Origin of the sequence: Chengkuizengella marina (assembly GCF_009910845.1) — a bacterium.
Taxonomy (GTDB): Bacteria; Bacillota; Bacilli; order Paenibacillales; family KCTC-33759; genus Chengkuizengella; species Chengkuizengella marina.
Genome location: NZ_SIJB01000023.1, coordinates 1 through 57,671, shown reverse-complemented (window position 1 = coordinate 57,671; position 57,671 = coordinate 1). Strand labels below are relative to the sequence as shown.

The following is a 57,671-nucleotide window of genomic DNA, read 5'->3' as shown; positions in this document are numbered from 1 at the left end:
TTGCAAAGATTGTGCTATAACCAATCTCATATAGGGTACATATTCAAGTTGTTGAACATTTACATCTTGATTGTCTGATAAAAAAGCATTTAATCGCTCATTATTCATTTCAATATGATATAATCGTCGATGATCAGATTGCTCCTTTACTTCAAAAGTATCATATTTCCCTATAAATGGCTTTAAACTTTCTTTAATCATACATTTTCTCCTCCTTTAAAATTAAAATAGCCAACTATATCATAACGAAAAAACGAAATGATATAACTGGCTATGGTCTACTTATGGCTCCTGTGAATTGAAGTCCGATAAACTTTTCAGTTATTTTTATCTTTATCTATGTCCATATTACCGATATTGGAAGGGGCTGCCCTTCCTACAAGTAATTTAAGTTTAGTTTATTTACTTTTCAAAATATTGTCAATCCTTTTTTTGTTGGTTTTTATTAACTAGTAAAAACACCCACATAAATGTAAGAGATTGCTTTAATTCACTTGACAAGTCTTTAAGTAATTCTTCTTTAACCCCTTTTTTGTATACACCATGTCCATCAAGTACTTCCCAATCACTTTCTTGAGCTAGTCTACTAAATTCCCACGGCATCATTGTATTGCAAATTACTTTTTCATCATACAACCTTGCAAAGCTATGTTGTCTTGGATGAGCGGTGGGGCCTAAGATACCTATACATAACATTCCATTGGGCTTTAACACTCTTTGAAATTCTAATAGTGTTTTTCTAGGATTCTCTGTCCATTCAATGCAATTGATAGACATTACACCATCAAATGTTTGATTTGCAAAAGGAAGTTTAATTGCATCTGCTTGAATAAATGTGAGTTGCTCATCTTCACATCTTTTATTGGCAATTTCAATCATTTCCCGAGAAATATCCATTCCAACAACTTTATAGTTTTCTTTCAATAATTTAAAAGAACCATATCCGTCACCACAACCTATGTCTGCAATATAACTCCCTTTTGTCATATATTTTTTAAAAAATGGAATAATCGTTTTTCGACTTCCTTCTTCCCACATATTCTGACTACTTTCATTCCAATCACTCGCCTTTTGACCCCATAACTGTTGTGCTTGCTCATGCCAATCTCCCATTCTGACCTCCATTTGTTTTGTTTTATATATTGTTTATTTACAGTAAAAATCTGAATGATTTCTAATCATATGTATTTCAGTTATGTTATAGTCTAAAAAAATTCGTTAAGACGATTACATTTAGATCATCTAGCTTGATTTGTTATAAATAAATATTGCTTATGGGCATCTTTTACTGCAGAAATAAGTGCAGATTGTGCCTTTCCATAATAGTGTTCTTCAATTCGGCGAATGATGGGTTCAGTCCCTTCTAACAAACTGTATCCTTTTAACAACTGGCAAAAAAAATGCTGTGCATGTCCTGTAGCTAATGTGCAGGATGCATCTATAATCACCCAATATTTTTTATCAGCTTCAATGGTAACGGTTAGTGTTTGATGTAATTCACTAGCTGTCATCCCCTGTGGTAATTTTGCATGTCCAGCTAACATGACTGTTTTGTTCATTTTCAATCCTCCGAATTTATATGTTTATTTAATTATACACTCTCTTGACCTTTACGTAACGTAAACATTTACAATCTAGAAAATAAGCAAAAATAAGAGGTGAGCATTTTCTATGACAGATCATACTGAAATTTATAGGAAAGAGGCTGAAACATACCACAAATTAATATCAAAACAAAACAATCTAGCAAACGTGATTAAACAAATATGTCCATTCAAAGGGTTAGATATTGTTGATCTAGGAGCAGGAACAGGAAGACTGACTTCTGTACTTGCAGAACAAGCAAAATCAATTATTGCAATTGACGCTTCAGAAGAAATGTTAGATGTAACAGAAGAAAGATTAGAGAAAGCAGGATTCACCAATTGGAAAACAAAAGTCTCTGATCTTCGTAAGTTGCCACTTCGAGATCAAAGCGCTGATCTCATCATAGCAGGATGGAGTATTTGTTATTTAGCAAGTGAAAACAATCGATATTGGAAGAAAGATATCCATCAAGTGATGACAGAAATGAAACGAATACTGAGAAGCAATGGAACAATCATCATATTTGAAACGCTTGGTACGGGTGTGGCAACCCCCTCACCTCCAGATTTCTTAAAGAAGTATTATGCTACCTTAGTTGAAAAGTATGGTTTTTCACATCAATGGGTTAGACTTGATTATTCTTTTGATCATATTAAACAAGCTGAAGAGCTTACACGTTTTTTCTTTGGAGATGAATTAGCAGATAAAGTAGTGAGAGAGAATCTTATACACCTACCTGAATGTGTTGGGATTTGGTGGTTATAAATATATAAATCAATTTGGATGTATCCCTCCCTATTACTTTAGGAAGGGATACACAATTTTTATTGGTTTATATTGACGCTTTGCTGTTGCTTTTGATTTACATAATCCATAAAGTCTCTTGCTTTTAGGAATTCTTCTTGTAATTCCTCAGGCATCAATTCAACTGTAATCATACTTTTATTTGTATCTATTTCACTCTGTGCTTTAATTTTTTCATAAGTAATTAGAGATTCAATGTATAGTTCATATTCCTCAGGAGTTAATATTTCTTGACTCGATGGCTGTCCATTTAACTTATCAAAGTACGGCTGAATTTCCATTTTAGCCTTTTTAATTTTCAACATTTCTTCCGGAGGTACTTGATCATAATCAATATTTCCATATTTATTGGAATACTCAAGTTTAGCATTTGTTATAACGCTTAATATGTCCTTAAACTGATCGTATTTTTCTTTTCCTAAATCCCCCTTTGCCTGTGATAATTTTGCATTAATAAGTAAAAAACTTTCCATCGTTACTGTTGTTATATGTTTTTTTACATTTTCAAATGATCCGTACAACTCATCTGCTAAAAAAGTTTGATAAGCAAATGCACTTGTTGGAATAATCAATAAAGCGATTAAAACGCTGACTAATAGACGTTTTTTCATTCTACGACTTCCTTTCTCATGTGCCCTTGAGATTTCAATCATTACCTTCGTTTTTAATTCCGGTTTAGGGAGCACTTTCTCTCCTTTATCCTGTAGAGTTTCTCTTAATCTGTTTTCAAGACTCATCATACATTCCCCACTTTACTTAAAATATCGCCGTAGTGCTGTCCTTTTTGACGTAGCTTCTTTAATGCCGCATGAATTCTTGACTTCACTGTCCCAAGAGGAATTCCTAAAGTGCTAGCTACCTCTTCCTGCGAATATTCATTTAAATAGTGAAGGATCACAACTTGTTTGAGTTTATACGGTAAGTTGTCTACTGAATCTAGAAGTTTATCGTTGAAGTGTCTATCAACGATATCATTTGAAAAATCATGTTCAGCTTTTTGTGCATAACCCTCTGCTTTTTTTACATTACGAAAGTGCATCCATCTTTTACGTCTATAAGTACGTATTTGCCTCATCATAATACCCATGATCCATGGTTTGAACGGTCTATCTCTATCATATTTACAAAGAGAACTATACACCTGTATATAAGTATCCTGCACTACGTCATCCACATCATCTTTGTCATCTAATAAAAAATAAACGTTTTTAAAAACATCCTGAATGGTTTTATCGTAAAGCTCTGCATAGGCTTGTGAATTACCAGACAGTGTACGATCAATGAGCTCATTGTATTCCATTTGTTCTTCCACACCGGCATCCTCCCTCATGTATATACACTATATATTGGAAACAATTAAATATTTCGTTCGATTTATTTCACCAATCAATCTATTTTTCCACTAAAAAAACACCAAATCTCATGGTGTTGTATTTTTGCGATTCATAATTTTTAGTATAATCCAATTAAATAAATAGATGCTTATGGCAATGATCATATTCACAGTTATTGTCACAATGAATAGAAAAAGATAATCAACCCAACTAGATGAGATCCCTTCCTTGGAAGGCTCACCATTTGGTAGTAAACTAAATATTAGTCCTAATATCAGACCAAATATGCCCCCATGGATAATGGTTTTATAAAATAGATATCTTTCATTTAATATCATCTTTCTAACGAAACATAGGCAATACTTATATACAATGAAAGTAGTGATGAATAATCCTAATATGATGAATATAAACTTTGGCGGTGGCGGGTGATCTGCTATATACAATGCACTAAGTAGGCAAACTATAAAATACATGACAGCTTCTAATAGCGCCATTTTTCTAATTTTGCTATTCAAATTTTAGTCTCCTTTGAACAAAATTACTAAAGAGTGAATTGGTAGTAATAATATACATTATAATAGAACAATAGGAATTATCTCAATTGAAAGAGAAGTGATGTTATGACGAGTAAGGTTTGCAACATTGAAGCTTACTTTGACAATGTAGTTTCATACTTCACTTTTTAAAACATATCCTCTACATCTTAATAGACTGAGACTTTCTTCTCTTTCTCATGGCAATACGTAAAGGAAATACCAAAATAGATAACAATAACAACAAGTTAATAAATCCAGCTAAGGGATAAAGAACGGAAACAAGTGTAGAAAATCCAAAGGCTGTTAAGGGAATCATAAATAATAGTATCAGAACAACGAAAACCCAAATCGACACTCTAAACTTCTCTTTCAATCTAGCTGTCAGTCCATATATTCCTGATGCAGCCGTTGTATAAATTGCTGCCAACAGAAAAAGTGACATGAAAATAGCCATTATACTAGGAAGGTATTCTAAAATAGCATAAAGAGGAATCTCGTACGTATTAAGATCTACAGGTACTTTTAAAAGGGATTGATTATAAGTAAAACAAATGAATCCCAACACCACTGCACTTCCAATACTAGCAATCGCAGCCTCACCTTTGGTTTCCATTTTATTTCCTATAACAGCTAATACTGCAATGATAGGAAGAATATTAAATGCTGTAAAGGTAAATGCTGACAACCACTTTTGATGTAACCCAACAGGATTTATGAAGGGTTCATTTAATTGAATAATAAACAAAAATAATGTAACAATTAATCCAAGAATTAGTATAGGAAAAATATAAAAGTTAACAACCATTAGTCCTTTGAAGCCCCACACAAATTGAAGAGCTAACAACAATGCAAAAAGAAAAATTCCTATCCAATATGGAATATGAAAAGCTTCTAAAACTGTTCCTCCACCAGCCGTCATAACTACCGTTGTAGCAAACAAGTAAAATACAATTAACACATCATAAAAAGAGGATAACTTTTTTCCAATAAGTTTATGTAAAACAGGTAGAAAATTCCCTGACTTTTCTTCAAAACTAATATTCAATACGACATAACAGCTTATTGAAAAAATGAGTGTAAACAAAAGAATCGCTAACTCACTTTGTTCTCCAAAAAATTGCCATACCTCTTGTCCTGAGGAAAATCCCGCCCCCATCATAATACCTATAATTAACGACATCCACTTAAATCCTGAATTCCACATGAAGTTTACCCCCCATAGAAATTTCTTAACTAATTATTCTATTATCATATATGATTTCCTTTATATGTTTTTGATTAGATTACCAAGTAATTGCATTGCATTTGAAACTATTCTTTGACATAATTAAATTACTATTTAATAGAAAGGGAGATGCAAGATGAATCTAACGGTCACCCCAATAGCTGCAAACCATTTTAAAGATGAGTTTCAACTGCAACAAGGAGATTATGTACATTTTTTTGTTAAGTATGGTGGACATAGTGTGATTCAAACTAGCTTTTCTCTTGGTATTTCCCACGATAAGCCTGAAAAGATAGGTGCTTCAGTGGAAATAGACAATGTGACCTATTATGTAGAAGAAAGTGACTTATGGTACTTTGAAGGGCATCAGTTGCAAGTAGATTTTAATAAACAAAATGAAGAAATTGAATATAAGTATAACAAAGCCACATAACGATACCTTCAAGAGATGTCTTCAACCCCATCTCTTGAAGGTATTAAAAAATAAAACCTAACAACCCCTACTTCACATATTGAAGTAGGGGTTGTTTCTTACTTCACTTCATACAATCGTTCAATATTCTGGTTTAAGGATAAGCAACTCAGCAGAAGTTCTATAAATATTTGGATCTGTACTAGTTACATGATACCCTCCCTCTGCCCAATCACCCATCTGATTATGATAATTTTCACTCATCACATGTCCACTTTGCCCTGGTCCAACCACACTATAACTTTCTGACATATTAGCCAAATCCATAATTGTTCGCCATGAAGCCCCGTGATTTACTTCACCCGTCTCACTTTTCCAGCTAGCAGCTCTTACAGTAATTTTACTACCACTTACAGGTAGAGAAGATGAATTAAATAAAAGATTCAACGGTTTTATTGCAGCGAGAGGATGGCTAAATTTGATTTGATGATAATCTCCCCATGTCCACTTGTTAATATCTTTACCTTGCAATTCAACAGCTCTATCCACAGCTTTCTTCAAAGCAGTCAAAATAACATTTACTAATCCCCCTTCATCATTTATCCAAGGACCCGGATTTCCTGCATATGCTTTTCGTATAAGTTCATCCACAACCTGTGATTTACCTTTAAACAGTTCGAGCATTTCTTCATCTATTTTTCCTACAAAAAGTACATTTTTTATTTCTTCCATCCAAAAATGGAACACTAGTGGCTCTGATAAATTTTTTTCATCTTCAAAATTCCAATTTTGCATTTTTTCCACAACTTGTTGATCTATTGAACGTAACTCTTTATTTTTTAAAAGGGAAATAAAAATCGGAACAAATTCTTCGGCATAAAGGTTTTTAACATCTAGTTGGAGATCTTTCATATCTTCAATAGAAAATTGATCTTTACTAAGTAATACATTTCGTATTCGCTGTTGTCGGTACGGTTGAGCCCAAATATTTGAAAGATGATATGGATAATCATCGTGAACAATCTTATTATTCGCTGTAGAAATAAATCCCTCTTCTGGATTTACAATCGTAGGAAGATTCTCCCATGGTATATATCCCTCCCACTCATACTCTCCTGTCCAACCAGGCACAGGAACAAGACTTTGACCATTTTTTCGAACTGGAATTAATCCGTTAGCTCTATAGGCGATGTCTCCATCTTTTGATGCAAATACAAAGTTAGACGCAGGTGCATAAAAATAACTAAGGGCCTCTTTAAATTCGTTCCAATCTTTAGCCCTTCCAAATTTCAATACCACTTCAAGCTCCGGAGATGGCTCTAGCGCAGTCCATTTTAATGCAAGTGCTGTATCTGATAGTTCATCGTGAGCAAATTCTGAAATAATCGGTCCATGACGGGTTTCAATGACTTTATAATCAATCATATCCTCGCCTTTTACAGAGATGGGTTCTTCAATGACTTCCGCTTGTTCCCATTTTCCCTTATACTCAAATTCATGCCCCTTATCTGGATTCCTTCTTTCAATATATAAATCCTGTACATCTGGTCCAACATTCGTAATGCCCCAAGCGATATGTGGGTTTCTACCCAATATTATACCTGGTGCTCCTGGCACAATTACCCCACTTACTTTAAAATCTGGAGAAGTTAAATGAGTTTCTAACCAAATAGACGGTGTAGCAAGTCCTAAATGTGGGTCGTTAGCGAGATAAGGAAAGCCAGAGTCCGTTTTTTCTCCGGATAAAACCCAGTTATTACTTCCATTTAATTCATTGGGACTTGGAACAGAGGCAAAACGATCCTTAATATCAAGTGGTTGATCACGTAGTGCTTGTATAACAGTTGCACCACCTTCTGGGTAAGATGGAAATAAATCTAAGGTATGTTCATCAGAAAAGTTTTGTGCAAGATAATAACGAAATGCTTGCGCTTCCCAATGACCACCTAAATCATAAGCCATGTATTTACCTACTAAAATAGAATCATATACGGTCCATTCTTCTGGTTTGTAACGCATTAGTTGAAATTCGATAGGCAAATTTCCATTTTCTTTTGCTTGTTCAATATATGTATTGACACCGTTAGCATAATTCACTAACATTAGTTGTGTCTCTTCGGATAAAATTCCCCACGTCTCTTTTGATACTCGATGTAATCCAATCGCTCGAAAAAATTTGTCTTTTTCAATTGTTTTTTCCCCAATTACTTCACTAAGTTGACCGGACGCTTGACGACGAATCATATCCATCTGGAATATACGCTCTTGTGCTGTTACATAGCCTTGAGCAAAAAATAAGTCGTTAAGGTTGTTTGCTTCTATATGTGGAACTCCCCATTCATCACGGTAAACAGATACTTGTTCTTGTAATCCACTCACTGTGATTTCACCTTCTGTTTGGGGTTTGTTTCCCAGCAAATAAAAATATCCACTGATAGTCAGTAAAACAATTAGAACAAAGATAATAACCAAACTAATCACAACAATTCGACTGCGTTTTGTTCGCAAAAGAGACCTTTTTCTATTTTCAGTGATGGATTCCATGATCAAACATCCTCCTATCCTATAACTTGTATTATCATATTCTAATTATGTTAAAAAAAAACCTTCTTTTCTTTAAAAGAATCAATCCTCTATAAAAAAAGCACTATCAATATACAATAGTACTTTCTTTTATCTCTTTAACATAGGATGGGTTTCCTAAATGTGAAAATTGATTCATTCCACTAGTTGAAACTGCTCCTGTTTACTATAAGATTGTTATATTAGCTAATATATATGGCAGGAAATGATACTATTACTTTAGTTCCTTCTCCTACTTTGCTTTCAATTTCAATCGTACCTTCATATTTTTCAACTAAGTTTTTCGCAATGGAGAGACCAAGTCCACTTCCCCCCTGTTCTCTACTCCTAGATTTATCTATTCGATAAAAACGGTTAAAAAGATAGGGCAGATGTTCATCAGCGATTCCAATACCTTTATCTTGGACAGAAATTAATATATGTTCAAGATTTTTTGATATAACAAAAATAACTTCCTCACTTTTTGAGTATTTTATTGCATTATCTACAAGGATGCGAAAAATCTGATCAAATCGATCACCATCAATTAAGATGGCAACATTTTTTTCACTTTTACGAAGAGAAAAAAGAACTTCTGGATAAACAGGTTTAAAGTCTTCAATTAAATATGTTAATTTTTGATAAGGGTTAATAATTTCCTTTGGTAATGTTTTCTCTTCTACCTCTGATTTAGTGAGTTCTAGCAGTGTAATAACAAGTTGTTTCATTCGATTTAATTCTTGAGTAGAAGTTCTTAATGATTCTTCTAAAATTTGTCGATTATCTTTACCCCATCTATTAAGTAAATTTAAATGACCTTCAAGAATGGTTATAGGTGTTCGAAGTTCATGTGATGCATCTTCAATAAATTGCTTTTGCTGGTTAAATGAATCTTCTAACTCATCCATCATCTCATTAAACATTTCTGAAAGATGACCAATCTCGTCATTTCTGTTACACATAGGCATTCTTTCTTTAAGACTTTTTTGTCGAATGAGTTTCATTGTATAAATCATCTCTCTCATCGGCAATAATAGCTGTTTTGAAAGAATAAAGCTAACGAGGCCACTTAATATGGCTGCTGCTATTCCTCCCCACAACAACAGAGGGTGCATTGGTTTAATCATTTGGTTAAGCAATACCTTCATATTACGAGATATCTCAATTGATCCAGAATATTCATTATTAGAAAAAGGAAAACGATATGTGTATATAAGATACTCTTTTTCTTTTTCTCTATGAAAGGAGGGCTCAGTTATAAATACAGTATGTGGAAAATCAATCTTGTATTCAGAAGAGGTTTCATATCTAATTCGACCATTAGAATCAACAATGCGAATGCGCTCTCCTTCTATGACTAATCTCTCTAACCATTCGTCTACCTGAAAATCATTTATCATAGGTAAAGTACTTAACATTTCCGCTTTACTAATCATTTCTTCTTGCTGCTGTTCTTTAAAGCCTGACATCATGACTTCAAATAAAATACGATAAAATAATAGAAAAAAAACGGACATGAAGACAAAGGACATTAAAAATATTTTTATCTTAAATGGAATTGAATCCTGTTTTTTTTTAACCCACTTTATGATCTTCATTGTCTCATCACATAACCAATCCCTCTCACCGTTTCAATATATCTAGATGGGGAATCAGAATCTAACTTATTTCTCAAATAACGAACATATACATCTACTACATTGGTTTCCACTGAGGATTCAAAACCCCAAACGATATCAAGTAACATTTCTCTCGTTAACACACGATTTATATTTTTCATAAATACCGTTAACAACTCATATTCTCTTTTTGTTAACTGAATAATATCTTCCTTTTGTTTTACTATACATGCATCTTGATTAATAAGTAAATCTTTATAAAACAACTGATTGCTTTTTTTAATAAAATCCATTCTATTTATACGCCTGAATAAGGATCGAATACGAGCAAGCAGTTCTCCTATTTCAAATGGTTTTGCCAAATAATCATCTGCACCACTGTCCAATCCATAAATACGATCAAACACACTATCGCGAGCGGTTAACATAATAATTGGTGTATCATCTTTATTGGCACGAAGCCTTCGGCAAATTTCTGTTCCACTTAGGCTTGGAAGCATTAAATCAAGCAATATCAAATCCCATTTTTCTTCTATTGCAAGTAATAACCCTTCTCTTCCATCAGGAGCAATTTTTGTCTCAAACCCTTCATGACGGAGTTCTAATTCAATGAATCTGGCTAGACTTTTTTCATCCTCAATAATTAAGACACGAATAACTATGCCCCTCCTCTTAGAAAACACTCTGTTTGATTTTCTTTTCAATCAACAAAGAGATCACTGCTAACCAATGGTTTACTTTCCACAAGTATAATCTTAATCACAAGTAGGATCAATAATAAGTGCCTCAGTGAAATTGCCCTCCTTTAGAATCAATGAAGTGGTATACAAAGGCTATAAAAAAAAGGACTCCTAACCAAAGATGGAACTTTCCAATTTTGGGGTTTGATTTTGCCTTTTGATTAAAATAATACCCTAATACAACAAGTACAATCATAACAAAAAATGCGATTACTCCACTCCAAAAACCAATCATTTGTTCAGGTAAATATATTGTAAAATAAATACTATGCGCTGTACCAGCTGCTGCTACAAGCCAACCAAATAATACATGCCTTTTTTTAAAGAAAAGCCAGATATTTTGAATTACTGTTGTAATTAAATTTTTATTTTTTCTTACACCCTTCCATAGTTTTCCCCAACCTAATAATAAAATTGCTGCAATTGTAAATATCACTGTTATTTTCGTTAAAAACCCATCAACATATTTCATCTGCTCTACAATAGATATTGGGACAAGCAAATTAATGAAACTAATTGCAAGAAGAAGAAAACTAACCACTAAAACTATGATTAAAAAACCTCTAAGCACAATCATCCTACTAGAAGCCGTTTTTTTCACCATCATTCACTCCTTTATATATTTTTATCCTTTCATAATAAAGAAGAAGAGTGAAAAAAGAGTTAGAATTAAATGAAAGTTTAATGAGAACGAAATAAAGAATTTTAACTTTTTATTTGGTAACAATAATTCAAGATCAACTGTATTTAAAGAGGTGCTGTAGAAATTGGATTTATTTAGTGGAAAATTATATTGGCCAACTACTTTCATTAACCCTCCTTCTTATCCTGTTTTAGAAGAAGACATCAAATGTGATGTCCTCATTATTGGTGGAGGTAGTTCAGGTGCCCAATGTGCTTATATGTTAAGTGATACGGATCTAGATGTTGTTGTTGTTGACAAAAGAAAGATTGGAATGGGCAGTACATCAGTTAACACAGCACTCCTACAATATTTAGGAGATAAGATGTTGTTTGAACTAGTGAACAGCTTTGGTGAGGATGCAGCTATTTTACATACAAAATTATGTGAGGAATCGATTGATAATATAGAAAAAATTTCCTTCAATTTAAGTGTTGACCCAGAATTCAAACGTAGAGACAGTCTATATTATGCTAGTGATGAGGAAGGAAAAGATAAAATAAATCAGGAATATAACTATCTTAAAAAACACAATTTTAATGTAGATTTATTAAGTGATACACAAATTAGTAATTTGTACTCATTTAAAAAAAAGGCTGCACTTTATATTCATAATGATGGGGAAATTAATCCTATTAAATTTAATCATGGTCTTCTAATGGAAGCTCAAAAAAAAGGAGTTCGAATTTTTGAACATACAAAAATAAATGGACGTAAATCAGGAGAGAAAACTACTACGTTTTTTACTAAAAATAGACATACTATTGAAGCTCGTTTCGTGATTATTGCAGCAGGATATGAAGGTCTAGAATTTAAAAAAGAGAAGAACAGCTTTTTAACAAGTTCTTATGCCATCGTTACAAACCCTGTTGAAAACTTTACTGATTGGTACAAACAAACACTCATTTGGGAAACGGCCCGTCCATATATTTATATGAGGACAACTAAAGATCGAAGAATTATTATTGGAGGGTTGGATGACAACACCTATATTTCAGAAGATCGAGATTCTAAGATCATGCATAAAAAAGAAAAACTTATTGAAGAATTCAACAAGTTATTTCCAAATATTCAAGTCTACCCAGAGTACTATTTAGGTGCCTTCTATGGAGGAACTCATGATGGACTACCTATGATTGGACAGTATGAAGAATTTCCAAATTGCTATTTTATATATGCTTATGGAGACAATGGTCTTGTTTACAATGGGGCTCTAGCAAAAATTATAAGAGATGTCATTACAAAAGGTTCTCATCCTGCTATGAAAATTTATGGACAGAACCGTGAAAAAAACCTTTTTCTGTGAAAGTGGAAAACTATTGATAAAATATTAACAAATACAGGTTTTACGCTTCTTTCCAATCGCTTCTCTACTCTCTATTTTTTCAATATAATCTTTAGCAAGTGGGACTTTACAAGCTGTTTCCCCCATATTCACCTTCACTTTACCAATCACTTCGGCGATACGTTTTGCTTCTTCAGTCAGAGGTGGATAATAGGCTCCCACAGATATAACAAACCCATTCATTACATATCGAACACGATTTTTTTCCTGATGAATAGAATGCTCCACTTTTTCTAAAAGTTTCTTGACTTCCTCACCATCAATTTGTTCATCTGATGTAATTGATAAATAATTGGAATAAACACTCCATCCTGCAGAGGTAATCAATTCTCTCTCTGAGGACATCCATTCTCTAGCTAATTCCAAAGCATATGGAGATTCAGTCGCTACCTGTGCAACCGTATATTCACTGAGCATATACCAACTGGCTTGTTTAATCCATTGTTCTAGTTGTTCTTTTGTCATTTGCTTTGGGTCCACGGATAAACCAGCTAAATACATCGCATCACTATTTCCAGAATCATATAATTTCAAAGCTAACTCCTGATCTTTTTTCACTTTTTTCACCAAATGCTTTTTTAAATCACCAACTTTTACACCATATAAAGGCTCAACCGCTCCATGCCTCTTGAATATTTTTTTGGTTTGTTCACTTCCAAGTTCTTTAAGTTTAGTCATTACTTCTTCATAATTAATCAACTTAACCCCTCCTCATTATTTCATTCTTTATACTATTTGTTAAATTTCATATTAGGTTTATTTTCTTTTATTGCATTTGAAAACCATTCACAAAATAATCAATTGTTTCTAACTCTTCTTCAGAAAGTTCCCTTTCCATCTGTCTTTCATATGCATCCTTTATATTCTCTTTATCACCATTGAAAAGTTCAGTATATTTGGCTATTGATCTTAAAAGGCTCACTTCCTCATCAAATTCTTTTTTTGTGATCGCTGTTCCATGAGAATACACATAGGTATCTGCTTTAAATGTATTTAACAAGTCTAACAAATCTAATGTTCTTCTTATTGTATATTTTATTTTCTTTGAAAAAATATCTGGATAAATGCAGTCTCCCAAAAACAAAATTTTCTCTTCTTTGATGTATACAACCACAGAATCCACAGCGTGATCACCCCCAACATGTTGTAATACACAAGTCACTCCACCAAGGTCTATTTCAAGTTTATTTTTAAACGTTAATGTGGGTAATGTAATCGTAATATCTCTATGATTAACGAACTCTTTTTTTATGGCATTAGCACAAAATTCAATTTCCGTACCTTCATTTACTCTCTCATCTATTGCCTCATCTGACCAAGATAATGGAATCAACTTTTCCATTTCCTCTTTTGTTCCTTTATATGATATGGAAATGGCATCATTCAAAGAAGAAAGACCAAATATATGATCCCAATGCCAGTGTGTTATTGCTACAATATTGGGTCTAGAAACCTGTTTTTTAGAAAGCTCATTCAAAAAATATTGAGCATGCTTTTCTGAGTTCCCAGCATCAATCATCAATGTCTTCTGATCACCGACGACCATTCCCAATATTGGACGGTCCGTTTCTGAAACTGGAGTCATGTAGTAAAATCTCTGCCCTAATTTTTTTATCTTTTGTATAGTTTGCAATGAATTTCACTCCTAAATATGATCATCAGTACATACAATTACTCACTTACTTATTTCTTATCCTCAATCTTTTCCTTCTATATACTTAACAATTTTACCATTTGGTTGCTTTTAATTAAAGTTATCAGATATTGATGCGACCTTGAAAACAAGGTGTTATTTGGGTATTCTTAAAGCTATAACTTTCTAATTTAAGGATGTCGGTAGCATGCGTATAAATAAATTTATTAGTGAGACAGGAAAAGCCTCTAGGCGTGGAGCAGATAAACTAATCCGTGAAGGAAGAGTCACTATAAATGGGAAAATTGCAGAAATAGGCAGTCAAGTGGAGCCAGGAGATGTTGTTGTTGTAAGTGGAGAGCCAATTCGTATAGCAAGAAATAATGTCTATATTGCCTTAAATAAACCGCCAGGTGTAACAAGTACAACAGAAAAAAATGTAAAAGGGAATATTATTGATCTAGTCAACCATCCTTTAAGAATTTTTAATATTGGCAGACTTGATAAAGACTCTGATGGTTTAATTCTTCTTACAAACGATGGAGATATAGTAAATGAGATCTTACGTGTAGAAAATAAACACGAAAAAGAATATGTAGTTTCTGTAGACAAGCCCATTACCCCTGAGTTCCTAAAAAAGATGTCAGAGGGAGTAAAAATCTTAGGAACTAAAACACTCCCTTGTGAAGTTAAACAGCTAACGAAATTTGAGTTTCAAATTATTTTAACACAAGGATTAAATCGTCAAATACGCCGAATGTGTGAAGCTTTAGGTTACGAAGTTTACAGACTTCAGCGAACTAGAATCATGAATATTCATTTAGGAAACCTCCCTTTAGGTCAGTGGAGAGATTTAACAAAAAAAGAAAAGAATCGATTATTTCAAGATTTAAACTATGAGCCTAAAGAATGGTGAGAATCAAAGATTACTGGCGTTTAAAGAAAAATAGTACCGCTCCTTCTGAGCGGTACTTGTCTCATTTCATTATTATCCAAAGTGTTAATTCACCATTCATACAAGCGCAAGTTTACCTTGTTTTTTCGATCTCATTACACGTTTTACATAAATATAAGCATAAGCAGCATTTGCGATTAAACTAATTACTGCTACAGAAAGCATTAAGAAGTCGTTTCGTGGGACTAGTAATTCTACAGACTCTGTAAATCTCGGAAAAGTAAAATAATACATGAACCAAGCTGCTAATGTAAATGCACGAGCTTGTAACCAAGTACCCTTTTTTATAAACATTGCGGGGATTGTACATGAAAGCAATACCATAAATTGAGCTGATGCTGAGCCAGGGAAATTTAAATAAACAAAAACCCAGTTCCAAATATCATAGGCAATGATCCACAGAAGTGGCATTTTTGTCCAAAGCATATCTCTCTCTTTAGTATCTTCAATATATATGTCCTTAAAACCATAAAACAAAGTAGCAATCGACAATACACCCGCTATTCCATTTAGAACATTAGGTAAATATCCCATTGTAAAATCCTGCATAACGGCTTCTCCAATATTTAGCGCTAAAAATAAAGCAGCTACAAGTTTTGCTGATGTTAAACCACCTAGTTTAGTATATCTCATCAATATAAACCAAACACTTGCACCTACAACTGAATATACTTTTACCCACTTAAACCAATACGTTACGCCATAACTTGTCCATATTGGCAATAACGCTATGGGTAAAATGAAATAAAAAATAATTCCTGCCCATTTCGATTTACGGAACAGTTCATTCAACCCCATTAAAACAACTAAAATCATAACCCAATGAAAAATCGATAATGGGCTATTATGTTCTTTGGCAACGCCTTCATAAAAACCATTCTTATATAATAGATCACCGTCTTCATTAACCGTAAATAGAATATTATCAAAGTCAGTAATCAATGCCCCACGATCACTAGTAATACTTAGTTTATTTTCATTGATCTGCCATGTTTTTTCTTCCTCAATATTATGACCACCAAATTGTTTGATGACAGTTACTTTACCTTCTTCTTTGAAATTAAACCGATAAAAAAATGCTCCCTCTCCAGACTCTCCATCAACAATCATTTGCCACGTTCCAAATTCAAAATCATTTGTTAAACTATTTGCTGAAGCCATATTGGAGAATGGAAAACTAAACAACAAAATAAAGAGTAGAACAATAACTACACTTGCTTTCAAACGTTCTAGTTTATACATGATGCAGCCCTCCCTATGTTCTATTAGGACAATATATGATATTCTGTTCCGTCGAACAGATATATCCAAAAGTATGATTAAGGGAATCTATATAAAAATGACCACTAACTGAAATCATGTTTGTATATATATTTTACTACATTAGTAGTACATAAAAATGTATTGAGTTTGTCAAATTGAAGAATTCATGAAGAATTATATACCAGTATGGATTAATTATGAAAAAAATATTCTATTCTTCACAAATTCTAATAACAGCATTAGAACCATCAAGATCCAATATTGAAAAAAAAGCTATTGTGAAGTATATACTTCACAATAGCTTCTAGAATGAACTGGTTATTTATGATACGGTTCCCTTCTATTAATCTTAAACGCCCGATAAACCTGCTCCACCAAAATCAAACGCATTAACTGATGTGGATAGGTCATTTTGCCAAAGGAAAGCTTCTGATCCGCTCTATTTAATATTTCTTCAGATAACCCCAATGAACCCCCTATCACAAAGGTGAGTTGACTACGTCCATAAGTCGTTAATTTTTCAATGTTTTCAGCTAATTGCTCTGAAGACCACAACTGTCCATTAATCGCTAAGGCAAATACATAATGTTCTGGTTTGATTTGTGTTAGAATACGCTTGCCCTCTTTCTCTTTAACTTGTTTGGCTTCCGCTTCACTTAATTGTTCTGGTGCTTTTTCATCTGACACTTCAATGATCTTTACTTTTGCATATGGTTGTAACCGTTTCATGTATTCAGATATGCCTTGTACAAAGTATTTTTCTTTTAATTTCCCTACGGTTACAAATTGAATTTGCATGTTCTAACTTCAACCTTTCTATCATATATATAATTTGGACAAGCCTACATCTTGCATATAGAACAAGTAAGAGTAATCACGATATCTTTATTTTCTAACTGTGAATTTTTTATTTATTTGCAGGAGAATGTGATATGAATGGAGTAATTAAAATATTAAAGCATTAATTGACTTAGAACATCCGTTCGTGTATATTTATAGTTACATTCATTATACATAGCTATTTAATTTAATAAATATTTATCTAGGAATAAATTCCAAATATTGAGTCTAAAATAAGTATAAAGAACTTACTAGATGTTCTCATTTTTCCTATTGATGCAATAGTATACCCTTAATTGCACACATCTAGATGTAGGAAAGGTAAAGGATCATTATTAAATTAAAAATGATCCAAAAAAGAGAGGAGTTTGTTTTATGAGTAAAACGCTTTCCCCCTTAGATGAAGTAGATATGATTGCTAAACTAGCCGATTTAAAACAAGAACATTATAAAAATACATTGCTGATTAATTCCATTATGGAACTGCTTTTAGAAAAAAACATTTTATCTTATGATGAAGTACTTTTAAAAATGAAACAAATAGACACAGATATACCTCAATAAATAAACTAACTTATACTCAAATCATCCCATTCGGTAGCTCGATCAAAATATGTATCTTTTAATGTGATTTTATGTTCCCTTAAGCTTATCTCATTTCCATTTAATACGTTTTCCACTGTCAGCCTAGCTAAATCCATTAAATTGTGGTCTCTGCTTAAATGAGCTAGATAAACCCGCTTTGTTTTCATTGTAATGATTTCACATAATGCCTCTCCTGCCGCTTCGTTGGAGAGGTGTCCTAAATCCCCTAGAATTCTTCTTTTAATATTCCAAGGGTATCTTCCCATTCTTAACATCTCAATATCATGGTTCGACTCTATAATAATGACATCAGAATCTACTACTTTATCTTTCACATTCTGACTCATATATCCGATATCTGTAACTAAACTTAATTTTTGCTCATCCTCACTAAAACAATAACCTACAGGCTCTGCTGCATCATGTGATACTGAATAAGAGTCTACTTTTAATGAGCCGAAGTCAATCTGACTTTGTGTTTGTATTACTTTTCTATATTGGTCCTCTATTTTTCCAACAGTTTTATTTAACGCATCCCAAGTTTTCTGATTTGCATAAATAGGAAGTTTATATTTTCTAGATAAAGCCCCTAGTCCTTTGATGTGGTCAGAATGTTCGTGCGTAACTAAAATCCCTTCTAGATCAGCACAAGATGTACCTCTTTCCTGCATCAAGCTTTCTATTTTTTTTCCACTTAATCCAGCATCAATAAGTAATTGAGTTTCATTGGATTGTACCACCATCGCATTTCCTGTTGAGCCACTTGCAAGCACACTAAATTTAATCCCCATATTTGTAATTTTACTCCTTCAATTGCTATCATTATGATTACTACTGAAATTGAACAACCTCAACTTTTCCGGTAAAAGCATGTACATAATAAATATCTCCACCATCCATGGCAATTCTCCACTTCGGAAATAACACCTGCGGATTACTTTCAAAACCTTGATATCCTAATTGAATATCCTCTATGACCTCCCCCTGCTTTAAATAATTCTCAGCCAATAGATTAATAATTAAAGGGGCAGCTAATACTTCCTGTTCTTCTTGAATCATATCCGGTATAACAATTGCAGATCTCTGATTGTAGTGAGTTAGCTGGTCTTCCGTTCCGTATAAAGTTAATTGTACATCAAACAGCGGTAAGTTTTCATATAACTGATTAAAAATTTTTTGTTTCTCATCACTTAATATTTCATCCATCTGATATTGATCAAAGTTTTTAATTTCCTGGGAAATCTCTTTTATATTAAACTGATCCATTTCAATGGGTTGGGTTAGTTTCATTTCATCTAGTTCATATATATGTTCAGAATCAATTGTGATCTGTTTTAAGCTTAATGTTTCTACAGGTATTTCCTCATCAAGAGCAATGCCTTTCTCTTCTAAAAGTTCCCTTGTTTCCTGAACAATTTCGCTTCCTCCAAAGAATGGGTTTAATAAGTTAATATTATTGATCCATAATTGATAGCCTAACAATAGATTTAATAATAAAAATGTAAAAATTAAGATAGATTTCGCTCGACCCCATTCCATGTATTTTCACTCCTTACAATATATTTATAGTCTCTATGTTGAAATCACTGTAAAAGCAAACCGAACGTTCCATCTGATAATTCATAGGCCCAGTATGGAATTAAATCAATATAACCCTCTTTAAAGATAGGATAATATGCTGGAAAAATATTAACAATGTCAAAATCTTGCTCGTATTTACGAATCAGTTGTTCCAAACCTTCCCCACCTTGTAATTGATACGTAGATCTTTGTACGATAGTATTGCTCAGGTTGATTAAAGATCTGTCATAATCAGTAACTACTCCGTTTTGCATCGTAATATCTACATAACCTAATTTGAGTGTCTCAGATGGAAGTATTGGTAAAGCTTGAACATTAGGTGCTGGTTTTACATATTGTTGAAACCTGAAAAATTGCTCTTCATCTTCATTAGAAATTGATCTAATTAAATGGGTTCTTCTCCATCCCCCATGTTGATTTACAAATTTTATAGCGGTTAATAAATCATCCATTAAGTCAGATGAACTTTCTACTGGTGTTTCGGGATCATAATAACTCATCCAATTTTGATTATCATCTAATTCTAGAACAATCGCTCCATCGGTTATAATTTCTCGTCCTTCACTATGAACTACAGTACGACTTAGATTTGGATCAACAAATAGACTTGCAACTAATTGATCTTTCTGAAAACGGCTATAACTCATCGTTAATCTCACCATCTGCAACGATTCATCAGGAACATAATATATGCCGTTATTCGTATGATAAGACGGTTGAAATTCACCGTAACCAACAAACTCCTGAATGTCCTCAACTTTTAGATCTACCTTTGTTGCTTCATAAACATTTGATGTAGATTCATCGAAAAATAAAGTTCTTATTTCCTGATTTTCAGTCACATAAATCCATATTTTATTTATGCTAACATTACGATTGATACTTTCAGAATTAACCTGCATCTTATTTTCCAACCATTGCACAGGAATTCCATCCATAAATTCTAATTCAAGCCCTTGATATTCTCTCATTTTTACTTTTTCAACTGGTGAAAGGGTGACAGATCTGAAACTTTCAAAGGTTCTTTGTGATATTTTCTCATAGATATCATTGTAAAACTTAAAATTCGGATATACCATCGTATGCTTGTCATCACCAAAATGCAATACCATGTGTTTCGGGAAAATCATATTCACTACATTTTCCTGAGAACCATTTAATCTTGTATCAATATACTCATCTTGATTTACTGGATTAAAATCAGGTTTACTATATACTAATAAATAACTTTGAAACAAGCTGAAAAAAACTAATAAAGTAAGTATGAGTGATTTTATTTTTTCCATCATTTCTGCTCACCTTCCAGATGAAAAGTCGGTATAATAAAAGTCACTTTTGTTCCTTTATGAAGCTCTGATTCTAAAGTGATTTCTCCACCATGTGCGTTAATAATTTCTTTTGCAATGGAAAGACCTAAACCAGTCCCTCCCATATTACGTGATCTAGCCTTGTCAACTCTATAAAATCGTTCAAAAATACGATGTATATCCTTTTTAGGAATTCCTAATCCATTATCCTCAACTGAAATCTCAATCCAATCCTGCCCTTTTCTTCTACAGTTAATTATAATTTCTCCTTCATCAGCCGTATATTTAATCGCATTAGATACTAAATTGTCTAATACCTGATCTATTTTATCTGGATCAATCATGAGGGTATAGATAGATGGATCGATTGAAAGCATTAATTTAATATTACGCTGATTTAATTGAAAGGAAAAGCGATCTACAACATCCTCTAACATTTGCTTGATTTCAGTTTCTCTTTTCATAACAACCATTTGATTTGAATCATATCGAGATAAATGAAGTAAATCATTTACAAGTCTAATCATTCGGTCTGCTTCATTACGAGTCACACCAACAAATCGTTTCGCGAGATCAGCCTCATTCAAAGCACCATCCTCTAAAGCCTCTAAATAACTTTTTATCGTTGTAAGAGGTGTTCTCAATTCATGAGAAACATTGGCCACAAACTCTCTTCTAGACTGATTAAGTTTTTCTTGCTCAGTCACATCCTGTAAAACAATAATGGTTCCTGTAACCCCTCTTCCTCTACGTTGAATAGGTGTAAAAGTTACCTTGACTTGCAAAGGCTCAGCTTCTTCATGACGCGGCAATTCTATCATATCAGAGTTCTGTTCTCCTAAAACATAACGTCCAATCTCTTCTTTAGAAGTACCCAGAATATCTGCTATTTCTCTCCCTAAGACATCCTCTTCATGAATATCCAACATTTGTTCTGCACGTAAATTAATGACAATCACTTTACCCTTATCATCTGTGGCAATCACTCCATCACTCATATTTGACAATATGGATGCAATTTTATTTTTTTCTTCTTCATTTGAGGAAAGAGCATCTTTTAGACGTTGTACCATATGATTAAAAGCAAAACCTAACTGTCCTATTTCATCACTGCTTCTAATAACAACTTCTTGATTATATTTTCCATCTGCTAATGCTTTTGCTTTTTTTGTGATCATTTTAATAGGCTGTGTAATCGTGTTAGATAGAACAACACTTAACATAACCGTAAGTACGAGGGCAATAATTGTACCTGCTATAAAAATTTGTTTAATATTATTAATCGTTTGGAATAACTCCTCAGTTGAGGCAGAAATATAAATCGCACCAATGACCTTATTATCATCATTTTTAACAGGTTTAGCGATTGCTTTTTTTCTAATGTTACTACTATCTTTTACATCCCATAATGGCACTTGTATCCCATTAATAGCACGAATGACTTGTGCAGGTTGTGTAATTTTTTGACCTATGATATCTGGTTGATTCGAGGAACTTCTTACGATGGCATCTGCATCGATTACTTGGATCTGTGATCCGATAATAGTACTCCAATTTTCAACGATAGTTTGAAGGTCTTTTTCATTTAAACCTGTGTCATCATTGCTTGGTTCTAAATAATTTTGAACAATATTAGATAATAAATTAACATCATTGTTTAAAGAATCAGTAAAATTATTAATGACCGAATTTTCCATCGTACGAATAAAATAAATTCCAATCAATTGCATTGCAATTAAAATGAGCAATACATAAATAATAATTAACTTAACTTGTATTGTTTGAAAGAAACGTGTTCCTTTCATTCATCAGGAACCTCCTGTTTGAGGATTGAGCATTATATAGCCTAATCCTCTTCTTGTAATAATATACTTTGGTTTACTAGGGTCTTCCTCTATTTTCTCTCTTAGTCGACGTATGGTGACGTCTACTGTCCGAACTTCACCTAAATATTCATAACCCCATACCGCTTGCAATAAATGCTCTCTTGTCATCACTTTCCCTTTATTTTTTGCTAAATAATGAATCAACTCAAACTCTCGATGTGTTAAATCCAAAGCTGCAGTATCCTTATATACAACATACATCTCTGTATCGATAAACAGATCATGTATTTTTAATCCTTGGTTTTGATTGTTTACTTGGTCCAATGTTTTAGACTGTCTACGTAAATGGGCTTTTACTCTGGCTAAAATCTCCCTAGTGCTAAACGGTTTAGTTACATAATCATCTGCTCCCATTTCTAATCCAAGTACTTTATCTAATTCCGTATCCTTTGCTGTAAGCATAATGATGGGTGTGTTCAACTTCATTCTAATTTCCCGGCATACGTCCATGCCATCTTTTTCAGGTAACATCAAATCTAACAATACAAGATCAGGTTTTTCTTCATATGCCATTTTGACTGCCGTATTTCCATCAAATGCACACACTACCTGATACCCTTCTTTTTCTAAATTGAATTTTAATATATCTGCAATAGGTTGTTCATCATCAACAACTAATATTTTCCCAAACATACTGACACCTGCCTTTTTTATATGAACTTCAATTATATAAACAAAAACTCCTATCGGAGTCTCTCATGTTATAAAAAAAGATAGTGGGGTAAAGAACCTCACTATCTATCATTATATTTTATATTGACATTAATTTAAATATATTAATGGATTCTTCTGAACTCCATTTTTTATAATTTCAAAATGTAAATGAGGACCCGTTGAGTTTCCAGTGCTCCCCATCACACCGATTTGTTCTCCTCTTTCTACATTCATACCTACAGACACATGAATGGAGCTTAGATGCCCGTACAGTGTTCTATATCCATTATTATGATCAATTACAATAGCATTCCCATAAGAACCATTCCATCCTGCAGAAACAACTGTCCCTGTATCTGCTGCGAGAATCTTTCTATTTCCTGATACCATATCTAAAGCGGCATGAAGCCTACCCCATCTGTATCCATAATAACTAGTGATCGATGGACTAACTAACGGCCATCTAAAGTTACCAGTCCCTGCACCAGGAACAATCTTTGTTCCTTTTCTTACAACTTCATTAACAGGTTCTATTAAGACAGTTTCACTAATTGTTTCCCTTTTACTCTGATCAAGTTCTCTACCATCTGTTTTGAATACTTTATAAATTTTTTCTTTTTTACCATTTTTTCCTTTTGTAACAATGACGGTTTTTCCTTCTTTTAATGTATCATCATATATAGGTTCTATATCATAACCAATATCTATTACCTCTACTACTTCCTCTACCGTTTCTACAGAAAGTACTGGCTCTATTACTGTTACATCCAGCTCATCACCAATATTTAATATACTATCTTCACTCAAATTGTTATTTTCATAGATGACCCAAGAAGGAATGTCCAACTTCGTAGCGATACAAGTAATACAATCTCCTTCAACTACAGTATATTTTTTATTTACATTATCACCGGTTTGCAATGAAGTAAGAACATCTTCTGGATTCTTAATGTTTTCAGGTTGAGTATCAACCGCATTGAGTTCAACCTCTTCTACAAAGTTGACTTCTTTTAAAGTAGATTGTACTTTGGGTTCATCTGTTTGTTTTTTTGATAAAACAGCAACTTCATTTTCTACTTTTTCTATTGACTCTTCTACAGTATATTTACTTTTAATTTGTTCTAAAATTTGTTGTGCTGTTTCCTCATCTTTAACGATAGCTATAAATTTACCATCTACTACCAACTCAACACCTACGACATGAGACTGCAATCTTCTTGAAACTTGAGCAAGTACTTCTTCGTCATCACTTACTAGTTTATATCCTGATTCACTTTCAAAACGAATTTGATCTACGTTTAATTGCACCTCAAAATCAGGGTTTTGGTTATTTAGTGCTTCCTCTCTTTCAGCTACTAAATCTTTTATAACCTGCTGATCAGAAACAGTCCCAACTTTTTCTTCCCCGAAATACACATGGTAGATTTGATTTGTATTTTTATGTATATAAAAATAGATAGATGCTATGCTTATGGATATAAAAAGTGCCGCTATAACGATTGCTATGAGCCAGAAATGCAAATTGCTAACTTCATTTTTTGCGATAGATACAACATCTTGAATTTTATGATTCGACTTTCTAGATAACCTTGGGCGTGTCTTTCTCTCTTTTTGCCCCAATTTAAACTTCATACATAAGTCCCCTCATATTATTTTCTTTTTACTTTAACATAGCTTACCTCCCTTTATCAACTTATTGGTAGTTTAATATTTTTCCAATATTGTGACCAATTGATTATATTCTGCTTCATCTAAATACTCTTTCATAATCGACTCTATTTCTACTAACTCATTTATTGTTATTCCTTCTTCCATCATGGTGGATAGTTCTTGAAGCTTACCTTGAGGTAAATTGGATATAATTAGTGAAAAGATCATCATTTTATCCTCATCAGAAAGTAAATCCTTAGTTTGTGTAAATGCTTCAGCTGTAAATAAAACTTCATCTGAGACCATATCTTTAGAGCCTCCAGCATTCTCTTGTTGATTCCACACCTCAACTGCATCAAGATCACCCTCTTGAGAATCAGTAAAATCATCTAATACTTCATTTTCTACTGTTTCTGGATCTGTATTTTGCTGTTCATGTTCATTAATAAACTCCTCTAATGAAGAGTTTGATTCTTGCTCATTACTTGTAAAATTATCTTGATTCACAAAATAAGATAGTACATCTGATATTTGTATCTTGGGCAATGTATTTTCTATATCTAATTGACCCATTAAACGGTCAACATATAAATTGACCATAAACCATGCAATAAACAAGGTAAGAATACTTACTAAAATCGTTTGAAACAATATTTTACCTAACCAACCAATGAATTTCATATTCATCCTCCTGCCAATACTACCGTTTTTGCAACTATACTTCACAGTATTGACTAGAAAGATGGAATTTCATTCCTATATTTCTCAAAAATCATTCTTATTTTTAATTTTATCCATTAAACAAACCACATATTATGGATCAATATCGCTCTAAAAAATAAAAAACCCGGAAGGACCGGGTTTCATGTTAAATCTTTTATTTAAAGAAATCCTATGATTCATAAATCGATTTAATTTGATTGGTTTGTTCACGATTTGGTCCAACTGAGAAAATCGCAATTGGAATACCTGTCAAAGTTTCTATTCTTTCTAGAAAGTTTCTCGCTTGTTTAGGCAGATCATCCAATGTTTTTGCACCAGTAATATCTTCATTCCAGCCAGGAAGTTCTTCATATACTGCTTCACATTCAGCTAACATATTTAAATTGGCTGGATAATGTTTTATTATTTCACCTTTATGCTTATATCCCGTACATATTTTTAATGTTTCCAAACCTGTTAATACATCAATAGAGTTAAGAGATAAACCTGTAATCCCACTTACCCTTTTTGCATGGCGAACGACAACACTATCAAACCATCCTACTCTACGAGCTCTACCAGTTGTAGTTCCATACTCTTTTCCAGTTTCACGAATATAATTCCCAATTTCATTGTTTAACTCCGTTGGAAATGGTCCGTCTCCTACTCTAGTTGTATACGCTTTAGCTACCCCAATAACTTGATTGATTTTAGTAGGTCCAACTCCTGAACCAATACATACACCACCAGCACTAGGATTTGAAGAGGTTACAAACGGATAAGTACCTTGGTCAATATCTAACATAACTCCTTGCGCGCCTTCAAACAAGACTTTTTTATCCTCATCAATCAAATCATTTAATACAACCGAAGTATCGGTTACATAAGGACGAATTGTTTCTGCATACCCTTTATATTGTGTTAAAATGGTTTCGACATCTAAAGGTTGCTCTCCAAATACACTTTTGATGACTTGATTTTTCTCTTCTACCATCCTTCTTAACTTTTCTTCAAATAATTCTTCATCCATTAAATCAGAAATACGAATCCCATTTCGTGCTGCTTTATCCATATAACATGGACCTATTCCTTTACCTGTTGTACCAATTTTATTATCACCTTTACGTTTCTCTTCCAGTTTATCTAAAAGGATATGGTAAGGCATAATAACATGGGCACGATCGCTAATTTTTAAATTATTTGTCTTAAATCCATTTTCATGTATATAGTTAATTTCTTTAATTAAAGCTTCTGGATGAATTACCATTCCATTTCCAATCACACATACTTTATCATCATAAAAAATGCCTGAAGGTATTAGGTGGAGTTTGTATTTTTCTCCGTTAATAATAATGGTATGTCCAGCGTTATTCCCGCCTTGATACCTGGAAACGACCTCAGCACTTTCAGCTAAATAGTCTGTAATTTTACCTTTTCCTTCATCTCCCCATTGCGTTCCAACAACAACTACAGTAGACATTATAATTACCTCCCAGTAGATGATATACCTATATATTGAATTACTCATAAAGAGTAAAACTTGCTATGATTTTAATGTTTTCTTTAATCAGCATCCTAAGTTTAGCAATGTAGACTATTAAAGTCAATAAAAAACGAACAATTCTATTAAAAAAAATAAAATCGTTCGGAAATATAGTTATCATTCTATCTATCACATTACTGAGCCATTGCATCAGTAACTTCATGTGATCGATCTAAATTAACAAATTTATTATAATTTTTCAAAAATACAAGCTCTACTGTACCAACAGGTCCATTACGTTGTTTAGCAATAATAATTTCAATAATATTTTTCTTTTCAGATTCTTGGTTATAATAATCATCTCTATATAAAAAGGCAACAATATCTGCATCCTGCTCTATAGATCCCGATTCACGTAAATCTGACATCATCGGTCTTTTATCCTGTCTTTGCTCAACTCCACGACTTAACTGCGATAATGCAATAACAGGAACTTCTAATTCTCTAGCTAGTGCTTTTAAATTTCTAGAAATCTCCGAAACCTCTTGTTGTCTGTTGTCTCTATTACCTCTTCCATGTATCAGCTGTAAGTAATCAATCAAAATAATGCCTAATCCTTGTTCTTGTTTTAATTTACGGCATTTAGAGCGTATTTCAGAAACGGTTAGACCAGGCGAATCATCAATAAAGATGTTTGCTTCAGAGAGAGCTCCAATCGCCATCGTCATTTTCTCCCAGTCCTCTTCTTCAAGTGCACCTGTTCTTAATCGACCAGCATCTACATTGGATTCAGCACAAATAATACGTTGAACCAATTGACTTGCTGACATCTCAAGGCTAAATATGGCTACAGTTTCTTTTGCCCGTACTCCCACATTCTGTGCAATGTTTAATGCAAATGCCGTTTTACCGACAGAAGGCCTTGCGGCTACGATGATCAAATCATTCGGTTTAAAACCTGTAGTCATTTTATCTAAATCTGTAAATCCAGAAGGTACTCCTGAGATTCCACCTTTATGATTATATAAAAACTCAACTTGTTCAAACACGTCCATCAACACATCTTTAATAGCAACGAATCCATTGTTTTGTCTTCGATTGGAAATCTCTAATATTTTCTGTTCTGCTTCACCTAATAGATTGCTGATATCTTCAGAACTTGTATATCCATTGCTAACGATCTGTGTTGCAGTTCTAATTAATTTTCTTAAAATAGACTTTTCTTCAATAATTCTAGCATAATAATCAATATTTGCTGAAGTTGGTACTGCATTTGCAAGTTCTGACAAATAACTAACTCCACCCACATCTTCTAACCACTGCTGATCTTGTAATCTAGCAGTAACGGTAACTAAATCTATGGGTTCCTGGTCCTCTCCTAAAGAAATAATGGTTTCAAAAATCCGCTGATGAGAGGTTTTATAAAAATCGTCTTCTTTAATGATTTCCAAAGCAGCAATTAATGCTTCACTATCTAATAAAATCGCTCCTAATACAGCCTGCTCTGCTTCAATATTTTGCGGAGGTATGCGATCAAAAAACGTCTCACCACTCATCTTGAACTTCCCCTTTGATCTATTTCAAATTATTCTTCTGTCACTTGTACTTTAGCGACTGCTGTTACTTCTGGATGTATTTTAATCGGGACTTTTGTAGCGCCTAGGGTACGAATAGGAGAATCTAATTCAATCTTTCTTTTATCAACTACTATTTTCTGTTTCTTTAATTCTTCTGCAATTTGTTTATTTGTAATAGAACCAAATAAACGCCCACCTTCACCAGCTTTTGTTTTCATCTCAATTGTAGTGGACTCTATTTTTTTAGCAAGCAACTCTGCATCTTGTTTTTGCTGATCTTTCTTTTTTTGCTCAGATTTTTTCTTTTGTTCTAATTGTTTTACGTTAGAGCCTGTAGCTACACTTACTAATCCTCTGGGAATTAAAAAGTTTCTAGCATAACCTTCAGATACATTTTTAACTTCACCTTTTTTGCCTTGTCCTTTCACATCTTGTAAAAAGATTACTTTCATTTTAATAACCCCTCTTCCTTAATTACTTCAGACAACACTTGCTCCAACCTTTCAGAGACTTCTTCAACGTTGCCTTCAACCTGTGCTCCCGCATTGGAAAAATGGCCTCCACCACCCATTCTTTCCATTAAGATTTGAACATTCACTTCTCCTAATGATCTAGCACTTAACCCCACTTTTCCATCAGGTCGTTCACTAATGACCAAAGAAGCCATAACATCTGTCATATTTAACAATGTATCAGCTACTTTTGCAATGATCAACTGTGAATTTTTGTGATTTGGTTTTCCAACCGCTATAGCAATATGATCATAAACAATTTTAGCATTTTTTATAATCTCAATTTGTTGTAAGTATTCCTGCAAATCTTCTTTTAACATCCTTTGTACGGTAGAGGAATTTGCTCCATTTCTACGTAAAAATGATGCAGCTTCAAACGTTCTAGCTCCAGTTCGTAATGAGAAACTTTTTGTGTCTACAACGATGCCTGCAAGCATTGCAGTCGCCTCTAATTTATCAAGTGATATTTTATCGTGAAAATACTGTAAAATTTCAGTGACTAGCTCACAGGTCGATGAAGCATAATGTTCAATATACACAAGTGTTGCATCATTTATAAATTCCTCACTTCTTCTATGGTGATCTACAACAAAAATTCGTTGTGAAATTTGAAGTAATTTTGGTTCTGGAACCATTGAAGCTTTATGGGCATCTACTACACATACTAACGTATGGTTATCTATTAATTGCAATGCTTGTTCTGGTGAAATAAAGCTGTCTTTTAATATTTCATGATCTTCAATTTCATCCATCAACGACTGTATGGAAGGATTAACATCCTCCAAAACGATATATCCTTTTTTATCACTAAGACGAGCCGCTTTTAATAATCCAATAGCAGCGCCAATCGAATCTAGGTCTGGATAAACATGCCCCATAATCATCACATTATTACTATCCCTAATCAACTCTCTAAGGGCATGTGAAATCACTCTTGCTCTAACCCTAGTCCCTTTCTCAACTGCATTAGATCTACCGCCATAAAAAGTAAGGTTCCCCCCTGCTTTCACAGCAGCCTGATCACCACCTCTACCCAGTGCAATATCTAAACTCGTTTGCATAATAGATCCGAGCTCAATTACATTTTCCACGCCTGACGATATACCTATACTTAATGTTAAAGGTATTTTTAAGTCAGCGGTCATATCTCGAACCGTATCTAATATCTCGAAGCGAGACCCCTCTAATGATTGTAATACCTTTTGATTCATAATCATTAAAAACTTGTCTGATGAAATTCTACGCATATAAAAACCAAATTGATTGGACCATTCTGTAAGTTCACTAATGATTTGAGCTAAAACCAAACTACGAGTTTTGTCATCCATTCCTTGAGTTGCTTCATCCACATTATCCATCATGATAATACCCATCACTAGTTTTTCTTGCTCATGTTTCATACTTAGGTTTTTAAAGTCAGTGATGTTTGTAAAGTAAATTAATCTTTCATCATCTTTTTTCAAAATTTGATAATGTTGTTCGTTAATAAATATTTCAACTTCTTTGTTCTCTTGTTCTTCTACCAATGTAGGAAAAAACTCTAATAAAGATTCCCCAATAACAGATTCCTTTCCTAACATTTGAGCAATATAGGGATTATGCCATTCAATCTTTTTTTCCTCATCATATAAAATCATACCTATTGGCAACTCATGAATGACTTCATTTCCAGCTTTTTTAACACGATGTGAAAGCGTCATGACATAATCATGAAGGTCTTTATGGAACGTTTTGTCTGCTCTTATGGATAATAACAACAAAACAATGCCTATAGCTAATGCAACAATAGCTATCATCCATTCATAAATGAACAGTACAATAATGAGAGCAAAAAATAAAATATAACTAAATATGGTATGAAGGTTTTGCCATCGATTCATAAGAAACTTCGGCATATGAGTATCGCTCCTTATGTTTTTTTCTTACTTTTCACGTGGTAAATCCTTTACGAATATCAAACGCAATATCTAACATTCCTAAAAAACTATATACAAAATACATAAATGGATATAGAACAATGCCTAAAATTGGGAGAAACCTCCATTTTTTTAAATCTGCAATATAAAATATAAACGAAATCGCCTGGATAGAGAAAATAAATGATAACAAGGGAATTAAGTTTACAGTAATTAACATAGTATATGAACCTTCTTCTGGATTCATAAATAATTGTAACAGCAATGCCCCTAAATAATACCATATTAATGATTTAGGTAATTTCCAATCCTTTATCGGTTTCATCTTAGGAATCTGTATGTCCATTTTTTGAAGTATTACACGACTTACCCAATGGGAGATTACAACGATGAATACTGAGCTCATTATAAGGTAAAATGGTAGCATATTTTGGAGCATCATCAGTGTTTGTTCCGTAGTTATTTCGCTTAATTCAGGATATTGAAGCACAACTTCATTTACTAGTTCTTCCATTGCAGTAGAGATATTAAAATCCAATAAAGAACCAACAAATAACACTGAAACAAATAACACCAACATCGTAATCGTACCTATAACAATGGTCACAGCAGCAGATTCCTTTTTATATAAACTACTCATTATAATGGAAGGAATCAAAATAAATAACGATAGTATCACAATACCAATGGATAAAGGGGGAAAAATAAAACTACAAATAAGAATACTGATCATATATTGTAACACAAGCGTTTTTTTGTTTAAGGTAACAGCTAAAATAATGGCTGGAACTAACATAATGCTAAATGTAATGATACTAAGCGGTGTAAATAAAGATAATAAAATTAATATGTACGCTAAACTCCATAAAAAAGATTTCCAGCTATATTTTAACAATGTATTCACCTCATGCATTTATGTTCTCTAGTTTGATACAAGCATAGTATATCATTTAGATTATCTTATTATATCATAAATAAGGAATTTGCTTGTTTAACTAAGAAAAAAAGACAATAAGGATTTCCCTCAGTGTCTTTTTATCAAAAACTATTCCGTTGTATATGGTAACAATGCAATTTGACGTGCACGTTTAATCGCAATTGTTAATTCACGTTGATACTTAGCAGAAGTACCAGTTACTCGACGAGGTAAAATTTTACCTCTTTCACTAATAAATTTCTTTAATGTATCTATATCTTTATAATCAATATGTTTGATTTTATTTACTGTGAAATAACATACTTTACGTCGCTTGCCTCTTCCACCTCTACGACCTCCACCGCCAAATTTACGCTCTCTGCGTTCAGGACGTTCGGATCGCTGTTCATTACGTTCTTCTGTTTTATTTTCGCTCATTTGAGTTTTCATCTCCTTCCAAGGTATATTTCATCATTAAAATGGTAAGTCATCATCCGATATGTCGATAGGTTTACTATCATCTGAAAAAGGATCTTGATTCATTGGTTTTCTTGAAGGTTCAACTGGCATTCCAATATCTTGATTATGCTGATCATCCCGTTGAGTGTTTGCGGATTCCAGAAATCTTACATTGTCTGCAACAATTTCAGTAACATAAACACGTCTTCCTTCATTGTTTTCATAATTTCGTACCTGAATTCTTCCTTCAACTGCTGTTAACCGACCTTTTCGCAAATAATTTGCACAAGTTTCAGCTAACTTCCTCCAAGTTACAATATTGATAAAGTCTGCTTCTCTTTGACCTTGCCCATTTGTAAAAGGACGATCCACCGCTAAAGTAAATTGAGTTACCGCAACACCTGATGGTGTATAACGAAGTTCAGGATCCTTTGTTAATCTACCAATTAGAATAGAACGATTCATCAGCTAACCCCCTCTCAGACTTCAAACATACCTTAAGCAACATCATTAACGACCAAATGACGGACAACTTCATCCGAAATTCTCATCACGCGATCAAGTTCATCAACAACTGCTGATTCAGTTGAAAAGTTAACAAGAACATAGACCCCATCACGGAATTTATCGATCTCATACGCTAGACGACGCTTTCCCAACACATCATGTTTCGTGATTTCTCCGCCACCATTATTAATGATACCTTGGAACTTTTCTACTGCTGCATCAACCGCTTCCTGTTCAATGTCAGGACGGATAATGTACATTAATTCATATTTGCGCATGTTTATTTCACCTCCTCTTGGACTAACGGCCCCTTTTAATAGGAGCAAGGAGCGAGACTAGCTTATTTTACTCGCACATAGACTAATATATCAAAAATTTGATTTTAATTCAACATATTTAATTCCTTTTGCAAATTTTGTATCCTCTATAATTATATAAGGTATATAAGTCTTGGTTTATAAATTGAGAAGATAAATATTTTTAATTTAATCTGGATAAATTAGTCATTTATATAATTGCTATTGTTGGGGAAATTTATAATTGAACTTCAACAAAATGGAGGGATTACAATGGGAGAAAAAACAGAATTTGAACCTGGTGATAAAGTTCCTAATGATGGAAAATACATTGAGATAGGTGAAAAATCCTTTCATATGGGAATCACCGATCCAAAAATTGTTAATTTAAAAAAGGGAGATCATTTCCCTCAAAATGAAAATCACAATCGTAAGTGGAGCCGTGCACCAAAAAACGAATAATTACTTTCTAAAAAACCGATAATGATTTGATCGGTTTTTTAGCTTTACTTATGAATGCTGTAAATATCCTACAATATATCCTAATATGACACCAAATGAATAAGCGATAATGTGAATAGATTGAATTTTTTTCCCTTTATTTTTCTCGTTATCAGTGTTCATCGGTCAAATCTCCTCAAAAATTGAACTTTACTTTAACTTATTCATTTTTACACTTTTGAGTGAGACTTTTTTTAAGATAAATGATATTAGACTTATGGCTAAACAATTGAATACATATATGAATTTTAAATTAAAATCACTCATTTTTTGACCTTAATACTTTTTTCATTCTCTTTACAAACTTGCTTCTTGGCATTAGAACACTATGCTGACATCCTAAACATTTTATTCGGATGTCCATTCCCATCCTTATGATTTCCATTTCATTTGTTCCACATGGGTGTTGTTTTTTCATTTGTACTACATCACCCATCTGAAATTGATTATTCTCCATCTAATTTCACACCTCTCTTAAATTACAAATTAATTGACAATAACATATTGATTATTTTTCTTTTCAAAAATACCCTTTATATCAACTTTTTCTGAATAAATGATATTTTTGACCATTTCTAAATCTTCCCTTTTAAACTCTATTGATAGAGCGCATCCTGCTGTAATTTCTTTAGGTGTCGGACAAGTGTCAATTTCTAATTCTGCATATTCCAATAGCATCTCTGCTCTTAAGGCTTGTTGTGTTGAATCAAAGGCAATTAACATTTCCATTTCATGATAACCTCATTTTTTTATTTAAAGGTAGTATAAATCATAGATTACATTCGTATACTAGTAAAGTAATTCTTCTTTTATCAATTATTTTTTATAGCGAGTTAAATAGATAAATATATTTTTGCAATAAAATCTTTAGCTATATTTAGAGGAGGACTATTATGAAATTAGGCTCTAAGAATAATAAATTAACATCAAAATCTTATAAAGTATCTTATAAAGATCCAGATCATAAAAAACAGTTGACAAATGGTGTATATCAATTATTATCTACTGAGGTTTCAGATCGTAAAATCGTTGTATTATGTATTGGCTCTGATCGTTCTACTGGAGATTCTTTAGGACCTCTTGTTGGTTATCATCTCAGTCAATTTAATAACTGCACTTTCGATATATATGGAACTTTAGAGGAGCCTGTTCATGCTGTAAATTTAAATGATAAGTTGTCTGATATAAAAAATAAATATCATAATCCTTTCATTATCGCTGTTGATGCCTGTCTAGGAAAACTCACAAGTGTTGGCTATATTCAGGTAGGAAGTGGTCCTTTAAAACCTGGTGCTGGAGTAAATAAAAGTTTACCCTCTGTAGGAAATATCCATGTAACTGGTATTGTTAATGTTAGTGGTTTTATGGAATACTTCGTTTTGCAAAACACTCGCTTAAACTTAGTTGTCGAAATGTCTAAAATTATAGCCCATTCTATTCAATATTCCACTCAATATTTAGAACACCAGTCTTATAATCGTACAATTTAAGTAATCAATTTTCTAAGTTTTTTCTTACCTTTTATTTTTTTGCACTATTTCTTTCACTGCTTCTAATAAATAATCAATCTCTTCTACTGTTGTAAAATATCCAACACTAGCTCTCACAGCACCTAATTCGAGTGTTCCTACTGTTTCATGTGCTAATGGTGAACAGTGAAACCCTGATCGTACTGCAATATTATAATTTCGATCTAAGCTGAAAGCAACACTTGAAGCTTCCATTCCTTCAATATTAAATGAAGTAATTCCTGTTTTATTATCCCCTAACTTTGGTCCTAATATTTTTACTGTTTGGATTTTTAATAACCCTTCCATTAGTCTTTGTGTGAGCTTCCATTCTTTCGAATGGATCTTCTCTACACTCTCATGCAAGACATAACTAACTCCTTCCTTTAGTCCTGCTATTCCTGGTGTATTCTGTGTTCCTGATTCATAACGATCTGGTCTAATTATAGGTTGTTCTATGTTTTCAGATTGACTTCCAGTTCCACCATGGATTAAAGGTTCCACCTCAATATCGGGATGAATATAGATCCCACCTGTTCCTTGTGGACCTAATAAACCTTTGTGACCTGGAAAAGCTAATATATCTATCCCCATTTCCTCAACATTTATTGGAAGAAGTCCAGCAGTTTGTGCTCCATCCACAAGTGTAATCACACCTTTTTCTTTGGCAATCTTGTTTATTTGTTCAATCGGTAAGATACTTCCTAATAGGTTTGAACTATGATTACAAATAATTAGTTTAGTATTGGATTGAATTGATCTTTCTACATCTTTTAGGTTGATTTGACCTAAGACATTTGTTTTTAAATATGTAATATTTAAATTTAATTTCTTTTTTAAATATTCTAAAGGTCTTCTTACAGAGTTATGCTCTACGCTTGTGCATATGACGTGTTCATTTTCTTTTAACAATCCTTTAATCGCTAAATTCAAAGCTTCCGTTGTATTTAAACAAAATGAAATGTGATTTGGATCTTTAATCCCAAACAATTTGGCCAACTCTATCCTTGTTTGAAATAAAACTCTGCTTGCCTGTACCGCCATTTGATGGCTACCTCTACCTGGATTTGCCGCAAATTTTACAACGACTTCATTCATCGCCTCTACGACTGTTGTTGGTTTAGGCCAAGATGATGCCGCATTATCAAAATATCTCAGTTGCATCATATCTCTCCTTTTTATATCATTATTTACCATCATCTTATAATTATATATATAATTCATCCAATGCGCTTTATTTTGGGTGCCCGTATAAATGCTCAAGTTATAAAAAAACATACCATACATCAATCATTTTAGAAGGATATTTCATTAAAATTGACTTGAATTGGTATGTTCTTTTATATTCATTTATATCATCGTCATTTTACTATAATAAATCTAACAATCTTTGCAAATCATCTTTAGAGTAATAAGAAAGTTCTATTATTCCTTTATCTTTTTGATTGTTTTTAATCTTTACTGTAGTTTTATACTTTTCTCTAAGTTCACCCTCAATTTGAGTAATAAACGGATTATTTGTTTTTGTTTTTTTCTTCTTACTTTTCGTTTCTTGCGTATTTTGAATCGCTTTTTCTAATTCTCTTACACTCCACTCATTTTTAATTGTTAAATTTGTCATCTCTTGTTTTATTGCATTATCTTTTAATCCGACTATTGCTCTTGCATGTCCCATAGATAATGTTCCACGTGAAACATGTTGTTTAATTACATTAGGCAACTGAAGTAAACGTAAAAAATTTGCAATATGTGACCTTGATTTCCCAACTTTAACTGATAACTCTTCTTGAGTAATATCAAATTGCTCTATCAGTGATTGATAAGCAACTGCAACTTCCATCGGGTTCAAATCTTCACGTTGTAAATTTTCAATCAATGCAATCTCCGTGACTTGTTGATCAGTAAAAGCACGAACTACAGCAGGTATCGTTTTTAACCCACATTTTTTGGAAGCACGCCATCTTCTTTCTCCTGCTATAATTTCATACCCTCTTAATACTTGTCTTACTATGATAGGTTGGATTACACCGTGTTCCTTTATAGATGATGCTAACTCATCAATTTTATCCTCTACAAAATTTTTCCGTGGTTGATATGGATTAGGACGTAAATTCGATAAACCTATCTCAATTACTTTATCATCTTCTTTTAGCTCTAGATCTGGAATTAAAGCATCTAGACCTCTACCTAAACGCTTAGTCAATTGAAATCACTTCCTTAGCAAGTTCCAAATATACTTCTGCTCCTTTTGATTTTGCATCATATGTAATGATAGGTTTTCCATGACTTGGTGCTTCACTTAATCTAACATTCCTAGGGATGATCGTTTGATACACTTTCTCTTGAAAGTACTTTTTCACTTCCTCAATAACTTGAATACCAAGATTTGTTCTAGCATCTAACATAGTTAATAATACGCCTTCAATCTGCAAGTTTGTATTTAAATGTTTTTGTACCAAACGAACCGTGTTCAATAACTGACTCAGACCTTCCAATGCGTAGTACTCACATTGAATAGGTATAATTACTGAATCTGCAGCTGTTAATGAATTAACCGTTAAAATACCTAAGGAGGGTGGACAATCAATTAATACATAATCATAAAGATGTTTTACAAGTTGTAAAGACTTTTTTAACCTAATTTCCCTCGAAATGGTGGGTACTAATTCAATTTCTGCACCTGCTAATTGGATTGTAGCTGGTATGATATCTAAATTGTCTATTTCAGATTTACAAATTGCATCTTTTGGATGGACATCATTAATAATCACGTCATAAATACAATGAACAACATCGGCTTTATTGATTCCAACACCACTAGTTGTGTTTCCTTGGGGATCGATATCTACTAATAATACCTTTTTACCTAAGGTGGCTAAAGAGGCTCCTAAATTTATAGAGGTTGTTGTTTTCCCAACCCCACCTTTTTGATTTGTAATTGCAATTATCTTAGACAATACTCTTTCACCTCATAAAAAAATTTAAAACTTTATATAAAGATTAACAAAACTATAAATTAATAGAAACTTCAAACGAATAAATACAATTCAAAAAAATATGGTTGTATTAATAATCCATATTCTTATCCCCATTATCAAAAAAGATAAACTAGTATTTAAGTAAATTAATAGTTTAATTATATTATATATCAGAATTGTTTTTATAAAAACATATATTTTGAATAATTCAAGCCATTTGAGACATTTTTGGATTTAATAGTTAAAATGAAAATAAAGCTTCCACCCTATAATGACATGGAAGCTTTATCTTTATTTTGTGATCTATAAGTCATTTATTATTTTTTTCTAATTAAAAGTGGATACCATTACTTTAACAAAACTTTTTTACGAATCATTTTTTTTAGGTATTTTAAAAGATATTTCATAATAATCATCGTAATCTTTTTCATCTTTTATTATCTTTAATCCCGAATCAACCACCATATCAAATGATTGACGAATAGTATTTACTGCCAACCGAATGTCCTTTGAAAAAGAGACTCTTTTCGTTTTTTTTGTTTTAGAAATTTCCTTATAAAGATTAACCCTAGCCTCAGTTTGTTTTACATTTAAGTCTTTTTTTATTATTTCATCTAATAACTTCATCTGCAGCTCTTCGCTGTCCAATGAAAGTAAAGATCTTGCATGTCTTTCAGTTATACTTCTAGTTAACAAAGCACTTTTTACAGGCTCAGATAAGTTTAGTAAACGAAGTTTATTAGCTATTGTAGATTGACTTTTCCCGATTCTTTGAGCTAAGCTTTCTTGTGTTAATTGGTGTATTTCTATTAATTTCTGATAAGCAATAGCTTCCTCTATAGAAGTTAGCCCTTCACGTTGTAAATTTTCAATTAATGCAATTGAAGCAGCTTGAGAATCATTATACTCTTTAATAATTGCTGGAATAGTTTCTAAGTTTAATTTTTTTACTGCTCTAAATCTTCTCTCACCTGCAATAATTTCAAATTTACTATTCCTAACTCGTACTACTATTGGTTGAATCACACCATGTGTTTTTATCGTTTGGCTCAATTCATCAATCTTATCATCATCAAAAATTTCCCTTGGTTGATATGGACTAGGAACAATGTCCTCTACTGAAATTGCTTTAACCTCTTCACCACTGTTTCGATCTGAAAATCCAAGTAACTTTGTAAACTGATCTTTCATTGTTTCATTACCACCTATCTCTCCTACTAGCTGTGTCTACACTGTTTAATCTTACCTAACAACAGATCTATTTAAATATTATATTAAATGTTAGGTTAACTACTTGATCAACAAAAATAACCTTATGAAATTCATTTCCTAAGATGATTGGACATTAAAAAAATGAAGTCGCTTTATGTGTAAGTTACTACTATTTAGTAGGATATTATATATGTACTTTGCAAGAATTTATTTATTAATTATAAATTCTCCATTCATTCCTATATTCCTGCAAATTTCATAAACTATCACCTTGAAATTTTAAAATATTTATTCAACACAATTAGATTACTTTTACCTTTTAAACGATTACAAAAATAATAAACATATTATAAATCAATCTAAATATGATATCATGTTTCACGTGGAACATATAGGATTGAATAAATTATTATCATACTAATGGTTTTTTGATTGGTGTACCAGGATTTCTAGGAAATTTTTTAGGGGTCTTTCCTGTTTTATGAATAAATATAAAATTTCGATCAGAATGATCTGGTAATTGAAAATTAACTACCTTTAATAACGACCCTTTTAATTGTATTAAACTATTACTTGCCTCATTTACCTCATCGGAAGTATTAGGTCCTTTCATAGCTATGAAATGTCCTCCCTCTTTCACAAATGGTAGACAATATTCGTTTAATACATTTAATTTTGCGACTGCTCTAGCAGTTACCAAATCAAAATGATCTCTGAGATTTTGCTTTCGTCCAAGTTCTTCAGCTCTACCATGAATACAATCCACATCAACCATGTGTAACTCTTCTGTTAAATGATTCAAAAAGTGAATTCTTTTTTTTAAAGAATCTATAATGGATATCTTTAAATTAGGAAACATGATTTTTAATGGGATACTAGGGAAACCAGCGCCAGAGCCTATATCAGCTAATGTATTGATTTGTGATATAGGTACATAAAAAGCTATAGAAATCGAATCATAAAAATGTTTTATAAAAACCTGTTCTCTATCTGTAATAGCAGTTAAATTCATGCGTTCATTCCAGTCAACCAACATAAGATAATACTTTTCAAATAAATCCCATTGTTCAGTAGAAATGCTCATATTATATTTTTTTAATAATAAAGAAAATTGTTTATAATTCATACTATCCTCTTCTCGCTGCCACAACTTTATTATAATGTTCTAAATAAACTAATAAAATAGAAATATCAGCAGGTGTTACACCAGAAATTCTTGAAGCTTGCCCAATTGAAATTGGTCTTATATCAGATAGCTTTTGCCTTGCTTCTATAGCAATTCCTTGTACATCATCATAATCTATATCAGAAGGTATTTTCTTTTTTTCCATTTTCTTTAAACGCTCCACCTGAACAAGTTGCTTTTCAATATATCCAGCATATTTTATTTGTATTTCTACCTGTTCCTTTTCTTCCTCGGTCAATTCAACTTCAGAAGGTGAAAACAATTGAATATGATGATAAAGAATTTCAGGTCTACGTAATAACGATGCAGCATCAACTGAATTATTTAATATAGTAGAATTGATTTCTTCTAATTTTTGTTGTACTTGTACACTGGGTTTGATTTTTGTCGATTTAAGTCGAATAATTTCATTTTCTATTTTTTTACTTTTTTTCATAAATTTAACATATCGTTCCTCCGGTATTAATCCTATTTCATAGCCAGTAGGAGTTAAGCGTAAATCAGCATTATCATGTCTTAACAATAAACGATACTCTGCACGTGAAGTTAATAAACGATACGGTTCATTTGTACCTTTCGTCACTAAATCATCAATTAGAACCCCGATATAACCTTGAGAACGTTGAATAATAACAGGTTCCTCACCTTTTACTTTTCTAGCAGCATTAATCCCAGCCATAATTCCCTGGCCCGCTGCTTCTTCATATCCAGAAGTTCCATTTATTTGACCAGCAGTATATAAATTTGAAATTCTTTTCGTTTCTAATGTAGGCCACAACTGAGTAGGTACAATTGCATCATACTCAATTGCATAACCAGTCCGCATCATCTGAACATTTTCTAAACCAGGAATGGATTGTAATATTTTTAACTGAACATCTTCAGGCATACTAGTAGATAAACCCTGTACGTAATATTCAGTAGTGTACCTACCTTCAGGTTCCAAAAATATTTGATGTTTTGGTTTATCGCTAAATCGCACAATTTTATCTTCTATAGATGGACAATATCTCGGACCTGTACCTTCAATCACTCCAGAATACATAGGAGCACGAGATAAATTGTTATTAATGGTTTCATGTGTCTCTCTGGAAGTATATGTTAACCAACATGGTAATTGTTCTTTATTAATACCTTTAGTTGTTTCAAAAGAAAAGTGTTTAGGATTTTTATCCCCTGGCTGCTCCTCAGTTTTAGAAAAATCAATTGTATCTTTGTGAACTCTAGGAGGTGTTCCTGTTTTAAATCGAACTAAATCAAAACCTAATGATTTTAAACAATCAGAAAGCTTAATAGAAGGCTGTTGATTATTAGGGCCACTTTCATAAATTACTTCTCCCATGATGACTTTCCCACGTAAATAAGTACCTGTAGTAAGAACCACTGTTTTACTTCTAAATTCTGCCCCAGTTTTTGTAATTACACCGACGCAAATTCCATTTTCAACAATTAATTCCTCTACCATTCCTTGTTGCAATGTTAAGTTATCTTGTTTTTCTATCGTTTCTTTTAAAGCATTCTGATAAAAAAACTTGTCTGCTTGGGCTCGCAAAGCATGAACAGCAGGTCCTTTTCCAGTATTCAGCATCCTAAGCTGGATATAAGTTTTGTCAATATTTCTACCCATCTCGCCACCTAAAGCATCAATTTCTCTAACAACATGGCCTTTTGCTGGTCCTCCAATAGAAGGATTACAAGGCATAAAAGCAACCATATCCAAATTAATTGTAATTAATAATGTTTGACATCCCATTCTTGCAGCAGCTAATGCAGCTTCACATCCGGCATGGCCAGCTCCGATGACAATAACATCATATTCACCAGCTTGATATCCCATTTTTAAAACCCTCCTTTACTCAGTCATTTTATATTATCAGTTCATTTATTTACCTAGGCAAAATTGAGAAAAAATTTGATCAATTAAAGATTCACTCACTGAATCTCCAATCACCTCACCTAAGTCTTCCCAAGCATTTCTAATATCAATTTGAAGCATGTCAATTGGAATATCGTATGTTCCTTTTAATGCTTCCTCTAATGATCTCTTTGCTTTATTTAAAAGATGAATGTGTCTTACATTACTTACATAGGAAGAATCTGTAGATTCTATTCTCCCATCAAAAAACATGTTTGCAATGACCTTCTCTAATTCAGATTGCCCTTGTTCATTTTTAATAGACATTTGTACAATCTGTTCTTCATTAAATTGATTTTTCAATTGGTTTAGGTCAATTTTACTAGGTAAATCTGTTTTATTTAAAACGAGAATAACTTGCTTATTCTTAATTTCTTGAAATAACTTCATTTCATCGACATGTATTGGCTCATTCTGATTAACTACAAATAAAACTAACTCCGCTTCCTTTAAGGATTCTTTTGATCTTTCAACCCCAATTTTTTCTACAACATCACTAGTTTCTCTCAAACCTGCCGTATCTAATAATTTTAAAGGAACTCCACCAACTGTAACGTATTCTTCGATCACATCTCGTGTTGTTCCAGGAATATCAGTAACAATAGCCTTGTTTTCCCTTGCTAATAAATTTAATAAAGATGATTTACCAACGTTGGGTCTTCCAATAATAGCAGTAACAATTCCTTCTCTTAAAATTTTTCCCTGATTTGCATTCTTTAATAATTCATCAATGATTTGAATAGCTTGGTTGCATTTATCCGAAATAAAAGCATAAGTAAGTTCCTCTACATCATGTTCAGGATAGTCAATATTCACTTCAATATGAGCCATTAATTCAATGATTAGATTTCTTAAATTCACAATTTTATCTGATAATGTACCTTCCACTTGTTTCATGGCAACAGAATAAGCACGATCTGACTTAGAACGAATAAGATCGATAACTGCTTCAGCTTGTGTTAAATCAATTCTACCGTTTAAAAAGGCCCTTTTAGTAAACTCTCCAGGTTCTGCTAAACGAGCACCATTTTGCAATAATAATTCCAATGTTTTTTTAACAGCGATTAAACCGCCATGACAACTTATTTCAACAACATTTTCTTTTGTAAAAGATCTTGGAGCTAACATCACAGTTACAAGAACCTCATCTACTTTTAAACCTGTATCAGATTCTTTTATGAATCCATATTGCACAGTATGAGTTTTCATTTCAGAACATTTCTGTTTTGCATAAAAAATAGTATCCACAATGGAAACTGCATCAGGACCACTAATACGAATCATAGCAATACCACCTTCACCAAGTGGTGTTGAGATGGCGGCAATTGTATCGGAAATCATGAACACACCTCTTTATCCGGTAATATTACCTTTTATCAATTTATCATTCATAAAATCACTTTCAAAATTAAAAATACTTGCTTAATTTATCTGAATTTAAAATGTTCAAAGTTAAAATTTGAATCATTACGTGTTCCAAATGGTAAAAAAGCAATGGCTCATTACAAAAATAATAAGCCATTGCAGAAAATGTTTTAAGTCAAATTAATTTCTCACTTTAAAGTAACAACCACATAACGATTAGGTTCTTTTCCTTCACTTTTAGTACTTACTTTAGAATGTTCCTGCAAATAAGTATGGATAATCTTACGATCCTGTGGCGTCATTGGTTCAAGAGAAACATCTCTTTTATATCTGATTACTCTATCAGCAATCTTACCAGCTAATTGCTCAAGTGTATTCTTCCTTTTTTGGCGAAAATTTTCTGCATCAAGTAAAACTCTATGGTATGAATTAGCATATCGATTTGCAACAATATTAACTAAATACTGTAATGAATCCAATGTTTGTCCTCTTCTACCAATTAAAATACCGACTTCTGATCCAGTAAGATTAATAAATTTTTCATCATCTTTTTGCCCAATTTCAACGCTGACATCTAACTTCATCTTGTCCACAATATCTTTTAAAAATTCAAAGGCTTCGTCAACAACATCAGAAATATACTCTAACTCAACCTTTGCATCTTTAGAACCAATAAGACCTAAAAAGCCTTTTGTAGGTTCCTCAATAATATGTACCTTTACTTTGTCTTCTGTTGTATTCAATTGCGCTAAACCAGATTGAACAGCATCTTCAATCGTTTTACCAGTTACAGAAATTTTTTTCACTTAGAAAGACCTCCCTCTTTTGGAGCCTTACTTTTTTTGTTTCCGTATATAAAATAAGATTGAATAATTGTAAATATATTACCATACACCCAGTATAAAGGTAAGGCGGATGGGAATGTAAGTGCCATTACAAATATAAGTACAGGGAATATCATCATAATCCCTTGCATACCTGCCATTTGATTATTCATTTGAGACGACATCATCTTACTTTGAAGATATGTTGTTATTGCAGCTAGTATAGGTAAAATATAAGGATCTCTTTCACCTAATTGCAGCCATAAAAAAGTGCTACTGCTGATATCAGCATTACGCATGATCGCATTATATAGAGCGATTAGGATCGGCATTTGCACAATGAGTGGTAAACAACCCGCCAATGGATTTATTCCATGTTTTTGGAACAATCTCATGGTTTCTTCCTGCTGCTTTTTTGGATCGGTTTTATATTTTTCTTTTAATTTTTTTATTTCAGGTTGTATTTCTTGCATTTGTTTAGAACTACGGATCTGTTTTAAAGTAAGTGGTAAAATCAACAATCTTATAATAATCGTTACGATAAGAATAGATATACCATAGTTACTATATGGAAGATCTGCAAACCAATCTAAAGAAAATGAAAGAGGATATACAAAATACTTATCCCAAAATCCGTTGCTAGGATCAATGGGGTCTTCCATACTACAACCAGCTAGTAAAACTGTTAAAGATAACAATACAAGAAGTAATGGCAAACGACGTGACAAAATTAAATTCCTCCTAACCTACTATCCACACCTTAATAAGTTCCAATATAAACTATATCATAGATTAATAAACAAATAAACAAATCCAATTCATCAGAAACTTCAATAATCTTTCATCTATTTCTCTCTATTTTTTTTTTAATATGGATGCTTTACGCAATACATGTAAGATACTTTTCTCCATTTGATGATAATCCATATGTACAGCTGGTTTTCTAACAATAATAATAAAATCATAATTGGGAGCTATTTTATCGGTGTGATGCCTTACTATTTCTTTAATCACCCTACGCATACGATTCCTTACTACCGCATTTCCTATTTTTTTACTTACTGAAATACCTAAACGAAAATGATGATTTGAATTATGTTTATAATAAACCACGAACTGATGATTTGCCGTAGATTTTCCATAACGATATATGAAATTAAAATCTTCCTTCTTTTTTAGACGAAATTTATTTTCCATATTAGACGCCGCTCCATATATCATTGTCTCATAAAAATATACTTTATATGTTAATATTATTTTTCACACATCAATCCAGATTTAAACTAAACAAAGAAAAAAGACCACAGTAAGTGGTCACCTCAAATACTTTACTAATCCCTACTTCATTTATAGATAGGTCTTCAACTGTAAAGTCCATTTTACGCACTTAAAATTTTTCTACCCTTTCTACGACGAGCAGTTAAAACTTTGCGTCCATTTTTTGAATTCATTCTTTTACGGAATCCATGTACTTTTTTACGTTTTCTAGTGTTTGGTTGAAAAGTTGGTTTCATTTATCGCACCCCCTTAAGGAATTGCATCTCGCATAATAATCCTTATACATTAAATCATTTTGCTTTCAAAAAGTCAACTTTAACATTTTACATACTTTTAGAGAATGCTCCAAGCAAAAGCTTTTGTTATTAACATGTGGGCAAAATCACAAAAAAATATAAGTATAATCACCCTATATCAATTAATGAACAATCATGTGGATAATAAAACAACAATGTTAAAAATTTGTCGACTCATCAACAATATAAGAACAATTTGTCGTATTGTAAATAAAAAATTATACACATCATGTGCACTTGTGGATAATGTTCAGAAATGGATTGAAATATAAAGATTTATTTGCTATGATGATAATGCTTTATCTTGTGGATATGTAGTAAAAATCATATCATTTATCAACATTCTGTGGATATAATTGTGAACAACTAATATATTTGTTAATATTCTATCCTTAGAATGATTTTTTTGTGGGTAAAATATGGTTTTTCGACAGGAAAAGAGAACTTACGTGGAAAAAATTATTACAATAAACAACTTGTTTTGCAAAATCACAAAATAAATCATCAATTTTATTACTTATTCAACAACTCTTCCATAAAAGATTTTTTTAAAGGTTAAAGGAGTGAACGCATTCATGGAAGATTATCCTGATCAGCTCTGGCAAAAAATTTTATCCATACTGCAAACAAAAGTGAGTAAGCCTAGTTATGATACATGGTTAAAATCAACAAAAGTAAAAGTATTTAATGAATCCGTATTGTTGGTTTGCGCACCAAATATGTTTGCAAAGGAGTGGCTGGAAAATCGCTACATAAAACTAATTAGCAATGCAGTATTTGAAAGTACTGGCCGTAAAGTACAGGTTAAAATCGTGATTGAAGACGAGGAAGTTATTCCTGACGTTGTACCTACACCAAAGAAAAAAACAACACAAAATATGATAACGAATGATGAGTCTTTACCACCGATGTTAAATGCTAAATATACTTTTGATACGTTTGTCATTGGTTCTGGTAATCGTTTTGCACATGCTGCCTCCTTAGCCGTAGCTGAAGCACCAGCCAAAGCCTATAATCCTTTATTTTTATACGGTGGAGTTGGGTTAGGAAAAACTCATTTAATGCATGCGATCGGACATTATATTATAGAACATCACCCTAAAACCAAGGTTCTATACATTTCATCAGAAAAATTTACAAATGAGTTTATTAATGCTATACGTGACAATCGTGGGGAATCCTTTAGAAATAAATATAGAAACATCGATATATTATTAATCGATGATATCCAGTTCTTAGCAGGTAAAGAACAAACCCAGGAAGAATTTTTCCATACATTTAATGCTCTACATGAGGAATCAAAACAAATTATTATATCCAGTGATCGCCCACCTAAAGAAATTCCAACACTAGAAGAAAGACTTCGTTCTAGGTTTGAATGGGGACTTATTACAGATATTCAACCTCCTGATTTAGAAACAAGAATAGCCATACTAAGGAAAAAAGCAAAAGCTGAAAATTTAGATGTGCCAAATGAAGCCATGGTATATATAGCAAATCAAATTGATACTAACATTAGAGAGCTTGAAGGTGCATTGATACGTGTTGTAGCTTATTCCTCTTTAATAAATGAGGATATATCTGCAGAATTAGCTAGAAATGCATTAAAAGATATCATTCCTTCAAGTCGACCAAGAGTCATTACTGTTGAAGATATTCAAAAAATAACTGGAGCACACTACGGCTTAAACATTGAAGATTTTAAAGCTAGAAAAAGAACAAAATCATTAGCATTTCCAAGACAAATCGCTATGTACTTGTCAAGAGAACTTACAGACTTATCCCTTCCCAAAATAGGAGAGGCTTTTGGTGGAAGAGATCATACAACCGTAATACATGCTTATGATAAAATTTCAAAATCATTAAAGAATGATCAGGAATTATATAAAGTTGTCCACAATATTACAACTAAAATTAAAAACCCTTCATAATATCACCAGCCTATGCACAATTTACTCACATGTGAATAGGCTGAAAAATTGTACACAGAACAAGGTTATCCACATATTCAGTGTCCCTACTACTTATACTAAAAAATATTTAACATATTATTATATTACTAACTTTAAAATAATATTCATACATAAATAAAAAAAACTTAATTTATATCTATTAAGACAAGTTAAGTTCAGAAAAATAGTTTGGAGATGGAAATATGGAATTTAAAATTTTAAAAAATAAGCTACATGAGTCCATTCAACATGTATCAAAAGCAATTACAAATAGAACAACAATCCCCATTTTAAGTGGAATTAAAATTGATGCTCATGATCAAGAAGTTATTTTAACAGCAAGTGATACAGAAATTTCAATTCAAAGTTTCATTCCTAAAGAAGAAAAAGAAAATCAAATTATTGAAATAAAAAAAGAAGGAAGTGTAGTATTACCTGCTAAATTTTTTGTAGAAATTATAAGAAAGTTACCAGGTGAATACGTAGAAATTGAAGTAAATTCCCAATTTCAAACCATCATAAAATCAGGAACATCAGAGCTACAAATTATAGGTCTTGACCCAGAAGAATATCCAGTACTTCCATCTATAGAAGAAAACAATTCGATACTATTAGCTAGTGATTTATTAAAATCCATGATTAAACAAACCTCCTTTGCTATATCAACCAATGAAAGTACACCTATTTTAACAGGGGTTTTATGGAATGTTTCCAATGAAAATTTAAAATTTGTTGCAACGGATCGTCACCGTTTAGCTAGTAGAGAAATTTCAAATACGGATATAGACTTGCATTTAAACCTTCAAAATATTGTTATATCAGGAAAAACATTAAATGAATTAAATAAATTATTACCTGATCAAAATAGTATGATTCACATCGTATTTGCCAATAATCAAGTATTATTTAAGATTGATTCCATTTTATTTTACACACGAATATTAGATGGAATTTATCCGGATACTTCAAAAATCATTCCACAAGTTTTTAAAACGGAAATTACCGTACCAACAAGGATGTTTTTAGAAGCAATTGATCGTGCATACTTATTATCAAAAGAAAATCAAACAAACATTGTTAAAATGATTGTAAAAGATCATGAGGAAATTGAAATTACATCAAGTTTAACTTCTTTAGGTAAAATAACAGAACAAGTAAAAGCAGAAAAAATCGAAGGAGAGTTAATACAAATATCATTTAACTCCAAATATATGCTTGATGCCTTAAAAGTGATCGATAGTGATCATATTCAAATCGGAATTACAGGTACAATGAGTCCAATTATAATTAAACCAAATGACAATACCAACATGCTGCATTTAATTTTACCTTATCGGACAACAAACTAATAAGGTTCATAGGTGAAGAGTGAGGGTAGTTCATCTGAAAGGATTAAACATAATGGAAACCATAAAAATTAAAGATGAATATATTACTTTAGGACAATTTTTGAAATTAACAAATCATATTTCTACCGGGGGACAAGCCAAACCATTTTTACAAGAAAATAAGATTTATATCAATGGTTCTCTTGATAATCGAAGAGGTAGAAAAATCGTTCCAGGCGATGAAGTGAAAATTAATGAAACTGGGGATTACAAAGTAATGAATTTGTAATTTCAGGAGGAATTTTTTTGTTTTTAAAAAAACTAACTTTAAACAATTATCGTAACTATCAATCTATAGAAATCAATCTTGATCATAATATCAATATATTTATAGGTCCAAATGCTCAGGGAAAAACGAATTTACTCGAAGCAATTTATGTAATGGCTTTAACCAAATCCCATCGTACAAATACTGACAAGGAGTTAATCGGTTGGGGATTTAATGAAACTACACTATATAGTGAGATTGAAAAAAAATATGGAAGTAATAAATTAGAAATTCATCTTTCTCAAAAAGGAAAAAAAGTAAAGGTAAATGGACTTGAACAAAGAAAGCTAAGTGATTTTATAGGGGTATTAAATGTTGTTATGTTTGCACCTGAAGATTTAGAAATTGTAAAAGGATCACCTAGAATTCGTCGTAGATTTATTGATATGGAATTAGGTCAAATTCACCCTAGTTATATTTATGATTTGCAGCAATATCAAAAAATATTAAATCAAAGAAATAATTTATTAAAGCAGCATCATAGTGCAAATGACAAGCATTTAAATGATTTATTATCAATATGGGATCAACAATTCGCCCAGTTTGGTATTAAAATCATTAAAAAACGTCAACACTTTATAAAAAAATTACAAATATGGATTGAACAAATTCATTCAAGTATTACAAACGGGAAGGAGAATTTAAAAGTTATATACAAACCTTCATTTGAATTTGAACAATTTGATGATGAAACTGTTTTATTTAATCAATTTATGTTAAAGTTAACAAAGATGCGAGAAAAGGAAATAAAGAGAGGAATCACCCTAATAGGACCACATCGTGATGATCTTCTTTTTTTAATTAACGATAAAGAAGTTCAAACATTCGGATCCCAAGGTCAACAGAGAACTACAGCATTATCCATAAAACTTGCAGAAATTGAACTCATACACGAAGAAGTTGGTGAATATCCTCTTCTTCTATTAGACGATGTATTGTCAGAACTTGACCAGTATCGGCAAACACAACTCATTGAGACCTTTCAAGACAAAGTTCAAACCTTTATTACTACAACAGGTATTGAAAGTGTAAATTTATCTAAACTTAATGAAGCCAAACTATTTCATGTTTTAGAAGGCACAGTGTCTGTTTAGGATTGGAGTGATGGGGTTGTTTATTCACCTTGGAGGAGATAAGATTTTAAAGGCATCCGAATTAGTTGCTATATTTGATTTATCCATTGATAAATCATTTGTTGTTTTAGAACCTTTTATCAATCATTTTACGTTATTAAATAGGGTTGAAAGGATCTCTAAAGAAAAACCAAAATCATTGATCATTTCAACTACAAAAATATATTATTCTCCCATATCCTCTGCAACATTAAAAAAAAGAGCGAATTATCTACATGTTTGAGCGGTTATTCAAAAAAGTTCTTTATTTGTAATGACGAGAAGTGATCTTATATTCACCACAAAGGATTGTGACTGAATCTCTAATTCTCAATTTGACATCTTCAAATATTCCGCTCATATTTTGAAGACTAAATTTAGTACTATTGGGAGGCACAGAAATCTTGACTTCTGTAAGCACAATCTTCTCGTTAAAAAACGGAACTTTTTTGAACATATACTTAAAGTTTTAATTGTTTTCTATTCTACACAAGTAGGTGAAGCAAAATGTCATTGAATCAATCACAAAATACGTATGATGAAAATCAAATTCAAGTACTCGAAGGTCTAGAAGCTGTAAGAAAAAGACCTGGAATGTATATCGGTTCAACTGGAGTGAAAGGACTCCATCATTTAGTATGGGAAGTTGTTGACAACAGTATTGATGAAGCTATGGCCGGGTATTGCACAACGATAGACGTTATTGTTAATGAAGATAACAGTATTACCGTAAAGGATAATGGAAGAGGTATACCTGTCGGTGAACATCCAAAAATGAAACGTCCTGCATTAGAAGTCGTAATGACCGTACTGCATGCTGGAGGTAAATTTGGTGGAGAAGGATATAAGGTTTCTGGAGGATTACACGGAGTAGGTGTATCTGTAGTGAATGCACTTTCCAAATCAGTGATAGTACAAGTCAGAAGAGAAGGTAAGATACATCAGCAAGAATATCGTTATGGTATTCCTCAATATGATTTAAAGATCGTTGGTGAAACAGAAGAAACAGGGACACAAACTACGTTCATACCAGATGATGATATTTTTACAGAAACTACAATATACGATTACGATATTTTGCAATCTCGAATTCGTGAACTAGCATTTTTAAACAAAGGAATCGAAATTAATTTAATAGATAAACGTACTGAAAAAGCAAAATCTTTCAAATATGACGGTGGGATCATTTCGTTTGTTGAATATTTAAATCGAAATCGTGAACCTATACATGAACCTCCTATTTACGTTGAAGGAGGAAAAGATCACATTAATGTGGAAGTTTCCTTGCAATATAACGATGGTTATAGTGAAAATATTTATTCTTTTGCCAACAATATAAATACACATGAGGGCGGTACACATGAGTCTGGTTTTAAAAGTGCTCTGACTAGAATTTTAAATAACTATGCTAAAAAAAACCAATTATTGAAAAACAATGATGCTAATTTTTCCGGTGATGATGTTCGTGAAGGAATTACGGCTATAATTTCAGTGAAAATCCCTGAACCTCAATTTGAAGGTCAAACTAAAACTAAACTAGGTAATAGTGAGGCGAGAAGTATTGTTGAATCTGTTTTCTCTGAGAAATTATCTGAGTTTCTAGAAGAAAATCCTTCAATTGCTAAACAAATTATTGAAAAATCTCTACAAGCTGCTAGAGCAAGAGAAGCTGCACGTAAAGCAAGAGAAGCTACGAGACGAAAAAGTGCATTAGAAGTTAGTTCCTTACCAGGTAAATTAGCAGATTGCTCATCTAAAGATGCTTCTATTAGTGAGTTGTATATTGTTGAGGGAGACTCAGCAGGAGGTTCAGCTAAACAAGGAAGAGACAGACATTATCAAGCGATACTGCCTTTACGAGGGAAAATACTAAATGTTGAAAAAGCAAGGTTAGATAGAATATTAGGAAACGCAGAAATACGTGCTATTATTACTGCGTTAGGTACAGGTATTGGTGAAGAATTTAATATAGAAAAGGCTAGGTATCATAAAATTATTATTATGACTGATGCCGACGTAGATGGCGCACATATACGTACATTACTATTGACCTTTTTATATCGATATATGAGACCTGTTATAGAATCAGGGTACATTTATATCGCACAACCCCCTCTATACAAAATTGAAAAAGGAAAAGTTATTCAATATGCTTATAATGACACTCAAAAGAATGAGATCATTGAGAAATTAAATGGTAAAGTAAACATTCAACGCTACAAAGGTCTTGGAGAGATGGATGCTGGACAATTGTGGGAAACAACGATGGATCCAGAAAGTCGAACATTATTACAAGTAACGATTGAAGATGCAATGGATGCCGACGCTATATTTGATACATTAATGGGAGACAATGTAGAACCGAGAAGAGATTTTATACAACAACATGCTAAATATGTTAGTAATATAGATATCTAAATTAGGAAGTTATGGTGAGAACATGGCTGATGAAATGAGTTCAAATGTAGAAAATAGGGATATTCGTACAGAAATGCAGACTTCTTTTATGGATTACGCGATGAGTATTATTGTAAGCCGCGCCTTACCAGATGTAAGGGATGGTTTAAAACCTGTTCATAGAAGAATATTATACGCAATGTCTGAGCTTGGGATGTCACCTGACAAACCTTTTAAAAAGTCTGCACGTATCGTTGGAGAAGTTTTAGGTAAATACCATCCACATGGAGATTCTGCTGTTTATGAAACTATGGTGAGGATGGCACAAGACTTTTCACTTCGTTATATGTTAATTGAAGGACATGGAAACTTTGGTTCAATTGATGGAGATTCCGCTGCAGCTCAGCGTTATACGGAAGCACGCCTTTCAAAAATAGCGATGGAAATGTTAAGAGATATTAATAAAGAAACGGTAGATTATGCGGATAACTATGATGGTGAAGAGAAGGAACCTGTTGTTTTACCAGCACGTTTTCCAAATTTATTAGTCAATGGGGTTTCTGGAATTGCTGTAGGAATGGCTACAAATATTCCTCCTCATAACCTTGGAGAAGTTATTGATGGTGTGTTGGAGTTAATTAAAAACCCAGATCTAACTCCAATTGATTTAATGGAGTTTATAAGTGGTCCTGATTTTCCTACAGGAGGTTATATTTTAGGAAGACAGGGGATTAGACAAGCTTATACAACAGGTCGTGGTTCAGTGACCATGAGGGCTAGAGCAGAAATTGAAGAGAATGAGACTACAAATAAAGCTAAGATTATAATAAATGAATTACCATATCAAGTCATAAAAGCAAGATTAATAGAAAAAATTGCAGAGTTAGTTAGAGAGAAAAAAATAGAAGGTATTACTGATCTTAGAGATGAATCAGATCGCAATGGGATGAGGATCGTAATAGAACTTCGCAGGGATGTAAATCCTCATGTTATTCTTAATAACTTATACAAACAGACGTCTATGCAAATTAATTTTGGTGTAAATATGTTGGCTTTGGTTCACGGTGAACCAAAAGTTTTAAACATTAAAGATATTTTACATCACTATATTCAACATCAAATTGAAGTGATTGAAAGACGTACTCAATTTGATTTAAAGAAAGCAGAAGCAAGAGCTCATATTTTAGAAGGATTAAGAATTGCATTAGATCATTTAGACAAAGTAATTTCATTAATTCGTGCCTCTAGAACAACAGAAGAAGCAAGAGAAGGGTTAATGACCCAGTTTGATTTGAGTCATGAACAATCTCAAGCGATTTTAGATATGCGTCTCCAGCGTTTAACAGGTTTAGAGAGAGATAAAATTGAAGATGAATATCAGGAGTTATTAAAAAAAATTGCTGAATTACGTGCGATATTAGCTGATGAGCAATTAGTATTAAACATTATTAGTGAAGAGTTATTAGAAATTAAAAATAAATTTGGAGATGAAAGACGTTCTGAGATTATTGCTGGTGGTTTAGATATCTTAGATGAAGATTTAATCCCACAAGAAGATGTTCTAATTTCTATCTCACATACTGGTTATATAAAACGTATACCTGTTACAACATATCGCAGTCAAAAACGTGGTGGTAGAGGTGTAATAGGAATGGGAACGAAAGATGATGATTTTGTTGAACATCTGTTTGTAACCAATACGCACCATTATTTAATGTTTTTCACGAATAAAGGAAAGGTATATCGTTTGAAAGGATATGAAATTCCTGAACAAAGCAGGGCTTCTAAAGGAACGCCAATCATTAACCTAATGCAAATTGAACCTGGTGAATATGTAAATGCTGTATTCCCGATTGAAAGTTTTGAAAGTGATCATCACCTATTTTTTGCTACAAAAAAAGGTATTGTAAAGAAAACGAATATTGAAGAATATAAAAATATTCGTAAAGGTGGGCTCATCGCGATTACCATTCGTGAAGATGATGAATTAATTGGAGTAAAACTTACGGATGGAAATCAGGAAATTATAATGGGAACCCAGCAAGGGATGTCCATTCGTTTTTCTGAAAAAGATGTACGAACAATGGGACGTTCAGCATCTGGTGTAAAGGGAATTACGATCTCTGAAAACGATCAGGTCATAGATATGGACGTTGTGGATGATAATAATGATGTATTGATTGTCACAGCAAAAGGTTATGGTAAAAGAACTCCGATGTCTGAATACAGATCTCAGACTAGAGGTGGCAAGGGGATAAAAACAATCAATGTAACCGAGAAAAATGGCTCGGTGGTTGGTTTGAAAATTGTTCACAATGAAGAGGACTTAATGATTATTACCTCTCTTGGTACCATTATACGTACAAGCATGTCTGAGATTTCAACCATGGGAAGGAATACTCAAGGTGTTAGATTGATTAATATTAGAGAAGAAGATCAAGTAGCTACGGTAACTCAGGTCGAAAAAAATGAAGAATCTGTAGAAACTGATGAAAATGATTTAGGAACAACGGAGTAAAAGGTTTAATTTTATATTTAAGTTTAAAAACAAGGACAGAATATTTATTTATTCTGTCCTTAAGTTCAGTTAATGGTGGTGAATTTATTGAAAAGAGTAGCTGTATCCCATATACAAAAGGGAGATCAACTAGTAGAAGATGTGACTACAAAGCTTGGAGGGATATTATTTTATAAAGGAACTATTTTACAAGAAAGAGAAATTGAAATTTTAACTGCATTTTTAGTTAATAACGTGATAGTTGAAATGGAACAAGAAGAAGAAGAGGTAAGTGACGAAAAGTTATCCATACTCAACAATGATTTGACATATGAATATCAAGAAGTATTTTCCTTTATAAAAAAAGTATTTTTAAATGTTCACACTGATCATATACCTTTATTAGAAGTTCGCACCAAACTAGAATCACTTATTTCTTTAATTGATCAATATAACATTTTATCATTTTCACCACCAATGAAAGATACTAAAGATTATTATATACATAAAAGCATCAAGGTCAGTATGACTTCTTATTTGCTTGCTAAATGGTGTGATTTGCCTCAAAAAGATTGGATTCAAGTTAGTATCTCAGGTTTACTACATGATATAGGGAACACAAAAATTGATCCTGAAATATTGCATAAGTCATGGAGATTAAATTCTGAGGAGATTCAAGAGATTAAAAAACATACGATTCATGGATATCATATTCTTAAAGATGTAAAAGGAATTAATGAAGGGGTAAAATTAGCTGCTTTACAGCACCACGAAAAAAGTGATGGTAGTGGGTACCCATTAGGTTCAGATAAAAATAAAATACATCTATATGCAAAAATTGTAGCGGTAGCCGATATATTTCACGCAATGACTAGCAATAAGAATTATAAAGAAAAGATATCACCATATCTAGCATTAGAAGAAATTCAAAAGTTATCATTTGGTAAATTGGAGCCAAGCATAGTCCATACGTTTATCAAAAAAATAACTGAATTTCAAAGTGGTAGTATTGTAAAATTGAATAATAATATGATTGGGGAAATTGTATTTTTTGATCAAAACAATCCAACTAGACCATGGGTTAATGTAGACGGACAAATTATTAATTTAGATCAAAAACGCGATTTATATATTGAACAGTACTTAAAAAAAAATAAATAAAAGTGTAATAGAATAATAGAGAGATCAAACTTATAAAAAAAAGTACTTGCATAAGCTGATGCATTCGTGTTATATTTATCAAGTCGCCGCTGAGACGGCAGACACAAATGAAAAAATGCTTGACAACAAACGATAAAATGTTATATACTTATTAAGTCGCCATAAAACGAATGGCGACAAAAAAAGTAAATCATTTGCACCTTGAAAACTGAATAACGAGTGAACAAATCGGAGACTTGAAAGATTTCAAGAATCCAAACAA

The 57,671-nt window shown here is 32.5% G+C and carries 58 protein-coding genes (1 of these 58 running past the window's edge); 15 read left to right on the top strand and 43 right to left on the bottom strand.

Going from position 1 to position 57,671, the window contains the following annotated elements:
* From glaH to ERL59_RS09810, 3 genes are all read right to left on the bottom strand, one after another.
* Positions 1 to 201, bottom strand: the 5' end (the start) of a protein-coding gene (gene glaH / locus ERL59_RS09820) for a glutarate dioxygenase GlaH (RefSeq protein ID WP_160646036.1). 729 nt of this gene lie to the left of the window's left edge; 201 of the gene's 930 nt are visible here — the first part of the coding sequence; the start codon lies at positions 199 to 201; the stop codon falls past the left edge of the window.
* A 219-nt stretch (positions 202 to 420) separates the two neighbouring features.
* Complete coding sequence (locus ERL59_RS09815; RefSeq protein ID WP_160646035.1) at positions 421 to 1,113, bottom strand: class I SAM-dependent methyltransferase; 693 nt, start codon at positions 1,111 to 1,113, stop codon at positions 421 to 423.
* 125 nt (positions 1,114 to 1,238) lie between these two features.
* Positions 1,239 to 1,559, bottom strand: coding sequence for a DUF3870 domain-containing protein (locus ERL59_RS09810; protein ID WP_160646034.1), 321 nt, complete (start codon positions 1,557 to 1,559; stop codon positions 1,239 to 1,241).
* 112 nt (positions 1,560 to 1,671) lie between these two features.
* Here ERL59_RS09810 and ERL59_RS09805 point away from each other — a divergent pair, with 112 nt between their 5' ends.
* Positions 1,672 to 2,352 carry a class I SAM-dependent methyltransferase gene (locus ERL59_RS09805; protein WP_160646033.1) on the top strand — a complete coding sequence of 227 codons (681 nt, stop codon included), beginning with the start codon at positions 1,672 to 1,674 and terminating at the stop codon, positions 2,350 to 2,352.
* A gap of 59 nt (positions 2,353 to 2,411) precedes the next feature.
* Here the strand turns inward: ERL59_RS09805 and ERL59_RS09800 are convergent, their stop codons facing one another.
* From ERL59_RS09800 to ERL59_RS09785, 4 genes are all read right to left on the bottom strand, one after another.
* Entirely contained in the window at positions 2,412 to 3,128 is a 717-nt protein-coding gene (locus ERL59_RS09800) for a DUF3600 domain-containing protein (protein WP_160646032.1), read from the bottom strand.
* Positions 3,128 to 3,703 (bottom strand): sigma-70 family RNA polymerase sigma factor, encoded by a 576-nt coding sequence (locus tag ERL59_RS09795; protein ID WP_160646031.1) that lies wholly within the window; start codon positions 3,701 to 3,703, stop codon positions 3,128 to 3,130. The genes ERL59_RS09800 and ERL59_RS09795 overlap by 1 nt, the downstream gene beginning before the upstream one ends.
* A gap of 108 nt (positions 3,704 to 3,811) precedes the next feature.
* Positions 3,812 to 4,243, bottom strand: a complete 432-nt coding sequence (locus ERL59_RS09790) for a hypothetical protein (RefSeq protein ID WP_160646030.1) — start codon at positions 4,241 to 4,243, stop codon at positions 3,812 to 3,814.
* Between the two features lie 181 nt (positions 4,244 to 4,424).
* A complete protein-coding gene (locus ERL59_RS09785) occupies positions 4,425 to 5,468 on the bottom strand; it encodes a YkvI family membrane protein (RefSeq protein WP_160646029.1) in 1,044 nt (347 codons plus the stop codon).
* A gap of 157 nt (positions 5,469 to 5,625) precedes the next feature.
* On the opposite strand from ERL59_RS09785, the gene ERL59_RS09780 reads away from it, so the two are divergent.
* The gene (locus ERL59_RS09780) at positions 5,626 to 5,922 is read left to right on the top strand and encodes a HesB/YadR/YfhF family protein (RefSeq protein ID WP_160646028.1); all 297 of its coding nucleotides are present in this window, start codon (positions 5,626 to 5,628) and stop codon (positions 5,920 to 5,922) included.
* A 120-nt stretch (positions 5,923 to 6,042) separates the two neighbouring features.
* On the opposite strand, the gene ERL59_RS09775 is transcribed toward ERL59_RS09780, so the two are convergent.
* From ERL59_RS09775 to ERL59_RS09760, 4 genes are all read right to left on the bottom strand, one after another.
* A complete protein-coding gene (locus ERL59_RS09775; RefSeq protein WP_160646027.1) occupies positions 6,043 to 8,445 on the bottom strand; it encodes a penicillin acylase family protein in 2,403 nt (800 codons plus the stop codon).
* Between the two features lie 221 nt (positions 8,446 to 8,666).
* Entirely contained in the window at positions 8,667 to 10,061 is a 1,395-nt protein-coding gene (locus ERL59_RS09770) for a sensor histidine kinase (RefSeq protein WP_160646026.1), read from the bottom strand.
* Positions 10,058 to 10,738: a response regulator transcription factor gene (locus tag ERL59_RS09765; RefSeq protein WP_407925705.1), complete on the bottom strand. Its 681-nt coding sequence runs from the start codon at positions 10,736 to 10,738 to the stop codon at positions 10,058 to 10,060. The genes ERL59_RS09770 and ERL59_RS09765 overlap by 4 nt, the downstream gene beginning before the upstream one ends.
* A 130-nt stretch (positions 10,739 to 10,868) precedes the next feature.
* Entirely contained in the window at positions 10,869 to 11,426 is a 558-nt protein-coding gene (locus ERL59_RS09760) for a hypothetical protein (protein WP_160646025.1), read from the bottom strand.
* 163 nt (positions 11,427 to 11,589) lie between these two features.
* Here ERL59_RS09760 and ERL59_RS09755 point away from each other — a divergent pair, with 163 nt between their 5' ends.
* A complete protein-coding gene (locus tag ERL59_RS09755) occupies positions 11,590 to 12,810 on the top strand; it encodes an NAD(P)/FAD-dependent oxidoreductase (protein WP_160646024.1) in 1,221 nt (406 codons plus the stop codon).
* Between the two features lie 24 nt (positions 12,811 to 12,834).
* On the opposite strand, the gene ERL59_RS09750 is transcribed toward ERL59_RS09755, so the two are convergent.
* Both ERL59_RS09750 and ERL59_RS09745 read right to left on the bottom strand, forming a co-directional pair.
* The gene (locus ERL59_RS09750) at positions 12,835 to 13,545 is read right to left on the bottom strand and encodes a DNA alkylation repair protein (RefSeq protein WP_160646145.1); all 711 of its coding nucleotides are present in this window, start codon (positions 13,543 to 13,545) and stop codon (positions 12,835 to 12,837) included.
* Positions 13,546 to 13,615: 70 nt separating this feature from the next.
* Complete coding sequence (locus tag ERL59_RS09745) at positions 13,616 to 14,473, bottom strand: MBL fold metallo-hydrolase (protein ID WP_160646144.1); 858 nt, start codon at positions 14,471 to 14,473, stop codon at positions 13,616 to 13,618.
* 217 nt (positions 14,474 to 14,690) lie between these two features.
* On the opposite strand from ERL59_RS09745, the gene rluF reads away from it, so the two are divergent.
* On the top strand, positions 14,691 to 15,398 hold the full coding sequence (gene rluF, locus ERL59_RS09740; protein WP_160646023.1) for a 23S rRNA pseudouridine(2604) synthase RluF: 708 nt from the start codon (positions 14,691 to 14,693) through the stop codon (positions 15,396 to 15,398).
* A gap of 96 nt (positions 15,399 to 15,494) precedes the next feature.
* Here the strand turns inward: rluF and ERL59_RS09735 are convergent, their stop codons facing one another.
* Entirely contained in the window at positions 15,495 to 16,679 is a 1,185-nt protein-coding gene (locus ERL59_RS09735; protein ID WP_160646022.1) for a DUF5692 family protein, read from the bottom strand.
* A gap of 339 nt (positions 16,680 to 17,018) precedes the next feature.
* On the bottom strand, positions 17,019 to 17,498 hold the full coding sequence (gene rlmH / locus ERL59_RS09730; protein WP_160646021.1) for a 23S rRNA (pseudouridine(1915)-N(3))-methyltransferase RlmH: 480 nt from the start codon (positions 17,496 to 17,498) through the stop codon (positions 17,019 to 17,021).
* A gap of 417 nt (positions 17,499 to 17,915) precedes the next feature.
* Here rlmH and ERL59_RS09725 point away from each other — a divergent pair, with 417 nt between their 5' ends.
* Positions 17,916 to 18,104, top strand: a complete 189-nt coding sequence (locus ERL59_RS09725) for a hypothetical protein (RefSeq protein WP_160646020.1) — start codon at positions 17,916 to 17,918, stop codon at positions 18,102 to 18,104.
* 5 nt (positions 18,105 to 18,109) lie between these two features.
* Here ERL59_RS09725 and ERL59_RS09720 read toward each other — a convergent pair whose 3' ends face one another.
* From ERL59_RS09720 to rpsF, 15 genes are all read right to left on the bottom strand, one after another.
* A complete protein-coding gene (locus ERL59_RS09720; protein WP_160646019.1) occupies positions 18,110 to 18,916 on the bottom strand; it encodes an MBL fold metallo-hydrolase in 807 nt (268 codons plus the stop codon).
* 40 nt (positions 18,917 to 18,956) lie between these two features.
* The gene (gene yycI, locus ERL59_RS09715) at positions 18,957 to 19,664 is read right to left on the bottom strand and encodes a two-component system regulatory protein YycI (protein WP_160646018.1); all 708 of its coding nucleotides are present in this window, start codon (positions 19,662 to 19,664) and stop codon (positions 18,957 to 18,959) included.
* 44 nt (positions 19,665 to 19,708) lie between these two features.
* On the bottom strand, positions 19,709 to 20,992 hold the full coding sequence (locus tag ERL59_RS09710; protein ID WP_160646017.1) for a YycH family regulatory protein: 1,284 nt from the start codon (positions 20,990 to 20,992) through the stop codon (positions 19,709 to 19,711).
* Entirely contained in the window at positions 20,992 to 22,818 is a 1,827-nt protein-coding gene (walK, locus tag ERL59_RS09705) for a cell wall metabolism sensor histidine kinase WalK (protein WP_160646016.1), read from the bottom strand. Before walK ends, ERL59_RS09710 begins: the two co-directional genes overlap by 1 nt.
* A 3-nt stretch (positions 22,819 to 22,821) precedes the next feature.
* Positions 22,822 to 23,532 (bottom strand): response regulator YycF, encoded by a 711-nt coding sequence (gene yycF, locus ERL59_RS09700; RefSeq protein ID WP_160646015.1) that lies wholly within the window; start codon positions 23,530 to 23,532, stop codon positions 22,822 to 22,824.
* Positions 23,533 to 23,661: 129 nt separating this feature from the next.
* Entirely contained in the window at positions 23,662 to 25,185 is a 1,524-nt protein-coding gene (locus ERL59_RS09695; RefSeq protein ID WP_160646014.1) for a M23 family metallopeptidase, read from the bottom strand.
* 72 nt (positions 25,186 to 25,257) lie between these two features.
* Positions 25,258 to 25,884, bottom strand: a complete 627-nt coding sequence (locus ERL59_RS09690) for a hypothetical protein (protein WP_160646013.1) — start codon at positions 25,882 to 25,884, stop codon at positions 25,258 to 25,260.
* Positions 25,885 to 26,095: 211 nt separating this feature from the next.
* The gene (locus tag ERL59_RS09685; protein WP_160646012.1) at positions 26,096 to 27,385 is read right to left on the bottom strand and encodes an adenylosuccinate synthase; all 1,290 of its coding nucleotides are present in this window, start codon (positions 27,383 to 27,385) and stop codon (positions 26,096 to 26,098) included.
* A gap of 197 nt (positions 27,386 to 27,582) precedes the next feature.
* On the bottom strand, positions 27,583 to 28,944 hold the full coding sequence (gene dnaB, locus ERL59_RS09680; protein WP_160646011.1) for a replicative DNA helicase: 1,362 nt from the start codon (positions 28,942 to 28,944) through the stop codon (positions 27,583 to 27,585).
* Positions 28,945 to 28,973: 29 nt separating this feature from the next.
* Entirely contained in the window at positions 28,974 to 29,417 is a 444-nt protein-coding gene (gene rplI / locus ERL59_RS09675; protein WP_160646010.1) for a 50S ribosomal protein L9, read from the bottom strand.
* Complete coding sequence (locus ERL59_RS09670) at positions 29,414 to 31,372, bottom strand: DHH family phosphoesterase (RefSeq protein ID WP_160646009.1); 1,959 nt, start codon at positions 31,370 to 31,372, stop codon at positions 29,414 to 29,416. The genes rplI and ERL59_RS09670 overlap by 4 nt, the downstream gene beginning before the upstream one ends.
* Before the next feature lie 34 nt (positions 31,373 to 31,406).
* Positions 31,407 to 32,288, bottom strand: coding sequence for a DUF2232 domain-containing protein (locus ERL59_RS09665; RefSeq protein ID WP_160646008.1), 882 nt, complete (start codon positions 32,286 to 32,288; stop codon positions 31,407 to 31,409).
* Positions 32,289 to 32,438: 150 nt separating this feature from the next.
* Positions 32,439 to 32,747, bottom strand: coding sequence for a 30S ribosomal protein S18 (rpsR, locus tag ERL59_RS09660; protein WP_160646007.1), 309 nt, complete (start codon positions 32,745 to 32,747; stop codon positions 32,439 to 32,441).
* Between the two features lie 36 nt (positions 32,748 to 32,783).
* Positions 32,784 to 33,236 carry a single-stranded DNA-binding protein gene (gene ssb, locus ERL59_RS09655; protein ID WP_160646143.1) on the bottom strand — a complete coding sequence of 151 codons (453 nt, stop codon included), beginning with the start codon at positions 33,234 to 33,236 and terminating at the stop codon, positions 32,784 to 32,786.
* Positions 33,237 to 33,265: 29 nt separating this feature from the next.
* Positions 33,266 to 33,553, bottom strand: coding sequence for a 30S ribosomal protein S6 (gene rpsF / locus ERL59_RS09650; protein WP_160646006.1), 288 nt, complete (start codon positions 33,551 to 33,553; stop codon positions 33,266 to 33,268).
* Between the two features lie 291 nt (positions 33,554 to 33,844).
* Here rpsF and ERL59_RS09645 point away from each other — a divergent pair, with 291 nt between their 5' ends.
* The gene (locus ERL59_RS09645) at positions 33,845 to 34,033 is read left to right on the top strand and encodes a YjzC family protein (RefSeq protein ID WP_160646005.1); all 189 of its coding nucleotides are present in this window, start codon (positions 33,845 to 33,847) and stop codon (positions 34,031 to 34,033) included.
* Between the two features lie 298 nt (positions 34,034 to 34,331).
* Here ERL59_RS09645 and ERL59_RS09640 read toward each other — a convergent pair whose 3' ends face one another.
* Together ERL59_RS09640 and ERL59_RS09635 are read right to left on the bottom strand one after the other, a co-directional pair.
* Positions 34,332 to 34,529, bottom strand: a complete 198-nt coding sequence (locus tag ERL59_RS09640; protein ID WP_160646004.1) for a DUF951 domain-containing protein — start codon at positions 34,527 to 34,529, stop codon at positions 34,332 to 34,334.
* Positions 34,530 to 34,558: 29 nt separating this feature from the next.
* The gene (locus tag ERL59_RS09635; RefSeq protein WP_160646142.1) at positions 34,559 to 34,795 is read right to left on the bottom strand and encodes a DUF3343 domain-containing protein; all 237 of its coding nucleotides are present in this window, start codon (positions 34,793 to 34,795) and stop codon (positions 34,559 to 34,561) included.
* A gap of 170 nt (positions 34,796 to 34,965) precedes the next feature.
* Here ERL59_RS09635 and yyaC point away from each other — a divergent pair, with 170 nt between their 5' ends.
* Positions 34,966 to 35,562: a spore protease YyaC gene (yyaC, locus tag ERL59_RS09630; protein ID WP_160646003.1), complete on the top strand. Its 597-nt coding sequence runs from the start codon at positions 34,966 to 34,968 to the stop codon at positions 35,560 to 35,562.
* A gap of 24 nt (positions 35,563 to 35,586) precedes the next feature.
* Here the strand turns inward: yyaC and ERL59_RS09625 are convergent, their stop codons facing one another.
* From ERL59_RS09625 to rpmH, 11 genes are all read right to left on the bottom strand, one after another.
* Positions 35,587 to 36,744, bottom strand: coding sequence for an aminotransferase class V-fold PLP-dependent enzyme (locus ERL59_RS09625; protein ID WP_160646002.1), 1,158 nt, complete (start codon positions 36,742 to 36,744; stop codon positions 35,587 to 35,589).
* 205 nt (positions 36,745 to 36,949) lie between these two features.
* Positions 36,950 to 37,783, bottom strand: a complete 834-nt coding sequence (locus ERL59_RS09620; RefSeq protein ID WP_160646001.1) for a ParB/RepB/Spo0J family partition protein — start codon at positions 37,781 to 37,783, stop codon at positions 36,950 to 36,952.
* Positions 37,776 to 38,537 carry a ParA family protein gene (locus tag ERL59_RS09615; protein ID WP_160646000.1) on the bottom strand — a complete coding sequence of 254 codons (762 nt, stop codon included), beginning with the start codon at positions 38,535 to 38,537 and terminating at the stop codon, positions 37,776 to 37,778. Before ERL59_RS09615 ends, ERL59_RS09620 begins: the two co-directional genes overlap by 8 nt.
* A 387-nt stretch (positions 38,538 to 38,924) precedes the next feature.
* Positions 38,925 to 39,749 carry a nucleoid occlusion protein gene (gene noc, locus ERL59_RS09610; RefSeq protein ID WP_160645999.1) on the bottom strand — a complete coding sequence of 275 codons (825 nt, stop codon included), beginning with the start codon at positions 39,747 to 39,749 and terminating at the stop codon, positions 38,925 to 38,927.
* A 433-nt stretch (positions 39,750 to 40,182) separates the two neighbouring features.
* Positions 40,183 to 40,896: a 16S rRNA (guanine(527)-N(7))-methyltransferase RsmG gene (gene rsmG / locus ERL59_RS09605; RefSeq protein ID WP_160645998.1), complete on the bottom strand. Its 714-nt coding sequence runs from the start codon at positions 40,894 to 40,896 to the stop codon at positions 40,183 to 40,185.
* Between the two features lies 1 nt (position 40,897).
* Complete coding sequence (gene mnmG / locus ERL59_RS09600; protein ID WP_160645997.1) at positions 40,898 to 42,793, bottom strand: tRNA uridine-5-carboxymethylaminomethyl(34) synthesis enzyme MnmG; 1,896 nt, start codon at positions 42,791 to 42,793, stop codon at positions 40,898 to 40,900.
* Between the two features lie 45 nt (positions 42,794 to 42,838).
* A complete protein-coding gene (mnmE, locus tag ERL59_RS09595) occupies positions 42,839 to 44,212 on the bottom strand; it encodes a tRNA uridine-5-carboxymethylaminomethyl(34) synthesis GTPase MnmE (protein WP_160645996.1) in 1,374 nt (457 codons plus the stop codon).
* 212 nt (positions 44,213 to 44,424) lie between these two features.
* Entirely contained in the window at positions 44,425 to 45,042 is a 618-nt protein-coding gene (gene jag, locus ERL59_RS09590) for an RNA-binding cell elongation regulator Jag/EloR (protein ID WP_160645995.1), read from the bottom strand.
* Positions 45,039 to 45,788 carry a membrane protein insertase YidC gene (gene yidC, locus ERL59_RS09585; RefSeq protein ID WP_235929846.1) on the bottom strand — a complete coding sequence of 250 codons (750 nt, stop codon included), beginning with the start codon at positions 45,786 to 45,788 and terminating at the stop codon, positions 45,039 to 45,041. The genes jag and yidC overlap by 4 nt, the downstream gene beginning before the upstream one ends.
* A 127-nt stretch (positions 45,789 to 45,915) precedes the next feature.
* A complete protein-coding gene (gene rnpA / locus ERL59_RS09580) occupies positions 45,916 to 46,257 on the bottom strand; it encodes a ribonuclease P protein component (protein ID WP_160645994.1) in 342 nt (113 codons plus the stop codon).
* Positions 46,258 to 46,439: 182 nt separating this feature from the next.
* On the bottom strand, positions 46,440 to 46,574 hold the full coding sequence (rpmH, locus tag ERL59_RS09575; protein ID WP_160645993.1) for a 50S ribosomal protein L34: 135 nt from the start codon (positions 46,572 to 46,574) through the stop codon (positions 46,440 to 46,442).
* A gap of 635 nt (positions 46,575 to 47,209) precedes the next feature.
* On the opposite strand from rpmH, the gene dnaA reads away from it, so the two are divergent.
* The 8 genes from dnaA (at position 47,210) to ERL59_RS09535 (ending at position 57,409) form a co-directional block, all read left to right on the top strand.
* Entirely contained in the window at positions 47,210 to 48,565 is a 1,356-nt protein-coding gene (dnaA, locus tag ERL59_RS09570) for a chromosomal replication initiator protein DnaA (RefSeq protein ID WP_160645992.1), read from the top strand.
* 224 nt (positions 48,566 to 48,789) lie between these two features.
* The gene (gene dnaN / locus ERL59_RS09565) at positions 48,790 to 49,935 is read left to right on the top strand and encodes a DNA polymerase III subunit beta (RefSeq protein ID WP_160645991.1); all 1,146 of its coding nucleotides are present in this window, start codon (positions 48,790 to 48,792) and stop codon (positions 49,933 to 49,935) included.
* A gap of 52 nt (positions 49,936 to 49,987) precedes the next feature.
* Positions 49,988 to 50,203, top strand: coding sequence for a S4 domain-containing protein YaaA (yaaA, locus tag ERL59_RS09560; protein ID WP_160645990.1), 216 nt, complete (start codon positions 49,988 to 49,990; stop codon positions 50,201 to 50,203).
* Positions 50,204 to 50,220: 17 nt separating this feature from the next.
* Positions 50,221 to 51,336, top strand: a complete 1,116-nt coding sequence (gene recF, locus ERL59_RS09555) for a DNA replication/repair protein RecF (RefSeq protein WP_160645989.1) — start codon at positions 50,221 to 50,223, stop codon at positions 51,334 to 51,336.
* A gap of 16 nt (positions 51,337 to 51,352) precedes the next feature.
* Positions 51,353 to 51,598: an extracellular matrix regulator RemB gene (gene remB / locus ERL59_RS09550; RefSeq protein WP_160645988.1), complete on the top strand. Its 246-nt coding sequence runs from the start codon at positions 51,353 to 51,355 to the stop codon at positions 51,596 to 51,598.
* Between the two features lie 269 nt (positions 51,599 to 51,867).
* Positions 51,868 to 53,772 (top strand): DNA topoisomerase (ATP-hydrolyzing) subunit B, encoded by a 1,905-nt coding sequence (gyrB, locus tag ERL59_RS09545; RefSeq protein ID WP_201763527.1) that lies wholly within the window; start codon positions 51,868 to 51,870, stop codon positions 53,770 to 53,772.
* 22 nt (positions 53,773 to 53,794) lie between these two features.
* Positions 53,795 to 56,269, top strand: coding sequence for a DNA gyrase subunit A (gyrA, locus tag ERL59_RS09540; RefSeq protein ID WP_160645986.1), 2,475 nt, complete (start codon positions 53,795 to 53,797; stop codon positions 56,267 to 56,269).
* Positions 56,270 to 56,356: 87 nt separating this feature from the next.
* Positions 56,357 to 57,409, top strand: coding sequence for an HD-GYP domain-containing protein (locus tag ERL59_RS09535; protein WP_160645985.1), 1,053 nt, complete (start codon positions 56,357 to 56,359; stop codon positions 57,407 to 57,409).
* Positions 57,410 to 57,671: the final 262 nt, after the last annotated feature.

Excerpts from the sequence above, each read along its gene's own strand:
- ERL59_RS09815 (WP_160646035.1), bottom strand. The coding sequence starts at position 1,113 with ATGGGAGATTGGCATGAGCAAGCACAACAGTTATGGGGTCAAAAGGCG.
- ERL59_RS09810 (WP_160646034.1), bottom strand. The coding sequence starts at position 1,559 with ATGAACAAAACAGTCATGTTAGCTGGACATGCAAAATTACCACAGGGG.
- ERL59_RS09805 (WP_160646033.1), top strand. The coding sequence starts at position 1,672 with ATGACAGATCATACTGAAATTTATAGGAAAGAGGCTGAAACATACCAC.
- ERL59_RS09800 (WP_160646032.1), bottom strand. The coding sequence starts at position 3,128 with ATGAGTCTTGAAAACAGATTAAGAGAAACTCTACAGGATAAAGGAGAG.
- ERL59_RS09785 (WP_160646029.1), bottom strand. The coding sequence starts at position 5,468 with ATGTGGAATTCAGGATTTAAGTGGATGTCGTTAATTATAGGTATTATG.
- ERL59_RS09780 (WP_160646028.1), top strand. The coding sequence starts at position 5,626 with ATGAATCTAACGGTCACCCCAATAGCTGCAAACCATTTTAAAGATGAG.
- ERL59_RS09775 (WP_160646027.1), bottom strand. The coding sequence starts at position 8,445 with ATGGAATCCATCACTGAAAATAGAAAAAGGTCTCTTTTGCGAACAAAA.
- ERL59_RS09770 (WP_160646026.1), bottom strand. The coding sequence starts at position 10,061 with ATGAAGATCATAAAGTGGGTTAAAAAAAAACAGGATTCAATTCCATTT.
- ERL59_RS09760 (WP_160646025.1), bottom strand. The coding sequence starts at position 11,426 with ATGGTGAAAAAAACGGCTTCTAGTAGGATGATTGTGCTTAGAGGTTTT.
- rluF (WP_160646023.1), top strand. The coding sequence starts at position 14,691 with ATGCGTATAAATAAATTTATTAGTGAGACAGGAAAAGCCTCTAGGCGT.
- ERL59_RS09735 (WP_160646022.1), bottom strand. The coding sequence starts at position 16,679 with ATGTATAAACTAGAACGTTTGAAAGCAAGTGTAGTTATTGTTCTACTC.
- rlmH (WP_160646021.1), bottom strand. The coding sequence starts at position 17,498 with ATGCAAATTCAATTTGTAACCGTAGGGAAATTAAAAGAAAAATACTTT.
- ERL59_RS09725 (WP_160646020.1), top strand. The coding sequence starts at position 17,916 with ATGAGTAAAACGCTTTCCCCCTTAGATGAAGTAGATATGATTGCTAAA.
- ERL59_RS09720 (WP_160646019.1), bottom strand. The coding sequence starts at position 18,916 with ATGGGGATTAAATTTAGTGTGCTTGCAAGTGGCTCAACAGGAAATGCG.
- yycI (WP_160646018.1), bottom strand. The coding sequence starts at position 19,664 with ATGGAATGGGGTCGAGCGAAATCTATCTTAATTTTTACATTTTTATTA.
- ERL59_RS09710 (WP_160646017.1), bottom strand. The coding sequence starts at position 20,992 with ATGGAAAAAATAAAATCACTCATACTTACTTTATTAGTTTTTTTCAGC.
- walK (WP_160646016.1), bottom strand. The coding sequence starts at position 22,818 with ATGAAAGGAACACGTTTCTTTCAAACAATACAAGTTAAGTTAATTATT.
- yycF (WP_160646015.1), bottom strand. The coding sequence starts at position 23,532 with ATGTTTGGGAAAATATTAGTTGTTGATGATGAACAACCTATTGCAGAT.
- ERL59_RS09695 (WP_160646014.1), bottom strand. The coding sequence starts at position 25,185 with ATGAAGTTTAAATTGGGGCAAAAAGAGAGAAAGACACGCCCAAGGTTA.
- ERL59_RS09690 (WP_160646013.1), bottom strand. The coding sequence starts at position 25,884 with ATGAAATTCATTGGTTGGTTAGGTAAAATATTGTTTCAAACGATTTTA.
- ERL59_RS09685 (WP_160646012.1), bottom strand. The coding sequence starts at position 27,385 with ATGTCTACTGTAGTTGTTGTTGGAACGCAATGGGGAGATGAAGGAAAA.
- dnaB (WP_160646011.1), bottom strand. The coding sequence starts at position 28,944 with ATGAGTGGTGAGACGTTTTTTGATCGCATACCTCCGCAAAATATTGAA.
- rplI (WP_160646010.1), bottom strand. The coding sequence starts at position 29,417 with ATGAAAGTAATCTTTTTACAAGATGTGAAAGGACAAGGCAAAAAAGGT.
- ERL59_RS09670 (WP_160646009.1), bottom strand. The coding sequence starts at position 31,372 with ATGCCGAAGTTTCTTATGAATCGATGGCAAAACCTTCATACCATATTT.
- rpsR (WP_160646007.1), bottom strand. The coding sequence starts at position 32,747 with ATGAGCGAAAATAAAACAGAAGAACGTAATGAACAGCGATCCGAACGT.
- rpsF (WP_160646006.1), bottom strand. The coding sequence starts at position 33,553 with ATGCGCAAATATGAATTAATGTACATTATCCGTCCTGACATTGAACAG.
- ERL59_RS09645 (WP_160646005.1), top strand. The coding sequence starts at position 33,845 with ATGGGAGAAAAAACAGAATTTGAACCTGGTGATAAAGTTCCTAATGAT.
- ERL59_RS09640 (WP_160646004.1), bottom strand. The coding sequence starts at position 34,529 with ATGGAGAATAATCAATTTCAGATGGGTGATGTAGTACAAATGAAAAAA.
- ERL59_RS09635 (WP_160646142.1), bottom strand. The coding sequence starts at position 34,795 with ATGTTAATTGCCTTTGATTCAACACAACAAGCCTTAAGAGCAGAGATG.
- yyaC (WP_160646003.1), top strand. The coding sequence starts at position 34,966 with ATGAAATTAGGCTCTAAGAATAATAAATTAACATCAAAATCTTATAAA.
- ERL59_RS09625 (WP_160646002.1), bottom strand. The coding sequence starts at position 36,744 with ATGCAACTGAGATATTTTGATAATGCGGCATCATCTTGGCCTAAACCA.
- noc (WP_160645999.1), bottom strand. The coding sequence starts at position 39,749 with ATGAAAGATCAGTTTACAAAGTTACTTGGATTTTCAGATCGAAACAGT.
- rsmG (WP_160645998.1), bottom strand. The coding sequence starts at position 40,896 with ATGAATTATAAACAATTTTCTTTATTATTAAAAAAATATAATATGAGC.
- mnmG (WP_160645997.1), bottom strand. The coding sequence starts at position 42,793 with ATGGGATATCAAGCTGGTGAATATGATGTTATTGTCATCGGAGCTGGC.
- mnmE (WP_160645996.1), bottom strand. The coding sequence starts at position 44,212 with ATGATTTCCGATACAATTGCCGCCATCTCAACACCACTTGGTGAAGGT.
- rnpA (WP_160645994.1), bottom strand. The coding sequence starts at position 46,257 with ATGGAAAATAAATTTCGTCTAAAAAAGAAGGAAGATTTTAATTTCATA.
- rpmH (WP_160645993.1), bottom strand. The coding sequence starts at position 46,574 with ATGAAACCAACTTTTCAACCAAACACTAGAAAACGTAAAAAAGTACAT.
- dnaA (WP_160645992.1), top strand. The coding sequence starts at position 47,210 with ATGGAAGATTATCCTGATCAGCTCTGGCAAAAAATTTTATCCATACTG.
- dnaN (WP_160645991.1), top strand. The coding sequence starts at position 48,790 with ATGGAATTTAAAATTTTAAAAAATAAGCTACATGAGTCCATTCAACAT.
- yaaA (WP_160645990.1), top strand. The coding sequence starts at position 49,988 with ATGGAAACCATAAAAATTAAAGATGAATATATTACTTTAGGACAATTT.
- gyrA (WP_160645986.1), top strand. The coding sequence starts at position 53,795 with ATGGCTGATGAAATGAGTTCAAATGTAGAAAATAGGGATATTCGTACA.